Annotated in this window: 45 protein-coding genes, 7 pseudogenes and 16 other annotated features (2 of these 68 only partly in view); of the genes and pseudogenes, 26 read left to right on the forward strand and 26 right to left on the reverse strand. The window is 50.5% G+C overall.

Features of this window, described 5'->3' with window-relative positions:
- Positions 1-237: the 5' portion of a hypothetical protein gene (locus SF2136; RefSeq protein ID NP_707964.1), read on the reverse strand. Its footprint begins 525 nt before the window's first position; the window shows 237 of its 762 coding nt (coding positions 1-237); it begins with the start codon at positions 235-237; its stop codon lies beyond the left edge, outside the window.
- Positions 234-893 (reverse strand): hypothetical protein, encoded by a 660-nt coding sequence (locus SF2137; RefSeq protein NP_707965.2) that lies wholly within the window; start codon positions 891-893, stop codon positions 234-236. The genes SF2136 and SF2137 overlap by 4 nt, the downstream gene beginning before the upstream one ends.
- 287 nt (positions 894-1,180) lie before the next feature.
- Positions 1,181-2,549: a mobile genetic element, on the reverse strand.
- Between SF2137 and SF2138 the strand changes: the two genes are divergently transcribed.
- The 9 genes and pseudogenes from SF2138 to yegQ all read left to right on the forward strand — a co-directional run bounded on the left by SF2138 (position 1,327) and on the right by yegQ (position 15,331).
- Positions 1,327-2,523, forward strand: a complete 1,197-nt coding sequence (locus SF2138) for an insertion sequence element ISSfl2 transposase (protein NP_707966.1) — start codon at positions 1,327-1,329, stop codon at positions 2,521-2,523. Its footprint overlaps the feature before it by 1,197 nt.
- Entirely contained in the window at positions 2,525-3,577 is a 1,053-nt protein-coding gene (locus SF2139) for an acriflavin resistance protein AcrA-like protein (protein ID NP_707967.1), read from the forward strand.
- Positions 3,577-6,699, forward strand: a sequence feature (Similar to Escherichia coli K12 conserved hypothetical protein gi: 1788390 (1041 aa). BLAST with identity of 98% in 1041 aa. This CDS contains an in-frame stop codon. The sequence has been checked and is believed to be correct.). It overlaps the preceding gene by 1 nt.
- Positions 3,577-6,699: pseudogene (gene yegN / locus SF2140) on the forward strand. (Overlaps the previous feature by 3,123 nt.) The gene SF2139 and the pseudogene yegN overlap by 1 nt, the downstream one beginning before the upstream one ends.
- A complete protein-coding gene (gene yegO, locus SF2141; RefSeq protein NP_707968.1) occupies positions 6,700-9,765 on the forward strand; it encodes a multidrug efflux system subunit MdtC in 3,066 nt (1,021 codons plus the stop codon).
- Complete coding sequence (yegB, locus tag SF2142) at positions 9,766-11,181, forward strand: transporter (protein NP_707969.1); 1,416 nt, start codon at positions 9,766-9,768, stop codon at positions 11,179-11,181.
- The gene (baeS, locus tag SF2143) at positions 11,178-12,581 is read left to right on the forward strand and encodes a signal transduction histidine-protein kinase BaeS (RefSeq protein ID NP_707970.1); all 1,404 of its coding nucleotides are present in this window, start codon (positions 11,178-11,180) and stop codon (positions 12,579-12,581) included. Before yegB ends, baeS begins: the two co-directional genes overlap by 4 nt.
- Positions 12,578-13,300: a DNA-binding transcriptional regulator BaeR gene (gene baeR / locus SF2144; protein ID NP_707971.1), complete on the forward strand. Its 723-nt coding sequence runs from the start codon at positions 12,578-12,580 to the stop codon at positions 13,298-13,300. Before baeS ends, baeR begins: the two co-directional genes overlap by 4 nt.
- Before the next feature lie 151 nt (positions 13,301-13,451).
- A complete protein-coding gene (locus tag SF2145; protein NP_707972.1) occupies positions 13,452-13,823 on the forward strand; it encodes a hypothetical protein in 372 nt (123 codons plus the stop codon).
- Between the two features lie 146 nt (positions 13,824-13,969).
- Entirely contained in the window at positions 13,970-15,331 is a 1,362-nt protein-coding gene (gene yegQ, locus SF2146) for a protease (RefSeq protein NP_707973.2), read from the forward strand.
- 204 nt (positions 15,332-15,535) lie between these two features.
- Positions 15,536-15,685: a sequence feature (Similar to Escherichia coli K12 conserved hypothetical protein gi: 1788400 (89 aa). BLAST with identity of 94% in 49 aa. This CDS has been truncated. The sequence has been checked and is believed to be correct.), on the reverse strand.
- On the opposite strand, the pseudogene SF2147 reads toward yegQ, so the two are convergent.
- Both SF2147 and SF2148 read right to left on the reverse strand, forming a co-directional pair.
- Positions 15,536-15,685, reverse strand: a pseudogene (locus SF2147). (Overlaps the previous feature by 150 nt.)
- Positions 15,673-16,050 carry a hypothetical protein gene (locus SF2148; RefSeq protein ID NP_707974.1) on the reverse strand — a complete coding sequence of 126 codons (378 nt, stop codon included), beginning with the start codon at positions 16,048-16,050 and terminating at the stop codon, positions 15,673-15,675. The pseudogene SF2147 and the gene SF2148 overlap by 13 nt, the downstream one beginning before the upstream one ends.
- Positions 16,051-16,395: 345 nt before the next feature.
- Here SF2148 and SF2149 point away from each other — a divergent pair, with 345 nt between their 5' ends.
- On the forward strand, positions 16,396-17,295 hold the full coding sequence (locus SF2149; protein NP_707975.1) for a lipid kinase: 900 nt from the start codon (positions 16,396-16,398) through the stop codon (positions 17,293-17,295).
- 81 nt (positions 17,296-17,376) lie between these two features.
- Here SF2149 and gatR read toward each other — a convergent pair whose 3' ends face one another.
- The 10 genes from gatR to SF2159 all read right to left on the reverse strand — a co-directional run bounded on the left by gatR (position 17,377) and on the right by SF2159 (position 25,762).
- Positions 17,377-18,156 (reverse strand): galactitol utilization operon repressor, encoded by a 780-nt coding sequence (gatR, locus tag SF2150; protein ID NP_707976.1) that lies wholly within the window; start codon positions 18,154-18,156, stop codon positions 17,377-17,379.
- 99 nt (positions 18,157-18,255) lie between these two features.
- Entirely contained in the window at positions 18,256-19,296 is a 1,041-nt protein-coding gene (gatD, locus tag SF2151) for a galactitol-1-phosphate dehydrogenase (protein ID NP_707977.1), read from the reverse strand.
- A gap of 17 nt (positions 19,297-19,313) precedes the next feature.
- Positions 19,314-20,081, reverse strand: a mobile genetic element.
- Positions 19,329-19,724, reverse strand: coding sequence for an insertion element IS1 protein InsB (insB, locus tag SF2152; protein NP_707978.1), 396 nt, complete (start codon positions 19,722-19,724; stop codon positions 19,329-19,331). Its footprint overlaps the feature before it by 396 nt.
- On the reverse strand, positions 19,751-20,026 hold the full coding sequence (gene insA, locus SF2153; RefSeq protein ID NP_707979.1) for an insertion element IS1 protein InsA: 276 nt from the start codon (positions 20,024-20,026) through the stop codon (positions 19,751-19,753). It lies within the feature at positions 19,314-20,081.
- Positions 20,082-20,120: 39 nt before the next feature.
- A complete protein-coding gene (gene gatC / locus SF2154; RefSeq protein NP_707980.1) occupies positions 20,121-21,476 on the reverse strand; it encodes a PTS system galactitol-specific transporter subunit IIC in 1,356 nt (451 codons plus the stop codon).
- A 3-nt stretch (positions 21,477-21,479) separates the two neighbouring features.
- Positions 21,480-21,764, reverse strand: coding sequence for a PTS system galactitol-specific transporter subunit IIB (gene gatB, locus SF2155; protein NP_707981.1), 285 nt, complete (start codon positions 21,762-21,764; stop codon positions 21,480-21,482).
- A 30-nt stretch (positions 21,765-21,794) separates the two neighbouring features.
- Positions 21,795-22,247 carry a PTS system galactitol-specific transporter subunit IIA gene (gene gatA / locus SF2156; RefSeq protein ID NP_707982.1) on the reverse strand — a complete coding sequence of 151 codons (453 nt, stop codon included), beginning with the start codon at positions 22,245-22,247 and terminating at the stop codon, positions 21,795-21,797.
- Between the two features lie 9 nt (positions 22,248-22,256).
- The gene (gene gatZ / locus SF2157) at positions 22,257-23,519 is read right to left on the reverse strand and encodes a D-tagatose-1,6-bisphosphate aldolase subunit GatZ (RefSeq protein NP_707983.1); all 1,263 of its coding nucleotides are present in this window, start codon (positions 23,517-23,519) and stop codon (positions 22,257-22,259) included.
- Positions 23,520-23,547: 28 nt separating this feature from the next.
- Positions 23,548-24,402, reverse strand: coding sequence for a tagatose-bisphosphate aldolase (gatY, locus tag SF2158; protein NP_707984.2), 855 nt, complete (start codon positions 24,400-24,402; stop codon positions 23,548-23,550).
- Between the two features lie 307 nt (positions 24,403-24,709).
- On the reverse strand, positions 24,710-25,762 hold the full coding sequence (locus SF2159; protein ID NP_707985.1) for a fructose-bisphosphate aldolase: 1,053 nt from the start codon (positions 25,760-25,762) through the stop codon (positions 24,710-24,712).
- Between the two features lie 39 nt (positions 25,763-25,801).
- Positions 25,802-26,805, forward strand: a sequence feature (Similar to Escherichia coli K12 conserved hypothetical protein gi: 1788416 (335 aa). BLAST with identity of 97% in 335 aa. This CDS contains an in-frame stop codon. The sequence has been checked and is believed to be correct.).
- On the opposite strand from SF2159, the pseudogene SF2160 reads away from it, so the two are divergent.
- Positions 25,802-26,805, forward strand: a pseudogene (locus SF2160). (Overlaps the previous feature by 1,004 nt.)
- Positions 26,802-27,767, forward strand: coding sequence for a kinase (locus SF2161; protein ID NP_707986.1), 966 nt, complete (start codon positions 26,802-26,804; stop codon positions 27,765-27,767). The pseudogene SF2160 and the gene SF2161 overlap by 4 nt, the downstream one beginning before the upstream one ends.
- Positions 27,741-29,825 (reverse strand) — a sequence feature (Similar to Escherichia coli K12 transcriptional regulator gi: 1788418 (249 aa). BLAST with identity of 98% in 694 aa. This CDS has been disrupted by insertion. The sequence has been checked and is believed to be correct.). (Overlaps the previous gene by 27 nt.)
- On the opposite strand, the pseudogene yegW reads toward SF2161, so the two are convergent.
- Positions 27,741-29,825, reverse strand: a pseudogene (gene yegW / locus SF2163). It overlaps the preceding feature by 2,085 nt. The gene SF2161 and the pseudogene yegW sit on opposite strands and share 27 nt — an antisense overlap.
- Positions 28,105-29,433, forward strand: a mobile genetic element. (Overlaps the previous pseudogene by 1,329 nt.)
- Positions 28,212-29,420, forward strand: a complete 1,209-nt coding sequence (locus tag SF2162; protein NP_707987.1) for an insertion element iso-IS10R transposase — start codon at positions 28,212-28,214, stop codon at positions 29,418-29,420. Its footprint overlaps the feature before it by 1,209 nt. The pseudogene yegW and the gene SF2162 overlap by 1,209 nt on opposite strands.
- A gap of 47 nt (positions 29,826-29,872) precedes the next feature.
- The 4 genes from yegX to yohL form a co-directional block, all read right to left on the reverse strand.
- Positions 29,873-30,694: a hypothetical protein gene (gene yegX / locus SF2164; RefSeq protein NP_707988.2), complete on the reverse strand. Its 822-nt coding sequence runs from the start codon at positions 30,692-30,694 to the stop codon at positions 29,873-29,875.
- Positions 30,695-30,758: 64 nt separating this feature from the next.
- On the reverse strand, positions 30,759-31,559 hold the full coding sequence (gene thiD, locus SF2165; RefSeq protein ID NP_707989.1) for a bifunctional hydroxy-methylpyrimidine kinase/ hydroxy-phosphomethylpyrimidine kinase: 801 nt from the start codon (positions 31,557-31,559) through the stop codon (positions 30,759-30,761).
- Entirely contained in the window at positions 31,556-32,344 is a 789-nt protein-coding gene (gene thiM / locus SF2166) for a hydroxyethylthiazole kinase (protein ID NP_707990.1), read from the reverse strand. The genes thiD and thiM overlap by 4 nt, the downstream gene beginning before the upstream one ends.
- Before the next feature lie 222 nt (positions 32,345-32,566).
- Positions 32,567-32,839, reverse strand: a complete 273-nt coding sequence (gene yohL, locus SF2167) for a transcriptional repressor RcnR (RefSeq protein ID NP_707991.1) — start codon at positions 32,837-32,839, stop codon at positions 32,567-32,569.
- A 121-nt stretch (positions 32,840-32,960) separates the two neighbouring features.
- Positions 32,961-33,791: a sequence feature (Similar to Escherichia coli K12 conserved hypothetical protein gi: 1788423 (275 aa). BLAST with identity of 98% in 277 aa. This CDS contains an in-frame stop codon. The sequence has been checked and is believed to be correct.), on the forward strand.
- Here yohL and yohM point away from each other — a divergent pair.
- Positions 32,961-33,791 (forward strand): annotated as a pseudogene (gene yohM, locus SF2168). (Overlaps the previous feature by 831 nt.)
- A 218-nt stretch (positions 33,792-34,009) precedes the next feature.
- Positions 34,010-34,348, forward strand: coding sequence for a hypothetical protein (gene yohN, locus SF2169; protein ID NP_707992.1), 339 nt, complete (start codon positions 34,010-34,012; stop codon positions 34,346-34,348).
- A 299-nt stretch (positions 34,349-34,647) separates the two neighbouring features.
- Here the strand turns inward: yohN and yehA are convergent, their stop codons facing one another.
- Together yehA and yehB are read right to left on the reverse strand one after the other, a co-directional pair.
- The gene (gene yehA, locus SF2170; protein ID NP_707993.1) at positions 34,648-35,463 is read right to left on the reverse strand and encodes a type-1 fimbrial protein; all 816 of its coding nucleotides are present in this window, start codon (positions 35,461-35,463) and stop codon (positions 34,648-34,650) included.
- A gap of 15 nt (positions 35,464-35,478) precedes the next feature.
- Positions 35,479-37,959 (reverse strand): fimbrial outer membrane usher protein, encoded by a 2,481-nt coding sequence (gene yehB / locus SF2171; protein ID NP_707994.2) that lies wholly within the window; start codon positions 37,957-37,959, stop codon positions 35,479-35,481.
- A 15-nt stretch (positions 37,960-37,974) separates the two neighbouring features.
- Positions 37,975-39,471, reverse strand: a sequence feature (Similar to Escherichia coli K12 chaperone gi: 1788428 (240 aa). BLAST with identity of 97% in 498 aa. This CDS has been disrupted by insertion. The sequence has been checked and is believed to be correct.).
- Positions 38,412-39,175: a mobile genetic element, on the forward strand. (Overlaps the previous feature by 764 nt.)
- Here yehB and insB (SF2173) point away from each other — a divergent pair.
- Positions 38,657-39,160: an insertion element IS1 protein InsB gene (insB, locus tag SF2173; protein ID NP_707996.2), complete on the forward strand. Its 504-nt coding sequence runs from the start codon at positions 38,657-38,659 to the stop codon at positions 39,158-39,160. Its footprint lies within the feature at positions 37,975-39,471 and overlaps the feature before it by 504 nt.
- Before the next feature lie 34 nt (positions 39,472-39,505).
- Here insB (SF2173) and yehD read toward each other — a convergent pair.
- From yehD to mrp, 5 genes are all read right to left on the reverse strand, one after another.
- Complete coding sequence (gene yehD / locus SF2175; RefSeq protein NP_707997.1) at positions 39,506-40,030, reverse strand: fimbrial-like protein; 525 nt, start codon at positions 40,028-40,030, stop codon at positions 39,506-39,508.
- Between the two features lie 260 nt (positions 40,031-40,290).
- Positions 40,291-41,058 (reverse strand) — a mobile genetic element.
- Complete coding sequence (insB, locus tag SF2176; protein ID NP_707998.1) at positions 40,306-40,701, reverse strand: insertion element IS1 protein InsB; 396 nt, start codon at positions 40,699-40,701, stop codon at positions 40,306-40,308. (Overlaps the previous feature by 396 nt.)
- Entirely contained in the window at positions 40,728-41,003 is a 276-nt protein-coding gene (insA, locus tag SF2177) for an insertion element IS1 protein InsA (RefSeq protein ID NP_707999.1), read from the reverse strand. Its footprint lies within the feature at positions 40,291-41,058.
- A gap of 41 nt (positions 41,059-41,099) precedes the next feature.
- Entirely contained in the window at positions 41,100-41,381 is a 282-nt protein-coding gene (locus SF2177a) for a hypothetical protein (RefSeq protein ID YP_008439264.1), read from the reverse strand.
- 261 nt (positions 41,382-41,642) lie between these two features.
- Positions 41,643-42,752: an antiporter inner membrane protein gene (mrp, locus tag SF2178; protein NP_708000.2), complete on the reverse strand. Its 1,110-nt coding sequence runs from the start codon at positions 42,750-42,752 to the stop codon at positions 41,643-41,645.
- A gap of 131 nt (positions 42,753-42,883) precedes the next feature.
- On the opposite strand from mrp, the gene metG reads away from it, so the two are divergent.
- The 10 genes and pseudogenes from metG to yehM form a co-directional block, all read left to right on the forward strand.
- The gene (gene metG / locus SF2179; RefSeq protein NP_708001.2) at positions 42,884-44,917 is read left to right on the forward strand and encodes a methionyl-tRNA synthetase; all 2,034 of its coding nucleotides are present in this window, start codon (positions 42,884-42,886) and stop codon (positions 44,915-44,917) included.
- Between the two features lie 140 nt (positions 44,918-45,057).
- Positions 45,058-47,924, forward strand: a sequence feature ('Similar to Escherichia coli K12 molybdate metabolism regulator, first fragment gi: 1788433 (275 aa). BLAST with identity of 98% in 956 aa. This CDS has been disrupted by insertion. The sequence has been checked and is believed to be correct.').
- Positions 45,249-46,512, forward strand: a mobile genetic element. Its footprint overlaps the feature before it by 1,264 nt.
- Positions 45,313-45,615, forward strand: coding sequence for an insertion sequence element IS600 transposase (locus SF2181; protein ID NP_708002.1), 303 nt, complete (start codon positions 45,313-45,315; stop codon positions 45,613-45,615). Its footprint overlaps the feature before it by 303 nt.
- On the forward strand, positions 45,651-46,469 hold the full coding sequence (locus SF2182) for an insertion sequence element IS600 protein (RefSeq protein ID NP_708003.1): 819 nt from the start codon (positions 45,651-45,653) through the stop codon (positions 46,467-46,469).
- Positions 47,072-47,839 (forward strand) — a mobile genetic element.
- Complete coding sequence (gene insA / locus SF2183) at positions 47,127-47,402, forward strand: insertion element IS1 protein InsA (RefSeq protein ID NP_708004.1); 276 nt, start codon at positions 47,127-47,129, stop codon at positions 47,400-47,402. It overlaps the preceding feature by 276 nt.
- Positions 47,429-47,824: an insertion element IS1 protein InsB gene (gene insB / locus SF2184; protein NP_708005.1), complete on the forward strand. Its 396-nt coding sequence runs from the start codon at positions 47,429-47,431 to the stop codon at positions 47,822-47,824.
- Positions 47,925-48,037: 113 nt before the next feature.
- Positions 48,038-49,981: a sequence feature ('Similar to Escherichia coli K12 molybdate metabolism regulator, second fragment 2 gi: 1788434 (646 aa). BLAST with identity of 96% in 648 aa. This CDS contains an in-frame stop codon. The sequence has been checked and is believed to be correct.'), on the forward strand.
- Positions 48,038-49,981 (forward strand): annotated as a pseudogene (gene molR_2 / locus SF2185). (Overlaps the previous feature by 1,944 nt.)
- 922 nt (positions 49,982-50,903) lie before the next feature.
- Positions 50,904-54,550, forward strand: a sequence feature (Similar to Escherichia coli K12 regulator ref: NP_416621.1 (1210 aa). BLAST with identity of 81% in 1215 aa. This CDS contains an in-frame stop codon. The sequence has been checked and is believed to be correct.).
- Positions 50,904-54,550: pseudogene (gene yehI / locus SF2186) on the forward strand. (Overlaps the previous feature by 3,647 nt.)
- A 60-nt stretch (positions 54,551-54,610) precedes the next feature.
- A complete protein-coding gene (locus tag SF2187; protein NP_708006.1) occupies positions 54,611-55,018 on the forward strand; it encodes a hypothetical protein in 408 nt (135 codons plus the stop codon).
- 475 nt (positions 55,019-55,493) lie between these two features.
- Entirely contained in the window at positions 55,494-56,648 is a 1,155-nt protein-coding gene (yehL, locus tag SF2188) for a hypothetical protein (RefSeq protein NP_708007.2), read from the forward strand.
- 10 nt (positions 56,649-56,658) lie between these two features.
- A protein-coding gene (gene yehM / locus SF2189; protein ID NP_708008.2) for a hypothetical protein crosses the window boundary here: on the forward strand, positions 56,659-57,671 show its 5' end (the start). 1,267 nt of this gene lie beyond the right edge of the window; only the first 1,013 of its 2,280 coding nucleotides appear in the window; the start codon lies at positions 56,659-56,661; its stop codon lies beyond the right edge, outside the window.

Here is a 57,671-nt window from a genome sequence, read left to right on the forward strand (position 1 = left end):
CCCCAATTCCCCACCCTGCACTTTTTGCGACATATAAGCCATCGCTTCATTGACGGCGAGCATCGCGCCTTCGCCCCCCTGCGAAACGCTACCTGCGCCATCAGCAAGGAACATCACCAGTAATGGCTGCTGGTCATTTAGCCAGGCAACCTGCATCTGGCAGGCATCCTGGCAAGGCAAGTCCGCGCTGATGTGCGACGTTCCAACAGCGGATGCATAAACCAGACGCCAGCTCACACTGACGTCCAGCCTTTTGGCGCTTCCAGCACAACTTCCGTTCCCGGCGTGGAGCGGGAAACCGAACGCAGCGAACTGGATAACCAGCTAAACAGTTCACGGAATTGTAATCCTTGCAGAGGCAAAGGCTGACGAACGCTGATTTGTGCCAGAGTCTTCATATCCGCCCCCTGAACACCGATGGAAAAGAAAGCAAACCTTTTATCTTCTTCCCCCCGAAACACTTTGTTGGCTGCAGCCTGCCACTCATCGATTGGTGCACCATCGGTAATCAGGAAAATCCACGGGCGATAATACGAAATACCATTTGCACGATACTCACGTTTCCGCTCCTCTACCATATCTAGGGCTTTGGTAATGGCCGCACCCATTGGTGTATCGCCCTGGGCAAACAGGATGGGCGGAAAAAAATTAGCGGCGCTGGTAAAGGGTTGTTCCACATGCACCGGGCCGAACGTCACAATGCCGAGTTCCACTCTTTTTAAAGCCAGCGAATCGGCAAGCAGCTCATCGCGAAAGGTAACCAATCCGGTGTTAAGTTCATTAATAGGTCTGCCACTCATCGAGCCAGAAACATCCAGCAGCAGAATGCAGGGGCAACGTGGTTCCGGGTTACTGGCAAAATCGCTGGTGGCAAACGTGATTTGTTCGCTCATAAGAAATCCTTTCTTAGAGAATTATTGAGGTCCGGTATCATACCGACTGCAATAATGAAATAAGAGCAAACGAAGAAACTTTCAGAATTAGTCCCGGCGGCGCAGAAAATTTTGCTATTCGCCTCGCAAGAACGGAGAGCCGTCGATTGACACTAAGGGCGGAGTGACATAATTTCAGGAGTGAGGGTTAGGGAGAGGTTTCCCCCGTTACTTTATTCGTACCCCTTATAATGGGGTGTTAGCCAGCCAGACCCGGCATGATTACTGCCCCCAGTCGTCCATGATCCGGGGGGTGATGTCACCGGGTCTGGTGGGGCGCTGGTAACCGCTAATAGGGGTCAGGTCAGGCACTTTTGCCGGGACCGTCTGTAACGTGGATGCCGGTACCTGCTCCCCGTGGTTATCTGGTTAACCCATATACAAGGGAGACAGAATGACCGAATCCAGCGATTACGAATCCGTCCAGGTCTTTATCGGCGTTGATGTCGGTAAAGATACGCATCACGCTGTTGCCATTAATCGTTCAGGTAAACGCCTGTTCGATAAAGCATTACCCAACGACGAAAACAAACTCAGGTCGCTAATATCTGACCTGAAACAACATGGTCAGATACTGCTGGTTGTTGATCAGCCAGCTACCATCGGTGCGTTACCTGTCGCCGTTGCCCGCTCAGAAGGAGTCCTTGTCGGATACCTCCCTGGACTGGCCATGCGCCGCATAGCCGACTTACACGCCGGTGAAGCTAAAACTGATGCTCGTGACGCTGCCATCATTGCCGAAGCTGCCCGTACCCTGCCTCACGCGCTACGCACGCTGAAACTGGCTGACGAGCAAATCGCCGAACTCTCCATGCTCTGCGGCTTCGATGATGATCTTGCCGCACAGACAACGCAGGCCAGCAACCGTATCCTCGGCCTTCTGACCCAGATACATCCGGCACCGGAGCGCGTTCTCGGTCCGAGACTTGAGCACCCGGCGGTACTCGATCTTCTCCAGCGATATCCCTCACCAGAAAAACTCGCTTCGCTGGGTGAGAAGAAGCTGGCAGCCCAGCTCTGCAAACTTGCGCCTCGTCTGGGTAAACGCCTTGCAGCAGACATAGCTCAGGCACTGGCCGAACAAACCGTCGTCGTTCCCGGCACGAATGCCGCTGCCGTAGTACTGCCACGTCTGGCACTCCAGCTCATCACGCTGCGTAAGCAAAGAGACGAGGTGGCGCTTGAGGTAGAACAGCGAGTTCTTGCTCACCCTCTTTACCCGGTCCTGACCAGTATGCCCGGAGTCGGTGTCAGGACCGCAGCCAGACTCCTCACCGAGGTCGCCTGCCGCGCCTTCGCCTCTGCCGCACATCTCGCTGCTTATGCTGGCCTTGCGCCGGTAACTCGGCGATCCGGCTCGTCAATACGCGGTGAGCATCCCTCGCGACGGGGTAATAAAGCTCTCAAACGGGCGTTGTTCCTGTCGGCCTTCGCCGCGCTCAGGGATCCGCTCTCCAGGGCTTACTACACCCGCAAAATGAGTCAGGGAAAACGACACAATCAGGTGCTTATCGCCCTGGCGAGACGACGCTGCGACGTTCTGTTCGCCATGATGCGCGACGGGACTTTTTATACCCCGCAGGGGTCATAACATGCTTGACAACTTAATAGGGGCACGTTACCTCACCGGGCTTGGCACCATTACCGCCGCTAATACTGTTACGGTGCGCAGCCGCGTGGACGGTCAACTGATGGCGTTACATTTCCAGGAAGGCCAGCAGGTCAAAGCAGGCGATTTACTGGCAGAAATTGACCCCAGCCAGTTCAAAGTTGCATTAGCACAAACCCAGGGCCAACTGGCAAAAGATAAAGCCACGCTTGCTAACGCCCGCCGTGATCTGGCGCGTTATCAGCAACTGGCAAAAACCAATCTCGTCTCCCGTCAGGAGCTGGATGCCCAACAGGCGCTGGTCAGTGAAACCGAAGGCACCATTAAGGCTGATGAAGCAAGCGTCGCCAGCGCGCAGTTGCAACTCGACTGGAGCCGCATCACCGCACCAGTCGATGGTCGCGTTGGTCTCAAGCAAGTTGATGTTGGTAACCAAATCTCCAGTGGTGATACCACCGGAATTGTGGTGATCACCCAGACGCATCCTATCGATTTAGTCTTTACCCTGCCGGAAAGCGATATCGCTACTGTAGTGCAGGCGCAAAAAGCCGGAAAACCGCTGATGGTAGAAGCCTGGGATCGCACCAATTCGAAGAAATTAAGTGAAGGCACGCTGTTAAGCCTCGATAACCAAATCGATGCCACAACCGGTACGATTAAAGTGAAAGCACGCTTTAATAATCAGGATGATGCGCTGTTTCCCAATCAGTTTGTTAACGCGCGCATGTTAGTCGACACCGAACAAAACGCCGTAGTGATCCCAACAGCCGCCCTGCAAATGGGCAATGAAGGCCATTTTGTCTGGGTGCTGAATAGCGAAAACAAGGTCAGCAAACATCTGGTGACGCCGGGCATTCAGGACAGTCAGAAAGTGGTGATCCGTGCAGGTATTTCTGCGGGCGATCGCGTGGTGACAGACGGCATTGATCGCCTGACCGAAGGGGCGAAAGTGGAAGTGGTGGAAGCCCAGAGCGCCACCACTCCGGAAGAGAAAGCCACCAGCCGCGAATACGCGAAAAAAGGAGCACGCTCCTGATGCAGGTGTTACCCCCGAGCAGCACAGGCGGCCCGTCGCGCCTGTTTATTATGCGTCCTGTCGCCACCACGCTGCTGATGGTGGCGATCTTACTCGCCGGGATTATCGGTTATCGCGCCCTGCCCGTTTCGGCGCTGCCGGAAGTGGACTATCCGACCATTCAGGTGGTCACGCTCTACCCAGGTGCCAGCCCGGATGTCATGACCTCTGCCGTTACCGCGCCGCTCGAACGCCAGTTCGGGCAGATGTCTGGCCTGAAACAGATGTCGTCGCAAAGTTCCGGCGGTGCGTCAGTTATCACTTTGCAGTTCCAGCTAACATTACCGCTCAATGTCGCCGAGCAGGAAGTGCAGGCCGCGATTAACGCTGCGACCAACTTGTTGCCGAGCGATCTGCCTAACCCGCCGGTTTACAGCAAAGTGAACCCGGCAGATCCGCCGATCATGACGCTCGCCGTCACCTCAACCGCCATGCCGATGACGCAAGTGGAAGATATGGTGGAAACCCGCGTCGCGCAGAAAATCTCGCAGATTTCCGGCGTCGGCCTGGTGACGCTTTCCGGCGGTCAGCGTCCGGCTGTTCGCGTCAAACTTAACGCTCAGGCGATTGCCGCCCTCGGCCTGACCAGCGAAACCGTGCGCACCGCCATTACCGGCGCTAACGTTAACTCGGCAAAAGGTAGCCTCGACGGCCCTTCCCGTGCGGTCACGCTTTCCGCGAACGACCAGATGCAATCCGCCGAAGAGTATCGCCAGCTAATCATCGCCTACCAGAACGGCGCGCCAATTCGTCTGGGCGATGTCGCAACTGTAGAGCAAGGTGCAGAAAACAGCTGGCTCGGCGCGTGGGCGAACAAAGAACAGGCCATTGTGATGAATGTTCAGCGCCAGCCCGGTGCTAACATTATCTCCACCGCCGACAGCATTCGGCAGATGCTGCCACAGCTCACTGAGAGTCTGCCGAAATCGGTGAAGGTGACAGTGCTTTCCGATCGCACCACCAATATCCGCGCATCCGTCGATGATACTCAGTTTGAATTGATGATGGCTATCGCGCTGGTAGTCATGATTATCTACCTGTTTTTGCGCAATATTCCGGCGACCATCATTCCCGGTGTTGCTGTACCGCTGTCGTTAATCGGCACTTTCGCGGTTATGGTGTTTCTCGATTTTTCAATCAATAACCTGACACTGATGGCTTTAACTATCGCCACCGGATTCGTGGTCGATGACGCCATCGTGGTGATCGAAAACATTTCCCGCTATATCGAAAAAGGCGAAAAACCGTTGGCGGCGGCGCTCAAGGGCGCAGGTGAAATCGGCTTTACCATTATCTCGCTGACCTTCTCACTGATTGCGGTGTTGATCCCACTGCTGTTTATGGGCGATATCGTCGGGCGACTGTTCCGCGAATTTGCTATTACCCTGGCGGTAGCGATTTTGATCTCAGCGGTGGTGTCGCTGACCCTGACACCGATGATGTGCGCGCGGATGCTCAGCCAGGAGTCGTTGCGTAAACAGAACCGCTTCTCCCGTGCCTCGGAAAAAATGTTCGACAGGATAATCGCCGCCTATGGTCGTGGACTGGCGAAAGTGCTGAATCATCCGTGGCTGACCTTAAGCGTGGCACTCAGCACGCTGCTGCTTAGCGTGCTGCTGTGGGTGTTCATTCCGAAAGGTTTCTTCCCGGTACAGGACAACGGCATTATTCAGGGCACTTTGCAGGCACCGCAATCCAGCTCCTTTGCCAATATGGCCCAGCGACAACGCCAGGTCGCGGACGTGATTTTGCAGGATCCGGCAGTGCAAAGCCTGACCTCATTTGTTGGCGTTGATGGCACTAACCCGTCGCTGAATAGTGCACGTTTACAAATCAACCTCAAACCGTTGGATGAACGTGATGATCGGGTGCAAAAAGTCATCGCCCGTCTGCAAACGGCGGTAGATAAAGTGCCGGGCGTCGATCTCTTCCTGCAACCAACGCAGGACCTGACCATCGATACTCAGGTCAGCCGCACCCAGTACCAGTTTACCTTGCAGGCCACGTCACTGGATGCGCTCAGTACCTGGGTGCCACAGTTGATGGAAAAACTCCAGCAACTGCCACAGCTTTCTGATGTCTCCAGCGACTGGCAGGACAAAGGGCTGGTGGCGTATGTCAATGTTGATCGCGACAGCGCCAGCCGTCTGGGGATCAGCATGGCGGACGTCGATAACGCCCTGTACAACGCGTTTGGTCAGCGACTGATTTCCACTATTTATACTCAGGCTAACCAGTATCGCGTGGTGCTGGAGCACAATACCGAAAATACCCCAGGCCTCGCGGCGCTGGATACCATTCGCCTGACCAGCAGCGACGGTGGCGTGGTGCCGTTAAGCTCAATTGCCAAAATTGAGCAGCGTTTTGCGCCGCTTTCCATCAACCATCTGGATCAGTTCCCGGTAACAACCATCTCCTTTAACGTGCCGGATAACTATTCGCTGGGCGATGCGGTGCAGGCGATTATGGACACCGAAAAGACGCTGAATCTGCCGGTGGATATCACCACGCAATTCTAGGGCAGCACCCTCGCCTTCCAGTCGGCGCTGGGCAGCACTGTCTGGCTGATTGTCGCGGCGGTGGTGGCGATGTATATCGTGCTCGGCATTCTGTACGAGAGCTTTATTCACCCGATCACCATTCTCTCGACGCTACCCACCGCAGGGGTCGGCGCGCTGCTGGCATTAATGATTGCCGGTAGCGAACTGGATGTGATTGCGATTATCGGCATTATTTTGCTGATCGGTATTGTGAAGAAGAACGCCATCATGATGATCGACTTCGCGCTGGCTGCTGAGCGCGAGCAAGGCATGTCGCCGCGCGATGCAATCTACCAGGCTTGTCTGTTGCGTTTTCGTCCGATCCTGATGACCACCCTGGCGGCTCTGCTTGGCGCGCTGCCGCTGATGTTGAGTACCGGGGTCGGCGCGGAACTGCGTCGTCCGTTAGGTATCGGCATGGTCGGCGGTCTGATTGTCAGCCAGGTGCTGACGCTGTTCACCACGCCGGTGATTTATCTGCTGTTCGACCGCCTGGCATTGTGGACCAAAAGTCGCTTTGCTCGCCATGAAGAGGAGGCGTAAGTGAAGTTTTTTGCCCTCTTCATTTACCGCCCGGTGGCGACGATTTTACTGTCGGTCGCCATTACCCTGTGCGGCATACTGGGTTTCCGTATGCTGCCGGTCGCCCCGCTGCCGCAGGTCGATTTTCCGGTGATTATGGTCAGCGCCTCGCTGCCCGGTGCGTCGCCGGAGACAATGGCGTCTTCCGTTGCCACGCCGCTGGAGCGCTCACTTGGGCGCATTGCCGGGGTTAGTGAAATGACCTCCAGCAGTTCGCTCGGCAGCACGCGCATTATTTTGCAGTTTGATTTTGACCGGGATATCAACGGCGCAGCGCGTGATGTGCAGGCGGCGATCAACGCTGCACAAAGTTTGCTGCCCAGCGGGATGCCCAGCCGCCCGACCTATCGCAAAGCGAACCCGTCGGATGCGCCAATTATGATCCTCACGCTGACATCCGATACTTATTCGCAGGGTGAACTGTACGATTTCGCCTCGACGCAGCTGGCTCCGACGATTTCGCAAATCGACGGTGTCGGTGATGTCGATGTCGGTGGCAGCTCGCTGCCCGCCGTGCGCGTCGGGCTGACCCCGCAGGCGCTGTTTAATCAGGGCGTGTCGCTGGACGACGTACGCACTGCCATCAGCAATGCCAACGTGCGTAAACCGCAGGGGGCGCTGGAAGATGGCACTCACCGCTGGCAGATCCAGACCAACGATGAACTGAAAACCGCCGCTGAATATCAGCCGCTGATTATTCACTACAACAACGGCGGCGCGGTTCGTCTGGGCGATGTGGCGACGGTGACTGACTCAGTGCAGGATGTGCGCAACGCCGGGATGACCAACGCCAAACCGGCTATTTTACTGATGATCCGCAAACTGCCGGAAGCCAATATTATCCAGACGGTAGACAGCATCCGGGCAAAATTACCAGAGTTGCAGGAGACCATTCCGGCGGCGATTGATCTGCAAATTGCCCAGGATCGCTCCCCCACCATTCGCGCCTCGCTGGAAGAAGTCGAGCAAACGCTGATTATCTCGGTGGCGCTGGTGATTCTGGTGGTCTTTTTATTCCTGCGCTCGGGTCGCGCCACTATTATTCCCGCCGTTGCGGTGCCGGTTTCGCTGATTGGTACGTTTGCGGCGATGTACCTGTGCGGATTCAGTCTCAATAATCTTTCGCTGATGGCGCTCACCATTGCTACTGGTTTCGTGGTGGATGACGCCATTGTGGTGCTGGAAAACATTGCCCGTCATCTGGAAGCGGGGATGAAACCACTACAGGCCGCGCTGCAAGGTACTCGCGAAGTCGGCTTTACGGTGCTGTCGATGAGTCTGTCACTGGTGGCGGTGTTCCTGCCGCTGCTGTTGATGGGCGGATTGCCGGGCCGACTGTTACGCGAGTTTGCCGTGACGCTTTCTGTCGCCATTGGTATTTCGTTGCTGGTTTCCCTGACGCTAACGCCAATGATGTGCGGCTGGATGCTAAAAGCCAGCAAGCCGCGTGAGCAAAAGCGACTGCGTGGTTTTGGCCGCATGTTGGTAGCCCTGCAACAAGGCTACGGCAAGTCGCTGAAATGGGTGCTCAATCATACCCGTCTGGTGGGCGTGGTGCTGCTTGGCACCATTGCGCTGAATATCTCGATCCCGAAAACCTTCTTCCCGGAGCAGGACACCGGCGTACTGATGGGTGGGATACAGGCGGATCAGAGTATTTCGTTTCAGGCGATGCGCGGCAAATTGCAGGATTTCATGAAAATTATCCGTGACGATCCGGCAGTGGATAATGTCACCGGCTTTACCGGCGGTTCACGAGTTAGCAGTGGGATGATGTTTATCACCCTGAAGCCACGCGACGAACGCAGCGAAACGGCGCAGCAAATTATCGACCGTCTGCGCGTGAAGCTGGCGAAAGAACCGGGGGCGAATCTGTTCCTGATGGCGGTACAAGATATTCGCGTTGGTGGGCGTCAGTCGAACGCCAGCTACCAGTACACGTTGTTATCCGACGACCTGGCGGCACTGCGCGAATGGGAGCCGAAAATCCGCAAAAAACTGGCGACGTTGCCGGAACTGGCGGACGTGAACTCCGATCAGCAGGATAACGGCGCGGAGATGAATCTGGTTTACGACCGCGACACCATGGCACGGCTGGGAATCGACGTACAGGCCGCCAACAGTCTGTTAAATAACGCCTTCGGTCAGCGGCAAATCTCGACCATTTACCAGCCGATGAACCAGTATAAAGTGGTGATGGAAGTGGATCCGCGCTATACCCAGGACATCAGTGCGCTGGAAAAAATGTTCGTTATCAATAACGAAGGCAAAGCGATCCCGCTGTCGTATTTCGCTAAATGGCAACCGGCGAATGCCCCACTATCGGTGAATCATCAGGGATTATCGGCGGCCTCGACCATCTCGTTCAACCTGCCGACCGGAAAATCGCTCTCGGACGCCAGTGCGGCGATCGATCGCGCAATGACCCAGCTTGGTGTGCCTTCGACGGTGCGCGGCAGTTTTGCCGGCACGGCGCAGGTTTTCCAGGAGACGATGAACTCGCAGGTGATCCTGATTATCGCCGCCATCGCCACGGTGTATATCGTGCTGGGTATCCTTTACGAGAGTTACGTACATCCGCTGACGATTCTCTCCACCCTGCCCTCGGCGGGCGTTGGAGCGCTGTTGGCGCTGGAGCTGTTCAATGCCCCGTTCAGCCTAATCGCCCTGATAGGGATCATGCTATTAATCGGCATCGTGAAGAAAAACGCCATTATGATGGTCGATTTTGCGCTTGAAGCCCAACGGCACGGTAACCTGACGCCGCAGGAAGCTATTTTCCAGGCCTGTCTGCTGCGTTTTCGCCCGATTATGATGACCACCCTGGCGGCGCTGTTTGGCGCGCTGCCGCTGGTATTGTCGGGCGGTGACGGCTCGGAGCTGCGGCAACCCCTGGAGATCACCATTGTCGGCGGTCTGGTGATGAGCCAGCTCCTGACGCTGTATACCACGCCGGTGGTGTATCTCTTTTTCGACCGTCTGCGGCTGCGTTTTTCGCGTAAACCTAAACAAACGGTAACCGAGTAAATGACAGATCTTCCCGACAGCACCCGCTGGCAATTATGGATTGTGGCTTTCGGCTTCTTTATGCAGTCGCTGGACACCACCATCGTAAACACCGCCCTTCCCTCAATGGCGCAAAGCCTCGGGGAAAGTCCGTTGCATATGCACATGGTCATTGTCTCTTATGTGCTGACCGTGGCGGTGATGCTGCCCGCCAGCGGCTGGCTGGCGGACAAAGTCGGCGTGCGCAATATTTTCTTTACCGCCATCGTGCTGTTTACTCTCGGTTCACTGTTTTGCGCGCTTTCCGGCACGCTGAACGAACTGTTGCTGGCACGCGCGTTACAGGGCGTTGGCGGTGCGATGATGGTGCCGGTCGGCAGGTTGACGGTGATGAAAATCGTACCGCGCGAGCAATATATGGCGGCGATGACCTTTGTCACGTTACCCGGTCAGGTCGGTCCGCTGCTCGGTCCGGCGCTCGGCGGTCTGCTGGTAGAATACGCGTCGTGGCACTGGATCTTTTTGATCAACATTCCGGTGGGGATTATCGGTGCGATCGCCACATTGATGTTAATGCCGAACTACACCATGCAGACGCGGCGCTTTGATCTTTCCGGCTTTTTATTGCTGGCGGTTGGCATGGCGGTATTAACCCTGGCGCTGGACGGCAGTAAAGGTACAGGTTTATCGCCGCTGGCGATTGCTGGCCTGGTCGCAGTTGGCGTGGTGGCACTGGTGCTTTATCTGCTGCACGCCAGAAATAACAACCGCGCCCTGTTCAGTCTGAAACTGTTCCGCACTCGTACCTTTTCGCTGGGCCTGGCGGGGAGCTTTGCCGGACGTATTGGCAGTGGCATGTTGCCCTTTATGACACCGGTTTTCCTGCAAATTGGCCTCGGTTTCTCGCCGTTTCATGCCGGACTGATGATGATCCCGATGGTGCTTGGCAGCATGGGAATGAAGCGAATTGTGGTACAGGTGGTGAATCGCTTTGGTTATCGTCGGGTACTGGTAGCGACCACGCTGGGTCTGTCGCTGGTCACCCTGTTGTTTATGACTACCGCTCTGTTGGGCTGGTACTACGTTTTGCCGTTCGTCCTGTTTTTACAAGGGATGGTCAACTCGACCCGTTTCTCCTCCATGAACACCCTGACGCTGAAAGATCTCCCGGACAATCTGGCGAGCAGCGGAAACAGCCTGCTGTCGATGATTATGCAATTGTCGATGAGTATCGGCGTCACCATCGCCGGGCTGTTGCTGGGGCTTTTTGGTTCGCAGCATATCAGCGTCGACAGCGGCACCACACAAACCGTCTTTATGTACACCTGGCTTAGCATGGCGTTTATCATCGCCCTTCCGGCGTTCATCTTTGCCAGAGTGCCGAACGATACGCATCAAAATGTAGCTATTTCGCGGCGAAAAAGGAGCGCGCAATGAAGTTCTGGCGACCCGGTATTACCGGCAAACTGTTTCTGGCGATTTTCGCCACCTGCATTGTCTTGCTGATCAGTATGCACTGGGCGGTGCGTATCAGTTTTGAGCGTGGCTTTATTGATTACATCAAACACGGCAATGAACAGCGATTACAGCTGTTAAGTGATGCGCTTGGCGAGCAGTATGCGCAGCATGGTAACTGGCGCTTCCTGCGCAACAACGATCGCTTTGTCTTTCAGATCCTGCGTTCATTTGAACACGATAATTCGGAAGATAAACCCGGCCCGGGTATGCCGCCGCACGGCTGGCGTACCCAGTTCTGGGTGGTCGATCAAAACAACAAAGTACTGGTTGGTCCGCGAGCGCCGATTCCACCTGACGGTACACGGCGACCCATTCTGGTCAACGGTGCGGAAGTGGGCGCGGTGATTGCCTCCCCTGTTGAGCGGCTGACCCGCAATACTGATATCAATTTCGATAAACAACAGCGGCAAACCAGCTGGCTGATCGTCGCCCTGGCAACGTTACTCGCGGCGCTCGCCACCTTTCTGCTGGCGCGCGGTTTGCTGGCACCGGTAAAACGACTTGTCGATGGCACGCACAAACTGGCGGCGGGCGATTTCACTACCCGCGTAACGCCCACCAGTGAAGATGAACTGGGCAAACTGGCGCAAGACTTCAACCAGCTCGCCAGCACGCTGGAGAAAAACCAGCAAATGCGGCGCGATTTTATGGCCGATATTTCTCACGAACTGCGTACGCCATTAGCGGTGCTGCGCGGTGAACTGGAAGCCATTCAGGATGGCGTGCGCAAATTCACGCCGGAGACGGTGGCGTCTTTACAGGCGGAGGTCGGTACACTGACCAAACTGGTTGACGATCTTCATCAGTTGTCGATGTCTGATGAAGGCGCTCTCGCCTATCAAAAAGCACCGGTAGATTTGATCCCACTGCTGGAAGTGGCGGGCGGCGCATTTCGCGAACGATTCGCCAGCCGTGGCCTGAAACTGCAATTTTCCCTGCCAGACAGTATCACCGTATTTGGCGATCGCGACCGTTTAATGCAGTTATTCAATAACTTACTGGAAAACAGCCTGCGCTACACTGACAGCGGCGGCAGCCTGAAAATCTCTGCCGAGCAGCACGACAAAACGGTGCGCCTGACCTTTGCCGACAGTGCGCCAGGTGTCAGTGACGATCAGCTACAAAAATTGTTTGAACGTTTTTATCGCACCGAAGGTTCCCGCAACCGCGCCAGCGGCGGTTCCGGGCTGGGGCTGGCGATTTGCCTGAACATTGTTGAAGCCCATAATGGCCGCATTATTGCCGCCCATTCGCCTTTTGGCGGGGTAAGCATTACAGTAGAGTTACCGCTGGAACGGGATTTACAGAGAGAAGTATGACCGAGTTACCAATCGACGAAAACACACCGCGTATTTTGATCGTGGAAGATGAACCGAAGCTGGGGCAGTTGCTCATTGATTATCTGCGTGCTGCGAGCTATGCGCCGACGCTTATCAGCCACGGCGATCAGGTACTGGCGTATGTGCGCCAGACACCACCGGATCTGATCCTGTTGGATCTGATGCTCCCTGGCACCGATGGCCTGACATTATGCCGGGAAATTCGTCGTTTTTCCGATGTTCCGATCGTGATGGTGACGGCAAAAATCGAAGAGATCGACCGCCTGCTGGGGCTGGAGATTGGCGCCGATGACTACATCTGCAAGCCGTACAGCCCACGGGAAGTGGTAGCGCGTGTCAAAACCATTTTGCGCCGTTGTAAACCGCAACGCGAACTTCAGCAACAGGATGCCGAAAGCCCGTTGATTATCGACGAAGGTCGTTTTCAGGCTTCATGGCGCGGTAAAATGCTTGACCTGACGCCTGCGGAATTTCGTCTGCTTAAAACGCTCTCTCACGAACCAGGAAAAGTGTTCTCCCGCGAGCAATTGCTCAATCATCTTTATGACGACTACCGCGTAGTAACCGACCGCACCATTGACAGCCACATTAAAAATCTGCGCCGCAAGCTGGAATCTCTCGACGCCGAACAGTCATTTATCCGCGCCGTTTACGGCGTTGGTTACCGCTGGGAAGCCGACGCCTGCCGCATCGTTTAGTTTTAGCGACATTACTTTGTTAGCCGGAGATGGCGTTCAGACCCGATCCGGCAACATTATTCCACGCATGGTCAGCAAACTGACATTATCTCTCCGCCCTGGCAGGCATCAGAAAATCGCTCATACTTTAATCAGTAAACAGCACCTTTAGATGCTGTTTTCGATAAGCAATTTCAATCAAGGAGTCATTATGGCTGGTTGGTTTGAACTCAGTAAGAGCAGTGATAATCAGTTCCGGTTTGTGCTAAAAGCGGGCAATGGTGAGACTATCCTCACCAGCGAGCTGTATACCTCAAAAGCCTCTGCGGAAAAGGGCATCGCGTCGGTGCGTAGCAACAGCCCGCAAGAAGAGCGCTATGAGAAAAAAACGGCAAGCAACGGCAAATTCTATTTCAATCTGAAAGCCGCTAATCATCAAATTATCGGCTCCAGCCAGATGTACGCCACCGCGCAATCTCGTGAAACCGGAATTGCCTCCGTTAAAGCCAATGGCACAAGCCAGACGGTGAAAGACAATACGTAATTACGATGCCGGGCGTGGGTTGTTGGCGTCCGGCGCTTTACCAGATCCCCCCTACAGCGCTACAATGCCCGCCCTTAAAGTGGGGGCCTCCCCTAACCGCTTCATCAGGTGAAGCGGATCTGACCTGTCATCAGAACGAGAGAATTATGTTTAAACCGGAACTCCTTTCCCCGGCGGGAACGCTGAAAAATATGCGTTACGCTTTCGCTTATGGCGCAGATGCTGTTTATGCGGGCCAGCCGCGTTACTCCCTACGTGTGCGCAACAACGAATTCAACCACGAAAATCTTCAGCTCGGCATCAATGAAGCCCACGCGCTGGGGAAAAAGTTTTATGTCGTGGTCAACATTGCACCGCACAACGCCAAGCTGAAAACCTTTATCCGTGACCTGAAACCGGTGGTGGAAATGGGGCCGGATGCGCTGATTATGTCCGATCCAGGGCTGATTATGCTGGTGCGTGAGCACTTCCCTGAAATGCCGATCCACCTCTCGGTGCAGGCTAACGCCGTGAACTGGGCGACGGTGAAATTCTGGCAGCAAATGGGACTGACCCGCGTGATCCTCTCTCGCGAGCTGTCGCTGGAAGAGATTGAAGAGATCCATAATCAGGTGCCGGATATGGAGATCGAGATCTTCGTTCACGGCGCACTGTGCATGGCCTACTCCGGTCGCTGCCTGCTCTCTGGCTATATCAACAAGCGCGACCCGAACCAGGGCACCTGCACCAACGCCTGCCGCTGGGAGTACAACGTCCAGGAAGGGAAAGAAGATGACGTTGGCAACATCGTACACAAGTACGAGCCGATTCCGGTGCAAAATGTTGAGCCGACGCTGGGTATCGGCGCGCCAACCGACAAAGTGTTTATGATCGAAGAAGCCCAGCGTCCGGGCGAGTATATGACCGCGTTTGAAGATGAGCACGGCACTTACATCATGAACTCGAAAGATCTGCGCGCCATCGCCCATGTAGAACGCCTGACCAAAATGGGCGTGCATTCGCTGAAAATCGAAGGTCGTACCAAATCTTTCTACTATTGCGCACGCACCGCACAGGTTTACCGCAAAGCTATCGATGACGCCGCTGCGGGAAAACCGTTCGATACCAGCCTGCTGGAAACTCTGGAAGGTCTGGCGCATCGTGGCTATACCGAAGGTTTCCTGCGTCGTCATACTCACGACGATTATCAGAACTACGAATACGGTTATTCAGTTTCTGACCGCCAGCAGTTTGTTGGTGAGTTTACCGGTGAGCGCAAGGGGGACCTCGCAGCGGTAGCGGTGAAAAATAAATTCTCCGTTGGCGACAGTCTTGAGCTGATGACGCCGCAAGGCAACATTAACTTTACCCTTGAGCACATGGAAAACGCCAAAGGCGAAGCTATGCCGGTCGCACCAGGCGATGGTTATACTGTGTGGCTCCCGGTCCCGCAGGATCTTGAGCTAAATTACGCGCTGCTAATGCGTAATTTCTCCGGGGAAACCACGCGTAACCCCCACGGTAAGTGATTAATTTCGATTATTTTTCCCGGATGGAAAATTCTTAGAAACCGATCACATACAGCTGCATTTATTAAGGTTATCATCCGTTTCGCTGAAAAACATAATCCATAAAATGCTAGCTGTACCAGGAACCACCTCCTTAGCCTGTGTAATCTCCCTTACACGGGCTTATTTTTTGTACATAAGCTGTAAAGAAGGATTGATCCCTGATAACCGTCTTCCATTGACCACATCGATAGAATCCCCCTTCATAGCACAATGCCTTTCACGTAACGGTATCGTGCTCGCCCAGGTTCCGGCTACGCACAGCCAGAACGCGCATGTTTGACGCTTACAAAAAAATATTCTCACTCTCCACATTTGAATGTCAGACGAGCGACGCCATGTAATCCTGCACCTTCTGTCTTCAGGTCAACTATCTGCATTTTTTTGCCCTGAGTAACACAGAAATGGGCTGCATCATTTTTTACTATATTTTCTGCACCAGATATTCTGCCCCTGGCTAAAGAAGCTTCGGCTTCGGTGTAGTATTGGTTATCGAGTTTACGCTGAATATTACTTTTATATGCAAGACCAAATTTACCGATACTTGTTTCATCATTATGCACAGCACAACCAGATATAAGAAAAATACTAATTAATGATATAGCAGCTATCTTTTTCATCTCACCTTCCCCCATTAAATACCAACGACACTCTCTAGTGTTTAAATATAATAATGGCATGATTATTATAATTGAATAGGATTATAATAAATGTTCTGTACAACATTTCCTACATAAGTAGGAATTACGGACATTGAGGCCCTTCAGGGTAACTCCATGGGGGCTTTAATATATTATATTGAAGATGCCACTGTTTAGTTGAATATTAGGTATATGCTCTTTTTTGAAATTTATCGGTGGCAGCCGTTAGTATTCGCTGTCCCCATTGCAAGCTCCTGGTGGTAACCACTGAATCCTCCATACTTGAACTGACTTTTTATCCTCCGACTTTCATCCTGTTCTGACTCCACCTTTTGTTTTCTGCTCTACACTATCTACAGACCAATCATAAAGGCACATACGATCATGGCAGAATTTCCCGCCAGCTTACTGATTCTTAATGGTAAAAGTACTGACAATCTACCCTTGCGCGAAGCAATTATGCTGTTGCGTGAGGAAGGAATGACGATCCATGTGCGGGTCACCTGGGAGAAAGGTGATGCCGCACGATTTGTAGAGGAGGCCCGGAAGTTGGGCGTCGCAACGGTGATTGCCGGTGGTGGCGATGGCACCATTAATGAAGTTTGTACGGCGTTGATTCAGTGTGAGGGGGATGACATACCCGCGCTGGGAATTTTGCCATTAGGAACCGCCAATGATTTTGCCACCAGTGTAGGGATTCCTGAGGCACTGGATAAGGCGCTGAAACTGGCAATTGCCGGTAATGCCATTGCGATAGATATGGCGCAGGTCAACAAACAAACCTGTTTTATTAATATGGCGACAGGCGGATTTGGGACGCGTATTACCACAGAAACGCCGGAAAAATTAAAAGCCGCGCTGGGTGGCGTCTCTTACATCATTCATGGCTTAATGCGCATGGATACTCTGCAACCGGACCGTTGTGAAATCCGCGGTGAAAACTTTCACTGGCAAGGTGACGCCCTGGTCATTGGTATTGGTAACGGGCGTCAGGCCGGTGGCGGTCAACAATTGTGCCCGAACGCGTTAATTAACGATGGCTTGCTGCAACTGCGCATTTTTACCGGCGATGAAATTCTTCCGGCTCTCGTATCAACCTTAAAATCTGACGAAGATAACCCGAATATTATCGAAGGCGCTTCGTCGTGGTTTGATATACAAGCCCCACACGAAATCACTTTTAATCTTGATGGCGAACCGTTGAGTGGGCAAAACTTCCATATTGAAATACTTCCGGCGGCGTTGCGTTGTCGATTACCACCAGATTGTCCATTATTGCGTTAATCAAACTATTCTCTCTTGAACCAGGGAGAATCCGTAATGCCGGATGCGGTGTAAACACCTTATCCGGCATACAGAACAATACTACACCGTAATTAATTTTACCCGTGTCTTCTGCAATGCCAATTTATCCACCTCTGACACAGCATCATCGGTAACAATAATGTCAATTTTTTCGATTGGCAGTACCTGATTAAAACCGCGACGATTAAATTTCGATGAATCGAGAACGGCAATCACTTTATTTGCGGCGGTGACCATCGCCCCGCTAATCGAATAACCTTCATTAAAGGTCGTAATACCATTAACCGCATCAATACCATCAGCACCGACAAACATTAAATCGGCATTAATATCCTGCAATGAACGCTCGGCAATGGAACCATGCATCGAGCGCGTTTTATGGCGGACCGTGCCACCACAGACGACCAGAGTAATGTCTTTATTTTCGGAAAGGGCAAACGCTGCCGGGAGACTGTTGGTAATCACCGTGATATTTTTAGCGGTCATTAATCCTTCGGCGATAAGCATTGTGGTACTTCCGCTGTCGAGAATAACGGTCATCCCTTCATGGATCATTTTGACTGCCGCCTGCGCTATTCTGTTTTTTGGCGCGCTGGCGAGCTGAAATCGCTCTTTAAACCCGACTTCCTGGGTCTCGGTTTCACTATTACCGGACATTATTTTCGCCGCACCGCCATGAAAGCGCGTAACCACGCCTTTTTGTTCGAGAAAGCGCAAATCGGCACGGATTGTCGCTTCCGAGGCAGCAAATACTCCCGCCAGATCCTGAACAAGCACGGTTCCCTGTTCATTCACTAATTGGATGATCTTATTCCTTCGCTCGAATGAATTCATCGTCATTTACCCATATTCAATTGTGGCTAGTGTAAACGAAGGGGGACCATTGGTGAATGATCTGTTTTGCACAATACCGGGCCAGCATCACGCTGGCCCGCGGTTTCATGGAATGAGCAACACTTTGCCCTGCATGGCATTACGAGCGATGTCACGCACCGCCTGGGTGAAGCTTTCAAAGCTTCCACGGTGAGCGATTAATGGCTCCAGGCTTAACTTACGTTCTGTCAGCAACCGGCTCGCCGTTTCCCACTCCTGCCCCGGCCAAGGGCTGGAATAGTTCATCCAACTGCCGATAACCGTCAGCTCTTTACGCAATATTTTGCCAAACGTTGCCGATGTTAAATGCAGATCCTGATGCAACGTGCCCACCAGCGCCAGTTGGGCATGAGGACCGGCAATCTCTACCGCCAGTTCGACAGTTTGCGGTACGCCAGCCGTCTCGAGGATAAGCTGATTAAAGCGCAGTTCGCGTAAAACGCTCTGCATTTGCGGCGCGCTCATTTCGCTACTGTTAAATGTTTGCATCGCACCGAAAGATTTTGCCAGTGCCAGTTTTTCTGAGCTAATGTCGATCGCCGTCACACTCTTTGCTCCCAGCGCGACAGCGCACTGAATAGCCAGCAGGCCAATGGTTCCGGCACCAATAATAATAACGTTTTTATTCTCACAACCTTGCGCTAAATGAAAAGCATGCAGGCCAACGGTAATCGGCTCAATAAAAGCCCCATCCTCAATAGGCATATCCGTGGGTAGAGCAAAGACATTTTTTCGCTTAACGACAATATATTCAGCAAATCCACCATCACGCCGCGAGCCAATAAAATCATATTTTGCGCACTGGGAATAAAACCCTTTCAAACACTCTGGACAAGTAAAACAGGGTAATAACGGCACACAGGCAACCGCATCGCCAGGGTGTAAATCATCAACACCGGATCCCACCGCATCAATATAGCCGCTAAATTCATGGCCTAACGTTATTGGATAATAATGTGCACCATTTTTAAATATCCTGGGTAAATCGGAACCACATAAGCCCGAGCTGGCAATTTTTACCCGCACCTCATCCTGATGTTTAATTTCAGGAATGACGCTTTTTGCAACGCGCACGATACCATCAGTATCATTCACTACTGATTTCATAAAAACTCCTGATTGTTGGTAATGACTCCAACTTACTGATAGTGTTTTATGTTCAGATAATGCCCGATGACCTTGTCATGCAGCTCCACCGATTTTGAGAACGACAGTGACTTCCGTACCAGCCTTGCCAGATGTTGTCTCAGATTCAGATTATGTCGCTCAATGCGCTGAGTGTAACGCTTGCTGATAACGTGCAGCTTTCCCTTCAGGCGTGATTCATACAGCGGACAGCCATCCGTCATCCATACCACGACCTCAAAGGCCGACAGCAGGCTCAGAAGACGCTCCAGTGTGGCCAGAGTGCGTTCACCGAAGACGTGCGCCACAACCGTCCTCCGTATCCTGTCATACGCGTAAAACAGCCAGCGCTGACGTGATTTAGCACCGACGTAGCCCCAATGTTCGTCCATTTCAGCGCAGACAATCACATCACTGCCCGGTTGTATGCGCGAGGTTACCGACTGCGGCCTGAGTTTTTTAAGTGACGTAAAACCGTGTTGAGGCCAACGCCCATAATGCGTGCACTGGCGCGACATCCGACGCCATTCATGGCCATATCAATGATTTTCTGGTGCGTACCGGGCTGAGAGGCGGTGTAAGTGAACTGTAGTTGCCATGTTTTACGGCAATGAGAGCAGAGATAGCGCTGATGTCCGGCAGTGCTTTTGCTGTTACGCACCACGCCTTCAGTAGCGGAGCAGGAAGGACATCTGATGGAAATGGAAGCCACGCAAGCACCTTAAAATCACCATCATACACTAAATCAGTAAGTTGGCAGCATTACCCTGATTGTTAAGGGGGATAACCTCCCCCTCAGGTAAAAATTATTCTGCGAGAACGGCTTTCTCTTGTTTAGTAAAACCACGCGCTCTACGCCAGGTCATGAAAATACCGGTCAGATAAATTGCGCCGATAATAATGAAACCGGGAATATTTTGCGGGGAGAAAACCTGAATCAGTAACCAGGTAATGGGAGAACCGCCCTGATCCATTGAAGCCACCATACCCCCGGCTTTTAACGCCCCAGCATTAGCCGCCGGTTGGGTGTGCAAACCAATAGTTTGCGTCGCGATCCACAGGGTGATGCTCATAATGATGACACCCGAGATTAAGGTGCGGAACAGATTTCCACGATGCACCGCGACCGCCATCGCCACGAAGAAGCCGATAGTGGCAAGATCGCCAAACGGCAGTACCTGATTACCCGGAACACAAACAGCAATTAAAATGGTGAGCGGAATAAAAATCAGGCTTGCCGATACCACCGCCGTATGCCCCAGCAGTAATGCGGGATCCAGGCCAATCAGGAACTCCTGACCGCCGAACTTCGCCTGTAAACGACTACGGGCCTGCTTAGCGATGGGCGTTAAACCATCCATGATGGGTTTAATCATCCGTGGCATCAGCAGCATAACTGCCGCCGTTTTTACCGCCAGCTGCAATACACCTTTGACATCGTAACCCGCGAGGATGCCGATAATCAGCCCCATCACAAAACCCACGGTGACAGGTTCGCCAAAAGGGCCAAATTTGCGCTGAATATCGTCGGCGCTAAATTTAATTCGGTTAACGCCTGGGATTTTCTCGATGATAGCATCGACCAGCACCGCAATCGGCCCCATATACGCCGACGTACCGTGCGGAATAGCAATACCTTCCAGCTCAAAGAAATTTCGGGTATCGCGGGCAAACCAGTCGCCGAGCTTATAAACAAACGCCGCGTGAATTACCACACCCGCCATCCCTATCATCCATGAACCGGTTGCCAGGTGCAGCAACGCGCCGGTGAAGGTCATATGCCAGATATTCCAGATATCAACATTTACCACCCGCGTCATACGGGTCAGTAACATCGCCACGTTAACCAATATCGCAATCGGAATCGCCACCAGCGCAATTTGCGACGCCCAGGTCATTGGTGAAGAGCCCGGCCAGCCGACATCGACCACATGCAGATTCAGGTCGAAATTTTCCGCCATCGCTTTCGCCGCCGGACCAATGGAATCCAGCATTAAGCCAATCACAAGGCCAATGCCAACAAAGCCAATCCCGATATGCAGACCCGCTTTAAAGCAATCGCCTGCCTTCATGCCTAATATTTTAGAAAAAATAATGATGACAACCGGCAGCATCACTGTAGGGCCGAGGTCGAGAATATAACGCATGACTTCTGAAAACATAGGTCATCCCTGTAAGATAGTCAGAATTTTATTTTGTAATGCTTCGATACCGACACCAGAAACAAAAGGCATGCCGTGAACTAACGGAATATCGCCAAAACTACGATCCACCCTGGCAGTGGTACATATCAAATGCACACCATCCATATAGGTTTCTATTTCATTAACCCGACACTGGATTAATTCAACAGGAATATTATGACTCTGACACAACTCTTTAATTTCTTCCGCCGCCATCGTAGAGGTCGCAACCGCGCCTCCGCAAGCGACAATAATCTTGCGTTTCATAAATAGTCCTTTTTATTGTTACAGAGGGATTTATTCGTCTGAATCTAAAACATACTTTGTGAAGTATTCCTTTAACTGAGTTTCAGGAAGAGTAATTAGTGTCTCGACGATATCGGGCTGTTGTAACTTGCCAAATAAACAGCGTAAAAGTTTCAATTGCTGCTGCGGATTTTCCACAATCAACGCAATAACCAACGATACCGCCACGTCGTTATCATCATCCGCTTGCTGAAAATGAACTTTATTTGTTGGCCTTAACAGATAAATGGCTGACGACTTAGCATGAATCGCCTCACAATGCGGTATTGCAATGGCGTGCTGCTCAAGCATTATCCCGGTAGGGAATTCTGCTTCTCTGGCAATTAATGCCTGTGGCCAGGTATCATGAACCACACCTTTCGCGAGCATCTCATTACCGATATAGGTTAAAACTTCGCTACGATCGACAAAAGAAATTCCGCTACGAACAAACAGGTTAGTCATATACCGTCCTTATTCCGCACAGCCGTAGCGATAGGCGCGCAAAACATCATAAATTTTATTCATAATAAGCTGATGCGGCATTGCTGATAATTCCCCGGACTGAATGCGTTCAAATTGTTTGGGAAGATACTGACTAATCATGCCCAGTGGGATGTCCACGCCTTGCAGATTCACCATCATCGTTTCAACGCTATTTTTAATCCGACTATGCGGCCAGTAATAACGAATACGATCCGACAGGCTGTAACGAATATCCAGTAATGAATCGTTAAAACCCGTGCGATAATATTTTTTCCAGTATTGCGGTTCGTCGAGCATCACTTCTTCAATTACCGCCAGGCAACCGCTGCGATTTTCGGGGGCGATAAGTTCCTGCTCAATTTGTGCCAGTGCAAATATCGCCTCGCGTAAAGCAAAGGTTAATGCGGGACCGACTTTCAATATTGCAAAGTGATCGCGGACTAATTCCCAATAAGCCGTCCGGGTCTGGTAATCGGTAGAATGTGCTTCATAAACCATTCGGGTGTTTTCTATCCATTGCGCCAGCGCCTGCGCTTCCTGCGGCTGATAATGGATAATATTGCTGTGATCAAATTCCACACCCGGCTGCACCACGATGGCAATCACACGTGTTAACGCCTCTGTCAGCCCACGGGCAATAAAGGCCTTTTGATGCGTACGTAAAGTATTGGCGGCATCTTCAACATGGGTGATGTGTACTGACTGAATGGCGCTGGCCTCACCGCCCGGAACCGGAACTTCAGTGCCAATGACATAGCTCAGTTGCTCACGCTGGCAATCTGTCGCCACACTTTCCGCAGCAAAGCAAAGCACAGCAGCTCGTTCCGCAACCGTTTCTGGTGCTAACGGTATGGTATCCCCCGCGCAGGACATTGACGCATCAAGATGAATTTTACTGAAGCCAGCACGAACATATGCTTTTACCAGCTCGACGGATTTTTCCATCGCCGCATCCGCATTTTCTTGCTGCCAGCAGTTTGGTCCCAGATGATCGCCGCCGAGAATAATGCGTTCGCGTGCAAACCCAACTTTATCGGCAATCGTAAAAACAAATTCGCGAAAGTCTGCCGGTGTCATTCCGGTATAACCGCCAAATTGATTGACCTGGTTTGACGTTGCTTCAATCAGCACTTTGCGCGTGCTGTTGCGATCAAATGCCAGCGCCGCTTCGATAACCAACGGATGGGCAGAACAGACTGAACATATGCCGATATGTTCACCAGCTTTATGCCGGGCAATTAACGTTTTCATGTTTTTTCCTTGTTAAATGGCAGGTGCGTTATGCCCTGCCCTCGCAGCCACAATCGGCAATCACTTTGCTCACCACATCGCGCATTGCGGATTTAGCCGACTGCAAATAATCCCGGGGATCGGTCGCTTCGGGGTGCTCGGTCAGGTAATTTTTTAACGACTGCAAGAAGGCATTTTTCAGCTCCGTTGCAACGTTGATTTTGCATATCCCCAGTTTGATGGTTTGCTGAATATCCTTAGTCGATAATCCTGACGCGCCATGCAGCACCAGCGGTAAGTTCACCCACTGGCGAATGTTCTCCAGTCGAGAAAAATCAAGCACCGGTGCGCTGGCATACATACCGTGAGCCGTGCCGATGGCGACCGCCAGGGAATCAATCCCGGTTGCCTCGGCAAATTCACGCGCCTGTGCGGGGTTGGTGTACAACGCATCGACTTCATTGACTTGCACATCATCTTCCTGGCCGCCAAGTTGCCCCAGCTCCGCCTCGACGCTGACATCAAAGCGATGGCAAAAATCCACCACCTCTTTGACCCGTGAAATATTTTGCGCAAAAGGCAAATGCGAGGCGTCAATCATGACTGAGCGCACGCCAGAACGAACCTTCTGAGCGATATCGTCAAATTTCGTGTGATGGTCGAGATGAATTGCCAGTGGATGGTGATATTGCTTCGCCATCGCGCTGACCAGCGCCAACAGATTTTCTGTACCAGCATGAGTAAATGTGCCAGGCGTTCCGGCGATGATGACCGGCGCATGCAGGTTGGCAGCGGTTTCCACCACCACTTGCATCGTTTCGAGATTGTGAATATTGAATGCCGGAACCGCATAACCGCCGCGCTGTGCGTTGTTCAGCATCTGCTTTGTCGATACCACGTACATTTTCATATCTTGTCGTTTGCTTTCGATTTCAAAATATAATGAAATTATTTGCTTTTAAATGTCGAGATAATGATCGCAAAAACAACAATATGAAAATTGTTCGAGGAGTGAAAGGCAAAAAAACGGCCTCCCGATAGGGAAGCCGTAGCAAAGTGCGCGTGTTTTTATGCCGGATGCGGTGTAAACATACGTGGCAGTGCTATGTAGGCATGATAAGACGCTTCCGCGTCGCATCAGGCATAGGTTGCCGGATGCAGTGTAAACGTCTTATCCGTCCTACGGGGTGGTGCTGTTCGTATGAGGCGTATCAGGCAATAGTAATTTTGCTATCGAGATAAACGTCCTGCACGGCATTAATCAGTTTCACGCCGTCAGCCATCGATTTCTTGAACGCCTTACGTCCAAGAATCAGCCCCATTCCGCCTGCGCGTTTGTTGATAACCGCAGTACGCACTGCATCGCTGAGGTCAGTTTCACCGCCTGCAGCACCGCCGGAGTTTATCAACCCAGCCCGGCCCATATAGCAGTTAGCTAACTGATAACGCACCAGATCAATCGGGTTTTCGCTGGTTAACTTGCTGTACACGCGATCGTCGGTATAACCGTAATTAATCGCTTTATAGCCGCCGTTATTTTCCGCCATTTTTTGTTTGACGATATCTGCACCTATGGTTGCCGCCAGATGGTTCGCCTGACCAGTCAGGTCGGCGGAAACATGGTAATCAACGCCATCTTTCTTAAAGGCGGAGTTTCGCAAATAGGCCCACAGCACTGTCACCATGCCCAGCTCGTGCGCGCGTTCAAAGGCCGCAGAAATTTCTTCAATCTGGCGACGTGACTCTTCCGAGCCAAAATAGATAGTCGCACCAACCGCCACCGCGCCCATGTTGAAGGCCTGCTCCACGCTGGCATACAGCGTTTGATCGTAGGTATTCGGGTAACTTAGCGTCTCGTTGTGATTAAGTTTGACGAGAAATGGAATGCGATGCGCATAGCGCCGCGATACCGACACCAACACGCCGTAAGTTGATGCCACACAGTTACAGCCCGCTTCGATCGCCAGTTCAACAATGTTTTTCGGGTCAAAGTAGAGCGGGTTAGCAGCAAATGAAGCTCCGGCAGAGTGCTCAACGCCCTGGTCAACCGGCAGAATAGAAAGATATCCTGTGCCAGCCAGACGCCCGGTGTTGTACAACGTCTGCATATTACGTAACACCGCTGGCGGGCGATTATTGTCAATCATCACGCGGTCTACGTAGTCATGTCCGGGGAGATAAAGCTGGTCAGAAGGAATAGTCATACAACGGTGCTGTAAAAGGTTGTCGGCGTCTTTGCCAAGCAACTGCGCAATATCTGTCATTACTATGCTCCCGTAAATTCCGATTCAAGGGGAAGTTAAATGAAAACAGAACGTATTCTCGGTGCTCTTTATGGGCAGGCGTTAGGGGATGCGATGGGGATGCCCTCCGAGCTTTGGCCACGCAGCCGCGTTAAAGCACACTTTGGCTGGATTGACCGTTTTCTGCCTGGACCAAAGGAGAATAACGCGGCCTGTTATTTTAACCGCGCCGAATTCACCGACGATACCTCGATGGCCTGTGTCTGGCGGATGCGTTACTGGAATGTGAAGGCAAGATCGATCCGAATCTGATTGGGCGTAATATTCTCGACTGGGCGTTGCGTTTCGACGCCTTTAACAAAAACGTACTAGGTCCGACCTCGAAGATTGCGCTTAACGCCATTCGCGACGGTAAACCCGTTGCTGAACTGGAAAACAACGGCGTAACCAACGGCGCAGCGATGCGCGTCTCGCCATTAGGTTGTTTGCTTCCAGCGCGTGATGTTGATTCCTTTATTGATGATGTGGCGCTGGCGTCCAGCCCGACCCATAAATCCGATCTGGCGGTTGCAGGCGCGGTAGTCATCGCATGGGCGATTTCTCGTGCCATTGACGGAGAACGCTGGTCAGCGATTGTTGATTCATTGCCTTCAATTGCGCGACATGCACAGCAAAAACGCACCACCACGTTCAGCGCCTCACTGGCGGCACGTCTGGAGATTGCGCTGAAAATTGTGCGTAATGCCGACGGCACCGAATCCGCCAGCGAACAGCTTTACCAGGTCGTTGGCGCAGGCACCAGCACTATTGAGTCCGTTCCGTGCGCCATTGCGCTAGTTGAACTAGCACAAACCGACCCAAACCGCTGCGCCGTCCTGTGCGCCAATCTTGGCGGCGACACAGACACCATAGGTGCTATGGCGACGGCGATTTGCGGCGCGTTGCATGGCATTAACGCTGTCGATCCTGCGTTAAAGGCGGAGCTGGATGCGGTAAATCAGCTTGATTTCAACCGCTATGCCACAGCGCTGGCGAAATATCGTCAACAACGGGAGGCGGTATGAGCGGCGCTCGATTACACACACTGCTGCCTGAATTAACCACGCGTCAGCCGGTGATGGTCGTCGGCGCGGCGGTCATTGACGTGATCGCCGACGCTTATGCCCTCCCCTGGCGTGGGTGCGATATCGAACTGAAACAGCAGAGCGTTAACGTTGGCGGCTGCGCACTGAATATTGCCGTGGCGTTAAAGCGCCTCGGCATCGAAGCGGGTAATGCCTTGCCGCTCGGTCAGGGCGTGTGGGCGGAGATTATTCGCAACCGGATGGCGAAAGAGGGGTTAATCAGCCTGATCGATAACGCCGAAAGCGATAACGGCTGGTGTCTGGCACTGGTTGAGCCGGATGGCGAACGCACTTTTATGTCATTCAGCGGTGTGGAAAATCAATGGAATCGCCAATGGTTGGCACGATTAACCGTTGCGCCTGGCAACCTGCTCTATTTTTCCGGTTATCAACTGGCCTCGCCCTGCGGCGAATTGTTAGTGGAATGGCTGGAAAAGCTGCAAGACGTGACGCCGTTTATCGATTTTTGCCCACGTATTGGCGATATCCCGGACGCATTACTGGCGCGGATCATGGCCTGTCGACCTTTAGTGTCACTCAATCGTCAAGAGGCTGAGATTGCCGCCGAACGTTTTGCTTTATCCGCAGAGATAACAACACTTGGCAAGCAATGGCAGGAGAAATTTGCCGCGCCGTTGATCGTTCGTCTCGATAAAGAAGGCGCATGGTATTTCAGCAACGACGCTTCTGGCTGCATTCCGGCATTTCCAACGCAAGTTGTAGACACCATTGGGGCGGGCGACAGTCATGCAGGTGGCGTACTTGCCGGGCTGGCCTCTGGTCTGCCACTGGCGGATGCCGTATTACTGGGCAATGCAGTGGCGTCGTGGGTTGTCGGGCATCGGGGCGGTGATTGTGCGCCAACGCGCGAGGAACTACTCCTCGCACACAAAAACGTATAGATCGCTGCGACAGTGGCTAATGCTGTACTCAATAGGCCGTTGCTGTTGGTCAAGCGCCACTTGCTTGATCACCAGCACCGGTATTTTGCTATCTAACTGAATATGTGACTGAAACTCGGCATCCGGCATCCGGGCGCTAACGCGGGAACGCGTACGTTGTGGGTAAATGTGCTGGCTGCGGAAATAGTCATAAAGAGAAATTCCGATGGCATCAACATCATGAATTAAATGCGCCGGAACCCACGATTCCTCAATCGATACCGCTTCTTCATCGACATAGCGAATACGCTTAAGCAAAAAGACATCACTTCCCGCTTCGACCGCCAGCTGCTGCGCACTGATGAATCCCCTAATGATTTTTATCAAAATCATTAAGTTAAGGTAGATACACATCTTGTCATATGATCAAATGGTTTCGCCAAAAATCAATAATCAGACAACAAAATGTGCGAACTCGATATTTTACACGACTCTCTTTACCAATTCTGCCCCGAATTACACTTAAAACGACTCAACAGCTTAACGTTGGCTTGCCACGCCTTACTTGACTGTAAAACTCTCACTCTTACCGAACTTGGCCGTAACCTGCCAACCAAAGCGAGAACAAAACATAACATCAAACGAATCGACCGATTGTTAGGTAATCGTCACCTCCACAAAGAGCGACTCGCTGTATACCGTTGGCATGCTAGCTTTATCTGTTCGGGCAATACGATGCCCATTGTACTTGTTGACTGGTCTGATATCCGTGAGCAAAAACGGCTTATGGTATTGCGAGCTTCAGTCGCACTACACGGTCGTTCTGTTACTCTTTATGAGAAAGCGTTCCCGCTTTCAGAGCAATGTTCAAAGAAAGCTCATGACCAATTTCTAGCCGACCTTGCGAGCATTCTACCGAGTAACACCACACCGCTCATTGTCAGTGATGCTGGCTTTAAAGTGCCATGGTATAAATCCGTTGAGAAGCTGGGTTGGTACTGGTTAAGTCGAGTAAGAGGAAAAGTACAATATGCAGACCTAGGAGCGGAAAACTGGAAACCTATCAGCAACTTACATGATATGTCATCTAGTCACTCAAAGACTTTAGGCTATAAGAGGCTGACTAAAAGCAATCCAATCTCATGCCAAATTCTATTGTATAAATCTCGCTCTAAAGGCCGAAAAAATCAGCGCTCGACACGGACTCATTGTCACCACCCGTCACCTAAAATCTACTCAGCGTCGGCAAAGGAGCCATGGATTCTAGCAACTAACTTACCTGTTGAAATTCGAACACCCAAACAACTTGTTAATATCTATTCGAAGCGAATGCAGATTGAAGAAACCTTCCGAGACTTGAAAAGTCCTGCCTACGGACTAGGCCTACGCCATAGCCGAACGAGCAGCTCAGAGCGTTTTGATATCATGCTGCTAATCGCCCTGATGCTTCAACTAACATGTTGGCTTGCGGGCGTTCATGCTCAGAAACAAGGTTGGGACAAGCACTTCCAGGCTAACACAGTCAGAAATCGAAACGTACTCTCAACAGTTCGCTTAGGCATGGAAGTTTTGCGGCATTCTGGCTACACAATAACAAGGGAAGACTCACTCGTGGCTGCAACCCTGCTTACTCAAAATCTATTCACACATGGTTACGTTTTGGGGAAATTATGAGGGGATCTCTCAGTGCTGCGCAACTTCTTCGGGACATTTCACGACACGCTTATTAACCCATAGCGTATCGGGCTTTTTCCCGCGCAATACCACCTGCTGAGAAAAACCTCTCGCTTCTTTCAACGAGTATTCGAAGATGTTGTTGATCTGCGTGCCGTAACCGCGCGAACGCGTCACCACGCCCTCTTCTTCCAGCGCCTGCATCGCCTTGCGCACCGTAATGCGCGAAACGCCGGTTAACTGACTTAAATCACGCTCACCGGGCAAAATATTGCCATGCTCCAGCACCCCGCTGCGCACGGCATTTTTTACCGTTTCGGCAAACTTAATATAAAGCGGCGTGTTATCCGCCGCTAAAATACGCTCGTTCAGTTGGGCAATCAGCTGGGTATGCGCTTGTTCCATTTGTCTTTTTCCTGCCAGGGAGTCTGGTGGGAGTATATCACTGCTTCTTATTTAAGGCGTTTCTTTAATCCCATCAACGAATGCCTGCAACTCATCCCCGTGCCATTAAACACATTAAAATCCACCGGACCATTGATGCCATCTACCTGTCCACGGTCGGAATGCTGCCAGAAGCGCCAGGCCATGCCGTCATTGTCCGGACGACGTTGATAATAGTGAGCCACCCACCACGGATATTCATTGAAATAGCCCGCCAGATTGGTGTGATAAAAAACGGCTCCTGAGTAAATAATCGGCTTTTTTCCCGTGCGTTTTTCGACCATTTTTAGCCACTGACTTACCCGCTTGCGTAATTCTTTTGCCGATAATTTTCCCCGTTCTTCTACGTCCAGCACGGCAGGGAAATCGCCTTGTGAGAAATCCACCGTTTGCAGAAATAATCGCGCCTGAACTGAAGCGGATACCGACGGGGAGAAATAATGATACGCCCCGCGCAGCAGGCCATTTTCGCGGCTTAATTGCCAGTTACGCGAAAAATAGGGGTCCACCAGCTTTTCGCCTTCCGTAGCCTTAATAAAAGCAAACTGTAAGCGGATATCGTTGTCGCGCATTTTTGCCACCCGCTGCCAGTCGATACGCTCCTGCCAGCGCGAAACATCTAATCCGTGAATGGTGTAACTGGCAGGAATGCGAATAGCGAAAGATTTAACCGGGCGATAACCGTAGAAGTGGATGTAGTCTGTAATCTGAACTGCTGTCGAATAGAAAAAATTCACCGTCTGACGCGGATAAATTGCAACGATGGAAATTAGCCCAAGAGCGCATAATAGAGCGGTGAGTTTTTTTCGACTGGTAATTCTTAGCTGCATTGGTTTCATCCCTGAATGTCAGTGCCAAAGGCTGACAATAACCAAAGCAGCTATAGTACGGTGCTCACCACCAGGCGTGGAAGTGGTGAACCGGACCAATACCGTGACCAACTTCCAGCGTGTCGGCCTGGGCTAACGCCGATGAAAGCCAGATTTTTGCCTCCTGTACGGTGTCAGCCCAGTTTGTATGGCGCGGGCGTAGTGCAGCCAACGCCGCAGAGAGTGTACAACCAGTGCCGTGGGTGTTTTTGGTCATAATGCGCGGTGCGGTAAACCGTTGTTCACCCTCGCGGGTAAACAGCCAGTCCGGGCTTTGCTCATCATCCAGATGACCACCTTTCATTAGCACTGCGCCACAGCCCATCGCCAACAGCGATCGCCCTTGTTCCAGCATTTCCTGTTCGGTGCGCGCGTGTGGCGCGTCGAGCAAGGCGGCAGCTTCGGGCAAGTTTGGCGTTATTAATGAAACCTGTGGCAATAATCGACTGCGCAGCGTAGCAACCGCCGAAGGTGAAAGCAGCGGGTCGCCGCTTTTTGCCAGCATAACGGTGTCGAGTACCACGTTTTGGATCTGATAACGTTGCAACCGTTCTGCCACCGCTTCAACAATATCGGTTTCCGCCAACATACCGATTTTAGTGGTATCGATTCGCACATCGCTGAACACCGAATCGAGCTGGGCGGCGACAAAATCAGGCTCAATGCGATACACCGACTGTACGCCACGGGTATTTTGCGCCACCAGTGCAGTAATAACTGAGCAACCATAAGCGCCAAGTGCCGAGAAGGTTTTAAGATCGGCCTGAATCCCCGCACCACCACTCGGATCAGTACCGGCAATCGTCAGAGCGTTAATTCGTTTCATGCCTGCACCTCCTGCGTCAATTGCCAGAGCGCATCAAGGAAATGTGGAACAAAACTGCCTGGCCCCTCGCTTCTGGCGACTGCGCGTTCTCCGGCTTGTTTCATCCAGTGACAGGCAGATGCGACATTTTCCAGCGTATCGCCTGGTAACGCACAGCAGGCAGCGACAACCGCCGATAATGCACAGCCAGTTCCTACCACTTTGGTCATTAACGGATCGCCACCGTGAATACCAATGATACGATGTCCATCGGTAACATAATCCACCTCGCCAGTGACCACGACGATTGCGCCAGTTTCCCGTGCCAGTGTTTGTGCAGCGGGTATCGCGTTAGCTGCGGCGTCAGTGGTATCCACTCCCCGTCCGCCATTAGCAATGCCAGCTAATGCCATGATTTCCGAAGCATTACCACGTATCGCTGCCGGTTTAAAAGATAAAAGTTCATGACAAAAATGGCGGCGATAATCGAGCGCACCAACCGCTACTGGATCAAGCGTCCAGCGTGTTTGAGAGCTTTTTGCTTGCTCAACGGCAGCACGCATCGCCTGTGCGCGTGGCTGCGTCAGTGTGCCAACGTTAATCAACAAGGCACTGGCGATAGCCGCAAACTGACTGGCCTCTTCGGTTTCGATAACCATCGCTGGCGATGCACCGAGCGCCAGCAAGGTATTGGCGGTAAAGGTTTGCACCACATCATTGGTCATGCAGTGCACAAGAGGGGAATGTTGGTGAAAAAGGTGTAACGCGTGCGCAGATTGCGCTGAACTCAGCAGGTCGACTTGCATAGTTTGCTCCTGCCATAACGTGAAGAAGCAATGACCTGGTGGTCCGTGACTTCCCTACGCTGGCATTATCCAGATCAGGTGATACGGGTATTTCTCAGCCTTCACGCAGAAGGGCACCCCGAGTCGTTTGGTTGCGATGATAAATCGCAGAGGAGGATGGTAATGTCCAGCGCCCCCGTTGTAAACGAGGAAAAACGGCAGTTTTACAATCGCGTTAATAAATTATTTGATATATGAATCCAGCACCTTCAGAACGACATCCAGATCTTCTTCACGTTTTAGCTCATCCCCCTGGTGAACGATGTGTTCCGTCAGATGACCTTTAATCACTTCCCGCATCAGACCGTTTACCGCTCCACGGATAGCAGCAATCTGTTGTAAAACTGCAGCGCATTCGTGCGGCTCGTCGAGCATTTTCTTGAGCGCCACGACCTGGCCCTGAATCTTACTGGCACGCGCTTTCAGTTTCTGTTTATCACGGATTGTATGAGACATGGCAACACCTGGTTAACAAGAATATGAAAAATCATAGCACTATTAATCTACTGGGGGGGTAGTATCAGGTACTGGGGGGGAGTAGAATCAGATTGCCGAATTAATACTAAGAATTATTATCATGACCGAATTTACAACTCTTCTTCAGCAAGGAAACGCCTGGTTCTTCATCCCCAGCGCCATCTTACTTGGTGCGCTTCATGGCCTGGAACCAGGGCACTCAAAAACGATGATGGCGGCGTTTATCATCGCCATCAAAGGCACCATTAAACAGGCGGTGATGCTCGGACTGGCAGCAACCATTTCGCATACCGCGGTGGTCTGGTTGATTGCCTTTGGCGGGATGGTGATCAGTAAGCGCTTTACTGCTCAATCAGCAGAACCGTGGCTCCAGCTGATTTCCGCAGTGATCATTATTGGCACCGCGTTCTGGATGTTCTGGCGTACCTAGCGCGGCGAACGCAACTGGCTGGAGAATATGCACGGGCATGATTATGAGCATCATCACCATCATCACGATCACGAACATCACCACGACCAAGGACATCATCACCATCACGAACATGGCGAGTATCAGGATGCCCATGCACGAGCCCATGCCAATGACATTAAACGACGCTTTGATGGTAGAGAGGTCATCAACTGGCAAATTTTGTTATTTGGCTTAACCGGTGGCTTTATCCCCTGCCCGGCAGCAATTACCGTGCTGTTGATATGCATTCAGTTGAAAGCCCTGACACTGGGCGCAACACTGGTCGTCAGTTTCAGCATTGGCCTGGCGTTAACGCTTGTCACCGTAGGCGTTGGCGCAGCAATCAGCGTTCAGCAGGTCGCAAAACGCTGGAGCGGATTTAACACTCTCGCTAAACGCGCCCCCTATTTTTCCAGTCTGTTGATTGGCTTAGTCGGTGTGTATATGGGCGTACATGGCTTCATGGGCATAATGCGATAACTCAATCCTTTAGGCTTGCATGTTATCTTCAGCCCAGGATGATTCTTAAATCAGCTATTTCCGCTGACTCTCTGCTCGCTAAGGATGCTTTTAGGGCATCCTTTCATTTACACTTTTTACGAAATCATGGGATCACTAACAAAATATCGCTTGTCAGTTATATTGTATGACAGGAAAGATATGCGACTGATATTACAGATCCCCAAAGTGGAGAGTTTATGACCATTAAAAATAAGATGTTGCTGGGTGTGCTTTTGCTGGTTACCAGTGCCGCCTGGGCCGCACCAGCCACCGCGGGTTCGACCAATACCTCGGGAATTTCTAAGTATGAGTTAAGTAGTTTCATTGCTGACTTTAAGCATTTCAAACCAGGTGATACCGTCCCAGAGATGTACCGCACCGATGAGTACAACATTAAGCAGTGGCAGTTACGTAACCTGCCCGCGCCTGATGCCGGGACGCACTGGACCTATATGGGTGGCGCGTACGTGTTGATCAGCGACACCGACGGTAAAATCATTAAAGCCTACGACGGTGAGATTTTTTATCATCGCTAAAAAAAGCCCCCTCATCATGAGGGGGAAATGCAGACACCTTGTTATTTTTTATTATTAGCCACTTGCTCGTTTTGCTTGTTATTAGTCGTATTTCACGTTGATTAATGCGGTTGCCTCCAGTGCGCCAGATTTAACTTTGTTTGTATCGTAGACGTAGTAACTGGCTGTTATCGGAATTGAAACCGTTGTATCTGTAAGTTTTGACTTTGCCGCAATTTCTTTTAAATTTGTGTATCCTTTACTGCTGTTAGTGATATTTAAAAGTGTGACTGGCGAACCATTACTTTCAAGAATAAATCCTACGCATTATCTTCCGCACCTTTCAGTATTGTGTTGCTGTTGGTTAACAAGTCAGAACTTGATAAATACACCTGCATTTTCCGTGATGTTTGATTTTGTTGACCTAATAAATTTTTACAACGCAGAATAATATCCCTTTTTTTACTATTTATTGTTGCTTTGTTACCTGTGGCTGGTAATTGTAAAACGGGAATACTGTCTAAAGTAATTAATAAATCGTCCTGTTTGCAGGTTGTGGTTATCGGGTTGTATGACAATGTCAGATTGAAGGAATAGACACCTGCATTTTGTGCCAATGCATTTCTGTAGCTATTTACACATGCACCCCATGACTTGCCACCTAATAAACACAGTAGAAATTGTACTGCGGCACTCCCGCGTGTCGATGATGAAGCACTGGATAATGTCGCAACACCATTAATCATCACTGAACCACCGCCCCCCGCAGAAATATTCACTTTTGCATTACTGGCCGCAGGTGTCACCGTTACCGAATAACCACTGGTGAAACTGCTCTGATTATTTGACAACGTGATGTTGTTTTTATTGGTCCATTCAAAATGTAAATTTAATTTAATGGTATCGTTATAAAGTCCAACAATAATATCCGATGGGCTCATAGGGGTGATAGTATTTGTACTCACGCATGACGAATCATTAAAATTATGCTCATATGTCGCTATTTGTGTTTGAGTAAGTGCAAAATTCCCCTGAACAACCAAATTGTGCTGAACAGATAACTCACTATAACATGCCGCATAGCTCACAGGCATAACCATCATCATTAATATAAATAGCATTATGCGAATTTCCATAGAACCACCTGACTATTACTGGCAAATATAATTTCTACTTTCATCAATCTCTTTACCGAAGGTGATTGTGCATGAAAGTCCTTGTTGCTTATCAATTGCTACATTAACCGATGGCGGTATTTCATTGGTGCGAATAAATAACTGGCTTCCCTGGCCGACAACGCCAATATTATGACCATGGATATCATTGACTTCATAACCAAACGTTAATGGTTGACCATCCGCTCTTAACGCTTTTATAAACCAGGGCTTGCGCTGATCGGTATCAAAATTAACCAGTACAACCGCGCCGCGATAAGGGGCGGCAATTTTCCGGTTGCCACGTAATTCTGCTTCGCTATCGCTTTGCGACACATCCAGCATCAGGTGATTTTCCCGATAAGGTGTCATTCCGTCGTATACCACCACTCCATTACGGTTTGTTGTGCGATATTTTTGCCCATTGACATAAGCATCTTTAATTCCTGGCGCATTCATCACAGCAAACGTTTCGGAAAGACGGTTCGCCAGATTAACGCCACCCGACCAGGCGACAATGCCCCCTGAAACACTGGCTCCAGTCTGTCGATAAGTACTCGACTGACTATAACTGCCATTCACTGTCGCAACCGGCGCGTTCCAGGTCAAATTCGCCCCAGCTGTCGTTTCATTTCCCTGATGTTGATGACTCAGGTTGACACCATAATTGAACTGATCCCGACTCCCTACTGTTCCTGATAATCCCGTATTATTTGAGGCAAAACCCTGATCATCAAACGTCGTTGAGTTAGACATATATATTTGCCGACGAGGCGTCGTAACGTCATCACCCCAATCACAGGGAATTGATATAAAAATATTAAAACGTTTCTCTTCATGATGATTCTCGCCATACGCCTGGCTTGCCGCGAGGGTATAGCTTATCCGCCGCCAGTTATTGGAATAACTCAACTGATAATCCTTACTGCTGCCGCTACGCCCCCAGTAATCTCGCCATAACGTACTTAAGGACACAGAACCCCAGCCTTCTGGCAATGACTGGCTCATATTGGCAGAAAAGCTATTTTTACGGCCAAAATCGTTCTGGTAATAATCGGCAATGTCATAGATATCGTTTTCATCACGGCGATAATTATCTTTATTGTTTGCCCAAACGTGATCGTTAAATGTCCGGTAATCACGCGACGAATAACGCCAGGCCGCCAGACCAAAACGCGTCGACGTTTGGCTCACAAATTTGTTGTAGGCAATTTGATAACTTTGCCCGTCAAACACATCGCCGTTGTCTTGTTTACTATGCGACTTCGTGGCATCGACGGAAATTGCGCCAATGCGCGTGTTCCAACCCGTTCCGAGGGTAAACGCATAGTAATTATTAGCAACCATCGTGCCGCCATACAGCGTCAATAAGTTATTAAAACCATACTGATAACCTGCCTGGACAAAATCACTTTGCTTGCTCGCCCCTTCAATATGGCTACGGCCCGCCGCAAAATCATATTTCGACACGCCGGGTTGCAGCATATTTGGCACCGCTGCATAAGGCACCAGATAGGTGGTTACCGAGCCGTCCGCCTCTTTCACGCTAACATCAAGATCTGCTCCACCACCGGCCAACTGCAAATCTGTAATCGCAAACGGGCCAGGAGGAACCTCTTTCTGATAAACCACAAAACCATTCTGTTCAATAGTTACCAGCGCGTTACTCTGAGCAATCCCCTGCACCCGTGGCGTAAAATTTTGTTTCGAGTTAGGCAACATCTGCATATCACGAAACAACCGCACACCGCTGAAGCGAACAGAATCAAAAATATCGCTTGATGTGTACATATCACCCACGCGAAGCGTGCCGAGAAATTGGGCAAATCCACGTTCCAGATACAGGGTATTGCTTTTCCACACCCCTGGATTGTTATTTGTTTTACTGAAACTGGCATCAGAATGCAGTTGCCACTCCAGTAAATTTAACCCGCTGTTAAAACGTACATATGTACTCTTGTTGTTACCCGACGCTTTATAGTCGCTGTAATACTGACTCACATAATAAGAAGTATAAAACGCATTAATACCCCGCTCCCAGTTTTCCGGTGGAACATAGCCACTTTCCAGTTCTTCCACCCAAGCCTGCGGGACACTGAAATCGAGACGAAAAACCCCGATATCCCAGCTATAGCTCCCACCCTGAACAAGTTGCTCAAATGTTAAACATTGCTTACCGCTGGCGAAGTTATCGCTATTAATGCCTAACCGCTTGATAACTTCTCTTGATAAACATGTTTCTTGCGGGTTGTCTTTAACAATAATCTCATATTTCCCGCGCCATTGCTTATTGACATAAATATCGATGTCATACTGCCCCGGTAAGGGTTGATTATCATCAAGACGAATATTTGCAACCTGCTGGTCTTTCATTCCACCTATCATAAAATGGGTATCAAAGGTTTCTTCAGCTGCATAAGCTTCAATGCCGAGCAATAACGCTACGATTGCTGATGCAAGTGGGGTCATTCTCAACACAGGCAGCTCCTGCAATTAAATTTTGTCACTAATATAGTTGCCGTGGTCATTGATAATGGTCAGATACCAGTTATTTGCATTATTACTTTTGATATTAACACTCTGACTTTCTAAGGGGGCAATCATAATAGTTTCATAATTGACTTTAACATTATTAGCTTTGACATCCGAAATCGTCACCCAATTAGCTGAGTCATTTTTTATCACCAATCCATTGCCACTGCGATTTACCAGTAACTTTTTAAAGGTCGCTTTATTTACCGGAGCAATACCCGCTGGCCGGTAAAACAACTTAATTCTGTTTTGCATCGCAAACTTCAGTGCATTCTTGCCTTCTTGCTCTGGACTATTTGGTGGAATATACAGAACATTCAGATAAAAAATGCTTTCTTTATTAGTGGGCAGTTTATTCGGCATAATTTTGATTTTTACTTGCTGCCCGGAATTTGGTGATGCTGCCAACTTACTGATTTAGTGTATGATGGTGTTTTTGAGGTGCTCCAGTGGCTTCTGTTTCTATCAGCTGTCCCTCCTGTTCAGCTACTGACGGGGTGGTGCGTAACGGCAAAAGCACCGCCGGACATCAGCGCTATCTCTGCTCTCACTGCCGTAAAACATGGCAACTGCAGTTCACTTACACCGCTTCTCAACCCGGTACGCACCAGAAAATCATTGATATGGCCATGAATGGCGTTGGATGCCGGGCAACCGCCCGCATTATGGGCGTTGGCCTCAACACGATTTTCCGCCATTTAAAAAACTCAGGCCGCAGTCGGTAACCTCGCGCATACAGCCGGGCAGTGACGTCATCGTCTGCGCGGAAATGGACGAACAGTGGGGATACGTCGGGGCTAAATCGCGCCAGCGCTGGCTGTTTTACGCGTATGACAGGCTCCGGAAGACGGTTGTTGCGCACGTATTCGGTGAACGCACTATGGCGACGCTGGGGCGTCTTATGAGCCTGCTGTCACCCTTTGACGTGGTGATATGGATGACGGATGGCTGGCCGCTGTATGAATCCCGCCTGAAGGGAAAGCTGCACGTAATCAGCAAGCGATATACGCAGCGAATTGAGCGGCATAACCTGAATCTGAGGCAGCACCTGGCACGGCTGGGACGGAAGTCGCTGTCGTTCTCAAAATCGGTGGAGCTGCATGACAAAGTCATCGGGCATTATCTGAACATAAAACACTATCAATAAGTTGGAGTCATTACCCGGAATTTGCCCCTATTTTTGCCACTGGTGGCGTTAACATGAAAGGAACCTGAATTTTTTCTGGTGGTAACGACGTATCGCCATCATCAATCCACGCCTGCAGCAGCGAAGAACGATTTCCCTGGTTCATCAACTGCACCATAACTTCTTTATTTTCTGCCGGGTAAATAATGCGCGTCCCGTAGATAACAATTCCGGCATGTGCAGGAAGGACCATAGAAAAAATGAGTAAAGATAATAATCCTTTCATCTTAATGCCTCTTAAATTAAAAAGCCGCCATGGGGATAGCGGCCATGTTTATTACCTGGAGAAACTTGCAATTTTATTTATTAATCCTGCGCCACACGCATAACCAGAGAAGATAACACATCACCTGATTGCACTGAGTTATCTGTCAGTTTCAGGTATTTTGCTTTAAACGGAATAGCATATTGACCTTCCGCTGTTTTATAACTCTCAATGTTAAAAGGTGCAGAAACATCTAGGACATCGCTGTTATCACCTACGGTATCGTTGCTACTGGCTATCGCCTTATCGTTACCGGTTATTTTGTCGTTTGTGATCAACGAGAGTTTTACACCAGCAACTTCTTTCGGGCAGCTAATTTTTAACATGCTGCTGGTTACACCGACTGCATCATCATAGGTAGAATATTTAGCTTTACCTTCAAAGACAGTGGTTGGTACAGTCGGCATATTAATACTTACTGAATCACCACCCGCTTCGAATTTACACGGAGATTCTGCAATATTTCCTTTAATGGTTAATGTTCCGGTATCAACGTCTGCAGCAAATACTCCAGCGCTCATAAAAAAAGAAGAAAAGACAGCGGCAGCAATAATTGAACGTTTCATAATATGTTCCTTAATAAAATTTATTTTTGGTTGTTAAGAGTCTGTATCTCTTGGAAACAAATTTCTCACATCAAAAAAGCTGCCGCAATGTAAACATATTGTTTTATTGATTTAAAACAAATTAACCAATGCAATATAAATACAACAAATACTTAAGAATATTAAATATTTATCACATCTATTAATTAATGTAGATTTATGTAAATGGTATTGTTGATATCAATAAAAAAGACGAAATCATTTATATAAATGATTTCGTCGGTAATGACTCCAACTTACTGATAGTGTTTTATGTTCAGATAATGCCCGATGACCTTGTCATGCAGCTCCACCGATTTTGAGAACGACAGTGACTTCCGTACCAGCCTTGCCAGATGTTGTCTCAGATTCAGATTATGTCGCTCAATGCGCTGAGTGTAACGCTTGCTGATAACGTGCAGCTTTCCCTTCAGGCGTGATTCATACAGCGGACAGCCATCCGTCATCCATACCACGACCTCAAAGGCCGACAGCAGGCTCAGAAGACGCTCCAGTGTGGCCAGAGTGCGTTCACCGAAGACGTGCGCCACAACCGTCCTCCGTATCCTGTCATACGCGTAAAACAGCCAGCGCTGACGTGATTTAGCACCGACGTAGCCCCAATGTTCGTCCATTTCAGCGCAGACAATCACATCACTGCCCGGTTGTATGCGCGAGGTTACCGACTGCGGCCTGAGTTTTTTAAGTGACGTAAAACCGTGTTGAGGCCAACGCCCATAATGCGTGCACTGGCGCGACATCCGACGCCATTCATGGCCATATCAATGATTTTCTGGTGCGTACCGGGCTGAGAGGCGGTGTAAGTGAACTGTAGTTGCCATGTTTTACGGCAATGAGAGCAGAGATAGCGCTGATGTCCGGCAGTGCTTTTGCCGTTACGCACCACGCCTTCAGTAGCGGAGCAGGAAGGACATCTGATGGAAATGGAAGCCACGCAAGCACCTTAAAATCACCATCATACACTAAATCAGTAAGTTGGCAGCATTACCGATTTCGTCTTTCTAAATGCAATTAAAATCAGGTTGCCAAATTAATCGTAGCGATTTAACACGATTCGACGTTTGCTATCGCTACCTGCAACAACCACTTCTGTCGTAACACCTTTGACGGGCGAAGAAACCTGATGACGGGTGTCAACATTATACGTTAACTGACCACAATGCTGTTGTGGTTGACTATTAACCATAGCCATACTGCATGTTGGGGGACTGATCCTGCCATTAATCGTTAATGTGGCAGTCTCTGAAGAGACTGCGGGAGAAGCCAATCCATAGGCAAGAAAAATAATTCCTGACAGCCAATACTTATTCATTGAACGTTATCCCTGTAGTAAAGGTTATGCCTGGATAGAATGAGTGCATAACAAACTATAGCTGTACATCCACTACACAGCACGAAGGATGATAATGAAGCATTGCCTGTACGATCACTCGACTTTGTAGAGTTTCGGACGAAGGTCCGCAGAATATTCGCAGTATTAAATAAGTGTTCATTAATGCGGCAAAAACAAATACACCGCATCAATATAACATCTCTGCGGTGTATGAAGAATAACCAGAATGGTTAATAGGCGTTAGACCGCGCGGAAGGAAATCTCGCCAGGAATGACTTCACCCTGCCAGTAGAGCTGAGCTGCAACGCGGTCAGCCAGCTGGCGGTAGATAGCGGTAAATTCGCTCTCCGGACGGCTGATAACCGTTGGCGTGCCTTTATCGAGATCCTCACGTAAGGAGATGTGTAACGGCATCTGCCCCAGCAGCTGTGTATGGTATTTTTCAGCCAGTTTCTCTGCACCACCGGTACCGAAAATCGGTTCATGGTGACCACAGTTACTGCAAATATGCACACTCATGTTCTCGACAATACCGAGCACCGGAACCTCGACTTTCTCGAACATCACAATGCCTTTTTTCGCATCGATCAACGCGATGTCCTGCGGGGTGGTGACCACGACTGCACCAGTTACTGGAATGTTTTGCGCCAGCGTCAATTGAATGTCACCGGTGCCTGGCGGCATATCAAGCACCAGATAGTCGAGATCCGGCCACAAGGTTTCCTGCAACATCTGCATTAACGCCTTGCCCGCCATCGGTCCACGCCACACCATCGCATTGTCGTCAGTGACCAGATAACCAATTGAATTGGTTGCCAGGCCATGAGACATAATCGGTGCCATGTGGGTACCGTCCGGCGAAGTTGGACGCTGATTTTCTGCGCCCAGCATGGTGGGAATTGATGGGCCGTAGATATCGGCGTCCAGAATGCCGACTTTCGCCCCTTCCGCCGCCAGTGCCAGCGCCAGGTTTACCGCCGTGGACGATTTACCCACGCCGCCTTTACCGGAACTCACCGCGATAATGTTCTTCACACCGTTAATTCCCGGCTGATTCTTCACGCGTTTCAGAGTGGCTATGTTATGCGACAGTTTCCAGTCGATAGCTTTCGCCCCGGTGATGCGCAGCAGTTCGGCGCTACATTGCTCTTTTAACTCTTCGAACGCGCTATGCCAGACAAACGGCATAACCAGTTCCACATGCAACGTGTCGTCCATCCAGGCGACATGGTGCAACGCTTTCAGCGTGGTGAGGTTATGCTTCAGGGTTGGGTGCTGAAAATTGGCCAGTGTCCCGGCGACCATTGCGCGCAAGGCTTCTGGTGATTTGGCCTGGGATTGTTCGTTCATCCCGACTCCTTTTTTGTATAGATAAACCATCAGCTGATAGTTTACCTGAAGAATATAGAGAAGTACTTACTTAACATTTTCCCATTTGGTACTATCTAACCCCTTTTCACTATTAAGAAGTAATGCCTACTATGACTCAAGTCGCGAAGAAAATTCTGGTGACGTGCGCACTGCCGTACGCTAACGGCTCAATCCACCTCGGCCATATGCTGGAGCACATCCAGGCTGATGTCTGGGTCCGTTACCAGCGAATGCGCGGCCACGAGGTCAACTTCATCTGCGCCGACGATGCCCACGGTACACCGATCATGCTGAAAGCTCAGCAGCTCGGTATCACCCCGGAGCAGATGATTGGCGAAATGAGTCAGGAGCATCAGACTGATTTCGCAGGCTTTAACATCAGCTATGACAACTATCACTCGACGCACAGCGAAGAGAACCGCCAGTTGTCAGAACTTATCTACTCTCGCCTGAAAGAAAACGGTTTTATTAAAAACCGCACCATCTCTCAGCTGTACGATCCGGAAAAAGGCATGTTCCTGCCGGACCGTTTTGTGAAAGGCACCTGCCCGAAATGTAAATCCCCGGATCAATACGGCGATAACTGCGAAGTCTGCGGCGCGACCTACAGCCCGACTGAATTGATCGAGCCGAAATCGGTGGTTTCTGGTGCTACACCAGTGATGCGTGATTCTGAACACTTCTTCTTTGATCTGCCCTCTTTCAGCGAAATGCTGCAGGCATGGACCCGCAGCGGTGCGTTGCAGGAGCAGGTGGCAAACAAAATGCAGGAGTGGTTTGAATCCGGCCTGCAACAGTGGGATATCTCCCGCGACGCGCCATACTTTGGTTTTGAAATTCCGAACGCACCGGGCAAATATTTCTACGTCTGGCTGGACGCACCGATTGGCTACATGGGTTCTTTCAAGAATCTGTGCGACAAGCGCGGCGACAGCGTAAGCTTCGATGAATACTGGAAGAAAGACTCCACCGCCGAGCTGTACCACTTCATCGGTAAAGATATCGTTTACTTCCACAGCCTGTTCTGGCCTGCCATGCTGGAAGGCAGCAACTTCCGCAAGCCGACCAACCTGTTTGTTCATGGCTATGTGACGGTGAACGGCGCGAAGATGTCCAAGTCTCGCGGCACCTTTATTAAAGCCAGCACCTGGCTGAATCATTTTGACGCTGACAGCCTGCGTTACTACTACACTGCGAAACTCTCTTCGCGCATTGATGATATCGATCTCAACCTGGAAGATTTCGTTCAGCGTGTGAATGCCGATATCGTGAACAAAGTGGTTAACCTGGCCTCCCGTAATGCGGGCTTTATCAACAAGCGTTTTGACGGTGTGCTGGCAAGCGAGCTGGCTGACCCTGAGCTGTACAAAACCTTTACCGATGCCGCTGAAGTGATTGGTGAAGCGTGGGAAAGCCGTGAATTTGGTAAAGCAGTGCGCGAAATCATGGCACTGGCTGACCTGGCTAACCGCTATGTCGACGAGCAGGCTCCGTGGGTAGTCGCAAAACAGGAAGGTCGCGATGCTGACCTGCAGGCGATTTGCTCAATGGGCATCAACCTGTTCCGCGTGCTGATGACTTACCTGAAGCCTGTACTGCCGAAACTGACCGAGCGTGCAGAAGCCTTCCTCAATACGGAACTGACCTGGGATGGTATCCAGCAACCGCTGCTGGGCCACAAAGTGAATCCGTTCAAGGCGCTGTATAACCGCATCGATATGAAACAGGTTGAAGCTCTGGTGGAAGCCTCTAAAGAAGAAGTGAAAGCCACTACCGCGCCAGTTACTGGCCCACTGGCAGATGATCCGATTCAGGAAACCATCACCTTTGACGACTTCGCCAAAGTTGACCTGCGCGTGGCGCTGATCGAAAACGCAGAGTTTGTTGAAGGTTCTGACAAACTGCTGCGCCTGACGCTGGATCTCGGCGGTGAAAAACGCAATGTCTTCTCCGGTATTCGTTCTGCTTACCCGGATCCGCAGGCACTGATTGGTCGTCACACCATTATGGTGGCTAACCTGGCACCACGTAAAATGCGCTTCGGTATCTCTGAAGGCATGGTGATGGCTGCCGGTCCTGGCGGGAAAGATATTTTCCTGCTAAGCCCGGATGCCGGTGCTAAACCGGGTCATCAGGTGAAATAATCCCCCTTCAAGGCGCTGCATCGACAGCGCCTTTTCTTTATAAATTCCTAAAGTTGTTTTCTTGCGATTTTGTCTCTCTCTAACCCGTATAAATACTGGTAGCATCTGCATTCAACTGGATAAAATTATAGGGATGCAGAATGAGACACTTTATCTATCAGGACGAAAAATCACATAAATTCTGGACGGTGGAGCAACAGGGAAACGAGTTGCATATCAGTTGGGGAAAAGTTGGCACCAAAGGGCAAAGTCAGATAAAAAGTTTTTCAGATGCTGCGGCGGCGGAAAAAGCGGAACTGAAGCTGATTGCGGAGAAGGTGAAGAAGGGGTATGAGGTAGCCTGAGTTTAACGGACACTCCTTCCTGAAATAGAATGGCATCAGAAGGAGCTAATAATGAGCAGAAAAACCCAACGTTACTCTAAAGAGTTCAAAGCCGAAGCTGTCAGAACGGTTCTTGAAAATCAACTTTCGATCAGTGAAGGCGCCTCCCGATTATCTCTTCCTGAAGGCACTTTAGGACAATGGGTTACCGCCGCCAGAAAAGGGCTCGGTACTCCTGGTTCCCGCACGCTGGCTGAACTGGAATCTGAAATTCTGCAACTGCGTAAGGCGTTAAATGAAGCTCGCCTTGAGCGAGATATATTAAAAAAAGCAACAGCGTATTTTGCACAGGAGTCGCTGAAAAATACGCGTTAATCGAACAATGGCGACAACAATTTCCCATTGAAGCGATGTGTCAGGTATTTGGTGTATCCAGGAGCGGTTATTACAACTGGGTACAGCATGAACCCTCAGACAGAAAACAAAGTGATGAGCGGCTAAAACTGGAGATTAAGGTGGGACATATACGCACTCGCGAAACATATGGAACCCGGCGGCTCCAGACGGAGCTGGCAGAGAATGGCATCATCGTTGGTCGTGACCGACTGGCACGTCTTCGTAAGGAGCTAATGCTACGCTGTAAGCAGAAACGCAAGTTCAGAGCGACTACGAACCCGAACCACAATCTGCCAGTTGCGCCAAATCTGCTGAACCAGACGTTCGCTCCTACAGCACCAAATCAGGTCTGGGTGGCGGACCTGACGTATGTTGCCACACAGGAGGGATGGTTGTACCTCGCTGGCATCAAAGATGTTTATACGTGCGAAATTGTCGGCTACGCCATGGGAGAGCGCATGACAAAAGAGCTGACAGGTAAAGCCCTGTTTATGGCGCTCAGGAGCCAGCGCCCACCTGCCGGGCTAATCCACCACTCTGATCGAGGTTCACAGTACTGCGCATACGATTACCGGGTCATACAGGAGCAGTCTGGTCTGAAAACATCAATGTCGCGTAAAGGTAACTGTTACGACAACGCTCCGATGGAAAGCTTCTGGGGAACGCTGAAAAATGAGAGCCTGAGCCACTATCGTTTTAATAACCGGGATGAAGCCATCTCAGTAATACGGGAATACATTGAGATTTTCTACAATCGTCAGCGTCGTCACTCTCGTCTGGGGAATATCTCCCCGGCAGCCTTCAGGGAAAAATATCATCAGATGGCTGCTTAAAAAAAGAACAAATGGTAGTGTCCGCTATTGCCAGTACACCTCAGTATGTGGAGCAAGCGAAAGATAATTCTTTGCAACCTTCCCAAACGGTAACGGACTCTCTCAAGGTAGCGGACTTATCCACCATTATTCAGGAACAACCCTCTTTCGTAGCAGAAACCCGTGCGGCTGACAAAAATACAGATGCTGTTTTACCTTGGCTGGCGAAAGATATTGCTGTCGTTTTTCCGCCCGAAGTTGTACACACCACGTTAAGTCATCGCCGCTTTCCCGGAGTTCCTGTTCAGCAAGCAGACAAATTGACCCAATTACGTCGCTTAGCCTGTAGCGTGTCGCAACGGGATAATAAAACAGCCACATTTGACTTCAGCACCTGTTCTTTAGAATGGCAAAACACCGTCGCCCAAGCGATCAGTCAGATCGACGGCCTGAAAACAACACAGCTACCATCACCAGTAATGGCTGTACTCACGGCACTTGAAATGAAATGCACAAGATATAAAGTGCGTGAGGATGTTATGGATCAGATCGTCCAGGAAGGCAGTCTGGAATATGCTACTGATGTAATAATACACCTTCAACAGATTGATATTAAATGGGATGGTAATGCTGCCAACTTACTGATTTAGTGTATGATGGTGATTTTAAGGTGCTTGCGTGGCTTCCATTTCCATCAGATGTCCTTCCTGCTCCGCTACTGAAGGCGTGGTGCGTAACGGCAAAAGCACTGCCGGACATCTGCGCTATCTCTGCTCTCATTGCCGTAAAACATGGCAACTACAGTTCACTTACACCGCCTCTCAGCCCGGTACGCACCAGAAAATCATTGATATGGCCATGAATGGCGTCGGATGTCGCGCCAGTGCACGCATTATGGGCGTTGGCCTCAACACGGTTTTACGTCACTTAAAAAACTCAGGCCGCAGTCGGTAACCTCGCGCATACAACCGGGCAGTGATGTGATTGTCTGCGCTGAAATGGACGAACATTGGGGCTACGTCGGTGCTAAATCACGTCAGCGCTGGCTGTTTTACGCGTATGACAGGATACGGAGGACGGTTGTGGCGCACGTCTTCGGTGAACGCACTCTGGCCACACTGGAGCGTCTTCTGAGCCTGCTGTCGGCCTTTGAGGTCGTGGTATGGATGACGGATGGCTGGCCGCTGTATGAATCACGCCTGAAGGGAAAGCTGCACGTTATCAGCAAGCGTTACACTCAGCGCATTGAGCGACATAATCTGAATCTGAGACAACATCTGGCAAGGCTGGGACGGAAGTCACTGTCGTTCTCAAAATCGGTGGAGCTGCATGACAAGGTCATCGGGCATTATCTGAACATAAAACACTATCAGTAAGTTGGAGTCATTACCAAATGGGATTATGCGAATAATGTCATTATTATTCTGCCGTCTGGCATTGCACCTGACTACTTGGAGCAATATTCCAGATTTGAATTACGCCTACGTAAACATTTATCACTGGCGGAAGAGTCTCTCTGGCAAAAATGTGCACAAAAACTTATTGCCGCAATTCCACATATTCCAGAATGGCGGCAACCATTAATTGCTTTGTTATTACCCGAAAAACCAGAAATTGCACATGAAATTGCCCAGCATCTACTGGGGCAAAAAAAATTACCCTCGCTTGAGTGGTTAAAAATAGTGGCGACTGATGAGCACATTCTTGCCTCATTAGAAAAATATCACGAGCCATATGCCATTTTTGATGATTACTATTGTGGTGCGATATGGTCAGCCACCGTATTACAGGAGCAAGGTGTTGCAGCCCTGCCCCGATTTGCTCCCTATGCCGCAAGTGACTACTGCGCCGATGTGTTGCGTCATATCAATCATCCGTTCGCATTAACACTGCTTATACGTGTAGCCGGGCATACTAAACGCTGTCACGATCGAATGACGAAAGCCTGCGCTGCGTTCCCACACGCAGCACTGGCAGCACTGGCGGAACTTCTAGTGCAAAAAGAAGAGAATAGTTGGCGCATTATGCTAATGACGATGTTTATCTCGCAACCAGCACTGGCAGAACAGGTCATTCCCTGGCTTTCGACACCCGCAGTTGCAGTGCTGAAATCATGCCAGCACCAACTGACACAGCCCTCAAACCATGCCAGCGCCGATCTACTGCCAGCCATAGTAGTCTCCCCACCATGGATTTCGAAAAAGAAAAAATCGCCGATTCCGGTGCTGGATTTAGCGCCATTAGGCATCGAGCCAATCTGTTATCTGACAGAAGAAATCAGTAATCAACTTTTGGCGAAATATATCTGGTATTCAAAACACATCACGGTTAGCCATGAAGAAAGTACTACCAACCTGTTGGCAAGGATGGGTTTTCAACGACGGATCGCTGGTACATATATTAAAGCTCCCGAAGCGGTAGTTGAGGCATGGCTAAATGAAGATTATTCAACCTTACTAAGTGAATTTAAGGTGTTTCATTCACCTACCGGGCATTATTGGCAGTTGGGGATTTTGACAACATTGCCGCTGGAGGCTGGAGAAAGCAGTAAAAGCATGGAATGCCCTTACTCTATCTCCACATACCGATACCGAATACGCCATGTTACATTTTGGACTCAAAGGTTTACCTGGTTTAGTTAACTCAATTACACGCTATCCACAGGAAGCCTTGCCCATCACGAATTACTTCGCAGCGAGTGAGCTGGCTCCTGCCGTCGCCCGTGCCTTCAACAAACTCAAAACGCTACGCGAAAACGCCCGCACCTGGCTGTTGAAATACCCGGAACATGCCCTTACCGGCCTGCTGCCTGCGGCGCTCGGCAAAGCCGGTGAAGCACAGGATAACGCCCGCGCTGCCTTGCGTATGCTTACCGAAAACGGTCATCAGCCATTACTGCAAGAAATCGCCCGGCGTTATAACCAGTCGGAAGTAACAGACGCGGTGAACGCTCTGCTTGCGCTCGATCCCTTAGATAATCACCCGACAAAAATCCCCACTCTTCCGACCTTTTATCAGCCATCGATCTGGACGCGCCCGGTATTAAAAGCAAACGCCCAATCACTGCCAGATAACGCCCTCCTCCACCTCGGCGAAATGCTCCGCTTCCCTCAGGAAGAGGCTCTGTATCCGGGATTATTGCAGGTGAAAGACGCCTGTACCGCTGACTCTCTGGCTGAATTTGCCTGGGATCTGTTTACCGCCTGGCAGACCGCTGGCGCGCCGTCGAAAGAGAGTTGGGCGTTCACTGCGTTAGGCGTTCTCGGTAACGATGACACCGCCCGCAAACTGACGCCATTAATACGCGCCTGGCCTGGTGAATCCCAGCATAAACGCGCCACCGTTGGGTTGGATATTCTCGCCGCTATCGGTAGTGATATCGCCCTGATGCAGCTTAACGGCATTGCTCAGAAACTGAAATTCAAAGCATTACAGGAGCGGGCAAAAGAAAAGATTGCCGACATTGCCGAGAGCCGCGAACTCACGGTAGCGGAGCTTGAAGATCGGTTAGCACCGGATCTCGGTCTGGATGATAACGGTTCGTTGCTGCTGGATTTTGGCCCACGCCAGTTCACCGTCAGCTTTGATGAAACCTTAAAACCGTTTGTGCGTGATGTTTCCGGCAGCCGCCTGAAAGACCTGCCAAAACCAAACAAAAGCGATTATGAGTCACAGGCGAACGATGCTGTTAACCGCTACAAATTGCTGAAAAAAGATGCGCGTACCGTCGCGGCCCAGCAGGTAGCAAGGCTTGAATCCGCCATGTGCCTGCGTCGCCGCTGGTCGCCGGAAAACTTCCAACTCTTCCTGGTTGTGCATCCGCTGGTTCGCCACTTAACCCGCCGTCTGATTTGGGGCGTTTATAGCGCCGACAACCAGCTACTGGCCTGTTTCCGGGTAGCGGAAGATAACAGCTACAGCACCGCTGACGATGATCTTTTCACCCTGCCGGAAGGCGATATCTCTATCGGCATTCCTCACGTTCTGGAAATATCACCGACGGATGCTGTCGCCTTTGGTCAGCTTTTTGCCGACTACGAACTGCTACCACCGTTCCGTCAGCTTGACCGTAACAGTTACGCCCTGACAGAAGCCGAGCGCAACGCCAGCGAACTGACCCGCTGGGCAGGCAGAAAATGCCCGAGCGGCCGGGTCATGGGGCTGGCAAATAAAGGCTGGATAAAGGGCGAACCACAGGATGGAGGCTGGATGATCAAACCTCTCGGTCGCTGGTCGTTAATCATGGAAATCGACGAAGGTTTTGCGGTGGGTATATCACCAGCCGAACTTAGCGCTGAGCAGCTCTTAAGCAAGCTGTGGCTATGGGAAGGCAAAGCGGAAAGCTATGGCTGGGGGAGTAATTCAACACAGGAAGCGCAGTTCTCCGTACTCGATGCCATCACCGCCAGCGAGCTAATTAACGATATTGAAGCCCTGTTTGAATAAGGAAAGAGCATGGACAAGGAATTACCGTGGCTGGCGGATAACGCCCAACTGGAACTGAAATATAAAAAAGGCAAAACACCACTCAGTCATCGCAATTGGCCGGGCGAACCAGTGCCTGTTATCACTGAAAGCATCATTCAGACACTGGGTGATGAATTGCTACAAAAAGCTGAGAAGAAAAAAAACATTGTCTGGCGTTATGAAAATTTTTCACCGGAGTGGCAGTCCGCCATTACGCAGGCCATCAACTTGATCGGCGAACACAAACCCTCAGTCCCGGCCCGCACAATGGCGGCACTAGCCTTTATCGCGCAAAATGACAACCAACAGTTGCTCGACGAAATCGTCCAACAAGAGGGGCTGGAATATGCGACTGAGGTGGTGATTGCACGCCAGTTTATTGCACGGTGTTATGAGAGTGATCCTCTGGTAGTCACATTGCAGTATCAGAACGAGGACTATGGCTATGGTTATCGCTCAGAAACCTATAACGAATTCGATCTCCGACTGCGTAAACACCTCTCTCTGGCAGAGGAAAGCTGCTGGCAGCGTTGCGCCGACAAACTCATTGCCGCACTGCCAGGAATAACCAAAGTTCGCCGCCCTTTTATTGCGCTGATCCTCCCCGAAAAACCAGAAATCGCCAATGAGTTGGTAAGCCTTGAATGCCCGCGGACTCATTTTCATTCTAAGGAGTGGTTAAAAGTTGTTGCTACTGACCCCAAAGCGGTGAGAAAACTCGAACGCTACTGGAGCCAGGATATATTTAGCGATCGAGAAGCCAGCTACATGTCGCATGAAAACCACTTCGGCTACGCGGCCTGCGCTGCCCTTTTGCGCGAACAAGGACTGGCAGTCGTTCCGCGCCTCGCGATATATGCCCATAAAGAAGATTGCGGCAGTCTGCTGGTACAAATTAACCATCCGCAAGTCATCCGCACCTTGCTGTTAGTTGCTGATAAAAACAAACCCAGCCTGCAACGTGTGGCTAAATACAGTAAAAACTTCCCCCATGCGACACTCGCCGCACTGGCAGAACTGCTGGCGTTAAAAGAACCACCAGCCCGCCCAGGTTATCCAATCATCGAAGACAAAAAGCTGCCTGCACAGCAAAAAGCTCGAGATGAATACTGGCGTACGCTGTTACAAACGCTGATGGCATCGCAGCCACAACTGGCAGCAGAAGTGATGCCGTGGTTAAGTACTCAAGCCCGGGCAGTGCTGAATAGTTATTTATCGGCACCGCCCAAACCAGTTATTGATAGCACCGATAACAGCCAAATGCCTGAAATCCTCGTTTCACCACCATGGCGTGGGAGAAAGAAAAAGACTTCCATACGTCACTTTTCGCTGCCTGATCTTACGCTTGCACCGCAAACGTACAGGTCGCCGAATAAACACTGGACGCCGGAACAGCAAACTGCAATTGACCATTTTAGCGCCATGTCTTTTGACGAACGTCTTGCTACGAGAGGAGCGGATATCTTCTTGCGGGAATTAGGTTTTGACGTTCATAGCCTGGAATTTAATAAGCGTCTTCTTAATGGACAGTTGGATGCCTTTGATGCTCAGCAACTGCAAGAATACACATCAATAGGACTATTGCGTACTTATCACGCGCATCAGGCCAAATCTAAACAGTACCGGGAAGACGCCACCAATGCATTACTGGCACAAGATAGCATTGCGTTGATGGGAGGGTGGCGAACTTTTCAGCACGGATTTTACTATGGTAATGAACAGCGTTGGGGGATTTGGAATCTGTACCTTATCGCGCAGATGCCGCGCGAAATGGCGGTATCGTGCTGGCAACAAATTGTCGAGGCTGATTTTCATTACACCGGGGTGGAATATTTGTTAAGTGTGCTGGGTACCGATGCTTTGCCTGGATTAAACACCGCCTTTGCCCGACATCCAAAAGAGATATTTCCGCTGCTGATTCATTTCGGCGCAACAGAACTGGCCCTGCCCATTGCCCGCGTCTGGCACCTTTTTGCGGGCCAGCGTAATCTGGCTCGCCAGTGGATTTTACAATGGCCGGAACATACGGCTACTGCACTTATCCCTCTTGTCTTCACCAAATCTAGCGATAAAAGCGAAGCTGCATTACTTGCCCTGCGTTTACTTTACGAACATGGGCATGGCGAATGGCTACAAACTGTAGCCAATCGTTGGCAGCGTACAGATCTATGGCCTGCCCTGGAACAATTACTTAAACAGAGTCCAATAGAGATTTACCCGGCACGCATTCCAAAAGCCCCTGATTTCTGGCATCCGCAAATGTGGTCCAGGCCGCGCCTTATCACTAATAATCAACCTGTTACCGATGACGCTCTGGAAATTATCGGCGAAATGCTGCGCTTTACCCAGGGGGGACGTTTTTATAGCGGGCTGGAACAACTGAAAACGTTCTGCCAGCCACAAACGCTGGCAGCTTTTGCCTGGGATCTCTTCACTGCGTGGCAACAAGCTGGTGCCCCCGCAAAAGACAACTGGGCATTTCTGGCGTTAAGTCTCTTTGGTGACGAAAGCACGGCACGGGATCTAACGACACATATCCTCGCCTGGCCACAAGAAGGCAAATCTGCCCGTGCGGTCAGTGGCATGAACATCCTTACCCTGATGAATAATGATATGGCGCTGATGCAGCTGCATCATATATCGCAACGGGCGAAATCCCGCCCCTTACGTGATAACGCGGCGGAATTTCTTCAGGTAGTCGCAGAAAATCGCGGGCTAAGCCAGGAAGAGTTAGCGGACAGATTAGTCCCAACACTGGGCCTTAATGATCCGCAGGCGTTGAGTTTTGATTTTGGTCCCCGGCAGTTTACCGTTCGCTTCGATGAAAACCTCAACCCGGTTATCTTTGATCAGCAAAACGTTCGCCAGAAAAGTGTTCCCCGGTTGCGCGCCGATGACGATCAACTGAAAGCGCCCGAGGCACTGGCCCGACTAAAAGGGTTAAAAAAAGATGCTACTCAGGTGAGCAAAAACCTGCTCCCGCGTCTTGAAGCTGCCCTACGTACCACCCGACGCTGGTCGCTGGCAGATTTTCATTCTCTGTTTGTTAATCATCCCTTTACCCGTCTGGTTACCCAGCGATTAATATGGGGGGTTATCCGGCAAATGAACCGCGTCGTTTACTCAACGCCTTTCGTGTGGCCGCAGAGGGGGAGTTCTGCAATGCGCAAGATGAGCCAATTGACCTGCCTGCGGACGCTCTGATTGGCATTGCCCACCCGTTAGAAATGACAGCAGAAATGCGCAGTGAATTTGCACAGCTTTTTGCCGATTACGAAATTATGCCGCCTTTTCGCCAGTTGTCGCGCCGCACGGTGCTGCTCACACCTGACGAGTCAACCAGTAACAGCCTGACTCGCTGGGAAGGTAAATCCGCTACCGTTGGGCAACTTATGGGAATGCGATACAAAGGCTGGGAGTCAGGTTATGAGGACGCATTTGTCTATGACCTGGGTGAGTACCGGCTGGTCCTTAAGTTTTCACCCGGTTTTAACCACTACAATGTTGATAGCAAAGCGCTAATGAGCTTCCGTTCTCTTCGAGTGTACCGTGACAATAAATCCGTCACTTTTGCCGAACTTGATGTGTTTGATTTGAGTGAGGCGTTAAGCGCACCTGACGTCATTTTCCATTAAAACAAAGCGGGCAGTGATGCGACTGCCCGTTATCTACACGACTTACCAGCGGGGAAAGCGATGATCGTGCAAAAAGAGCTGGTTGCTATTTACGATTATGAGGTCCCTGTACCTGAAGATCCGTTTTCCTTCAGACTTGAGATCCATAAATGCTCTGAATTATTTACAGGTTCCGTCTACCGACTGGAACGGTTCCGGCTACGTCCAACATTTCATCAACGTGATCGAGAGGATGTTGACCCGCTAATAAATGATGCGTTGATTTATATAAGAGATGAGTTTATTGATGAGCAAAAATTACGAGGCGAATCACCTGAACCTGTAATAGTAATTTTTAATTGTAAACTACAGAATATATTCAACCAACAAATAGAATTATATACTCTAGATAATTCAAGTCGCAGCACATGCAACTTGAAGTATGACGAGTATAGCTTTATTAAAGGGGGGAACGGTATTCCCCCTTAGATGCGTTTCAATTTGCCCGTTACTTCAACAAATCAATCAACCGTAACAGAGCCACTAATAGCTCCAGTACAGCAATGAGCACGGTTAACTTTTGTGTCAGCGTGTCCATCCGCTCTCCTTATTAAGGAGCACAACACCAGCACCTTACCCTTACACTGCCTGTCGATACTGGTTTACGTTTGTTGAGTCGCCATGTTGCACTCCGGATCAGAGCACTACCTGCGGCACCACCCGTCCGGTAGCCAGGACTTGAAATAGGTTCGATCCGGCGCAACTTCCCAACAGTCAGGATTATAAATCTCATTATCTTAATTGCAACACTGTCCAGAGGTGGTTATAATTCGTTCGTTGGAACACGATGTTGCACAGGCAGTGGTGTTAGGCCTGAAAATAGTAAATAAAAGAACCTGCCTCACCAGCAGTTTTTTTTATTTACTGTGATCTGCTTTCCAGATATTTTTCGCTCAAACAACTAATGCGCCAAACATTTATTGCGCGTAAAATATCGTTTATTTCATTAATACATTTCAGGGATGAATATATGTCACCGCAGAATAATCATCTGCAGCGTCCGCCTGCTGCTGTGTTATACGCCGATGAACTGGCAAAATTAAAACAAAATGATAACGCACCTTGCCCGCCCGGTTGGCAGTTAAGTTTGCCTGCGGCCCGTGCTTTTATCCTTGGCGATAGCGCGCAAAATATTAGCCGTAAAGTGGTGATTAGTCCCTCCGCTGTCGAACGTATGTTAGTCACTCTTGCCACCGGACGCGGTTTGATGTTGGTGGGGGAACCTGGCACCGCAAAATCTCTCCTGTCTGAATTACTGGCAACCTCTATTAGCGGCGATGCCGGGTTAACCATCCAGGGCGGCGCATCTACTACCGAAGATCAAATCAAGTACGGCTGGAACTACGCCCTGCTTATCAATCATGGTCCATCAACGGAAGCGCTGGTCCCTGCCCCGCTTTACCAGGGAATGCGCGACGGCAAAATCGTCCGTTTTGAAGAGATAACGCGTACACCGCTGGAAGTGCAAGACTGTCTGTTAGGTATGCTTTCTGACAGGGTGATGACGGTGCCGGAACTCACTGGTGAAGCCAGTCAGCTCTATGCGCGAGAAGGCTTTAATATTATTGCCACTGCCAATACCCGCGATCGCGGCGTCAATGAAATGAGTGCTGCGCTAAAGCGTCGCTTCGATTTTGAAACTGTCTTTCCGATTATGGATTTCGCCCAGGAGCTGGAGCTTGTCGCCAGTGCTTCGGCGCGTTTGCTGGCCCATAGCGGTATTCCGCATAAAGTGCCTGACGCGGTACTGGAGTTACTGGTCCGCACCTTCCGCGATCTGCGTGCCAACGGCGAAAAGAAAACGTCAATGGATACACTAACAGCGATTATGTCCACCGCTGAAGCCGTGAACGTGGCCCACGCCGTAGGCGTCCGCGCCTGGTTTTTAGCGAATCGCGCAGGTGAGCCAGCCGACCTGGTGGACTGCATTGCCGGAACCATCGTCAAAGATAACGAAGAAGATCGCGCTCGTCTGCGCCGTTACTTCGAACAGCGTGTCGCCACACATAAAGAAGCTCACTGGCAGGCTTATTATCAAGCCCGCCACCGCCTGCCGTGAGGAAAGATGCATGAGCGAGCCGTTAATTGTCGGCATCCGGCATCATAGTCCGGCCTGCGCCCGGCTGGTGAAATCGTTAATCGAAAGCCAGCGGCCACGATACGTGTTGATTGAAGGCCCTGCTGATTTTAATGACCGGGTAGACGAACTGTTTTTAGCCCACCAGCTTCCGGTAGCTATTTACAGTTATTGCCAGTATCAGGACGGTGCAGCCCCCGGGCGTGGTGCCTGGACGCCATTTGCTGAATTTTCGCCGGAGTGGCAGGCGCTACAAGCCGATCGTCGTATTCAGGCACAAACTTACTTCATCGATTTGCCTTGCTGGGCGCAGAGTGAAGAAGAGGACGATTCGCCTGATACGCAAGAGGAAAGCCAGACCTTGCTGCTGCGTGCCACCCGCATGGATAACAGCGACACCCTGTGGGATCACTTGTTCGAAGATGAAAGCCAGCAAACTGCATTACCCTCTGCACTGGCGCACTATTTTGCCCAACTGCGGGGCGACTCCCCCGGCGATGCTCTAAATCGTCAGCGCGAAGCCTTTATGGCCCGCTGGATTGGATGGGCGATGCAGCAAAATAATGGCGACGTGTTAGTTGTCTGCGGTGGCTGGCACGCTCCGGCACTGGCAAAAATGTGGCGCGAATGTCCGCAGGTAATTAACACGCCAGAATTGCCGTCGCTGGCAGATGCCGTTACAGGTTGTTATCTCACCCCCTACAGTGAAAAGCGCCTTGATGTGCTGGCAGGATACCTTTCAGGAATGCCTGCCCCGGTCTGGCAAAACTGGTGCTGGCAGTGGGGCTTACAGCAGGCGGGAGAACAACTGCTAAAAACGGTTCTCACCCGTTTGCGCCAGCACAAGTTGCCTGCTTCGACCGCGGATATGGCTGCCGCTCATCTGCATGCGATGGCACTGGCACAGTTGCGCGGTCATACACTACCGTTACGCACTGACTGGCTGGATGCCATAGCAGGATCGCTGATTAAAGAAGCCCTGAATGCGCCGTTGCCGTGGAGCTA

Origin of the sequence: Shigella flexneri 2a str. 301 (assembly GCF_000006925.2) — a bacterium.
In the GTDB taxonomy this organism is placed as follows: Bacteria; Pseudomonadota; Gammaproteobacteria; order Enterobacterales; family Enterobacteriaceae; genus ECMA0423.

Excerpts from the sequence above, each read along its gene's own strand:
- SF2137 (NP_707965.2), bottom strand. The coding sequence starts at position 893 with ATGAGCGAACAAATCACGTTTGCCACCAGCGATTTTGCCAGTAACCCG.
- SF2138 (NP_707966.1), top strand. The coding sequence starts at position 1,327 with ATGACCGAATCCAGCGATTACGAATCCGTCCAGGTCTTTATCGGCGTT.
- SF2139 (NP_707967.1), top strand. The coding sequence starts at position 2,525 with ATGCTTGACAACTTAATAGGGGCACGTTACCTCACCGGGCTTGGCACC.
- yegB (NP_707969.1), top strand. The coding sequence starts at position 9,766 with ATGACAGATCTTCCCGACAGCACCCGCTGGCAATTATGGATTGTGGCT.
- baeS (NP_707970.1), top strand. The coding sequence starts at position 11,178 with ATGAAGTTCTGGCGACCCGGTATTACCGGCAAACTGTTTCTGGCGATT.
- baeR (NP_707971.1), top strand. The coding sequence starts at position 12,578 with ATGACCGAGTTACCAATCGACGAAAACACACCGCGTATTTTGATCGTG.
- SF2145 (NP_707972.1), top strand. The coding sequence starts at position 13,452 with ATGCTGTTTTCGATAAGCAATTTCAATCAAGGAGTCATTATGGCTGGT.
- yegQ (NP_707973.2), top strand. The coding sequence starts at position 13,970 with ATGTTTAAACCGGAACTCCTTTCCCCGGCGGGAACGCTGAAAAATATG.
- SF2148 (NP_707974.1), bottom strand. The coding sequence starts at position 16,050 with ATGCCATTATTATATTTAAACACTAGAGAGTGTCGTTGGTATTTAATG.
- SF2149 (NP_707975.1), top strand. The coding sequence starts at position 16,396 with ATGGCAGAATTTCCCGCCAGCTTACTGATTCTTAATGGTAAAAGTACT.
- gatR (NP_707976.1), bottom strand. The coding sequence starts at position 18,156 with ATGACGATGAATTCATTCGAGCGAAGGAATAAGATCATCCAATTAGTG.
- gatD (NP_707977.1), bottom strand. The coding sequence starts at position 19,296 with ATGAAATCAGTAGTGAATGATACTGATGGTATCGTGCGCGTTGCAAAA.
- gatC (NP_707980.1), bottom strand. The coding sequence starts at position 21,476 with ATGTTTTCAGAAGTCATGCGTTATATTCTCGACCTCGGCCCTACAGTG.
- gatB (NP_707981.1), bottom strand. The coding sequence starts at position 21,764 with ATGAAACGCAAGATTATTGTCGCTTGCGGAGGCGCGGTTGCGACCTCT.
- gatA (NP_707982.1), bottom strand. The coding sequence starts at position 22,247 with ATGACTAACCTGTTTGTTCGTAGCGGAATTTCTTTTGTCGATCGTAGC.
- gatZ (NP_707983.1), bottom strand. The coding sequence starts at position 23,519 with ATGAAAACGTTAATTGCCCGGCATAAAGCTGGTGAACATATCGGCATA.
- gatY (NP_707984.2), bottom strand. The coding sequence starts at position 24,402 with ATGTACGTGGTATCGACAAAGCAGATGCTGAACAACGCACAGCGCGGC.
- SF2159 (NP_707985.1), bottom strand. The coding sequence starts at position 25,762 with ATGACAGATATTGCGCAGTTGCTTGGCAAAGACGCCGACAACCTTTTA.
- SF2161 (NP_707986.1), top strand. The coding sequence starts at position 26,802 with ATGAGCGGCGCTCGATTACACACACTGCTGCCTGAATTAACCACGCGT.
- SF2162 (NP_707987.1), top strand. The coding sequence starts at position 28,212 with ATGTGCGAACTCGATATTTTACACGACTCTCTTTACCAATTCTGCCCC.
- yegX (NP_707988.2), bottom strand. The coding sequence starts at position 30,694 with ATGCAGCTAAGAATTACCAGTCGAAAAAAACTCACCGCTCTATTATGC.
- thiD (NP_707989.1), bottom strand. The coding sequence starts at position 31,559 with ATGAAACGAATTAACGCTCTGACGATTGCCGGTACTGATCCGAGTGGT.
- thiM (NP_707990.1), bottom strand. The coding sequence starts at position 32,344 with ATGCAAGTCGACCTGCTGAGTTCAGCGCAATCTGCGCACGCGTTACAC.
- yohL (NP_707991.1), bottom strand. The coding sequence starts at position 32,839 with ATGTCTCATACAATCCGTGATAAACAGAAACTGAAAGCGCGTGCCAGT.
- yohN (NP_707992.1), top strand. The coding sequence starts at position 34,010 with ATGACCATTAAAAATAAGATGTTGCTGGGTGTGCTTTTGCTGGTTACC.
- yehA (NP_707993.1), bottom strand. The coding sequence starts at position 35,463 with ATGGAAATTCGCATAATGCTATTTATATTAATGATGATGGTTATGCCT.
- insB (NP_707996.2), top strand. The coding sequence starts at position 38,657 with ATGCCGGGCAACCGCCCGCATTATGGGCGTTGGCCTCAACACGATTTT.
- yehD (NP_707997.1), bottom strand. The coding sequence starts at position 40,030 with ATGAAACGTTCAATTATTGCTGCCGCTGTCTTTTCTTCTTTTTTTATG.
- SF2177a (YP_008439264.1), bottom strand. The coding sequence starts at position 41,381 with ATGAATAAGTATTGGCTGTCAGGAATTATTTTTCTTGCCTATGGATTG.
- mrp (NP_708000.2), bottom strand. The coding sequence starts at position 42,752 with ATGAACGAACAATCCCAGGCCAAATCACCAGAAGCCTTGCGCGCAATG.
- metG (NP_708001.2), top strand. The coding sequence starts at position 42,884 with ATGACTCAAGTCGCGAAGAAAATTCTGGTGACGTGCGCACTGCCGTAC.
- SF2181 (NP_708002.1), top strand. The coding sequence starts at position 45,313 with ATGAGCAGAAAAACCCAACGTTACTCTAAAGAGTTCAAAGCCGAAGCT.
- SF2182 (NP_708003.1), top strand. The coding sequence starts at position 45,651 with ATGTGTCAGGTATTTGGTGTATCCAGGAGCGGTTATTACAACTGGGTA.
- SF2187 (NP_708006.1), top strand. The coding sequence starts at position 54,611 with ATGATCGTGCAAAAAGAGCTGGTTGCTATTTACGATTATGAGGTCCCT.
- yehL (NP_708007.2), top strand. The coding sequence starts at position 55,494 with ATGCGCCAAACATTTATTGCGCGTAAAATATCGTTTATTTCATTAATA.